The sequence below is a fragment of the Azospirillum sp. SYSU D00513 genome (assembly GCF_017356015.1).
In the GTDB taxonomy this organism is placed as follows: Bacteria; Pseudomonadota; Alphaproteobacteria; order Azospirillales; family Azospirillaceae; genus Azospirillum.
On record NZ_JAFIQV010000040.1, the window covers coordinates 1 to 57,671 of the forward strand.

A 57,671-nucleotide genomic window follows, 5' to 3' on the forward strand; every position below is an offset into this window, starting at 1 on the left:
TCGGCCGTGAAACACCTCAGCGCCAATGGTACTGCGTCTTAAGGCGTGGGAGAGTCGGTCGCCGCCAGGTCACCAGGACCCAAGGACACACAGCTCAGCAAAACACAGCCACTTGCACGACGTCTTCACGACGGAACAGCGCACCCGTAGCTCAACTGGATAGAGCACTGGACTACGAATCCAGCGGTTAGGAGTTCGAATCTCTTCGGGTGCGCCATCTCTCAAAACGACGAAGCCCGGCCATCGCGCCGGGCTTCGTCGTTTCCGGGCACCCCGCCGTCCGCGCCCATCCTTGCCCGTTCCCGTCTGCACCGGCTTCGTGTTAACCATGATCCTTCCTTGAAAACGGTTCGTCCGGGAAGGATCGCCATGCCCAACGCAACCCGCCATTTCGCATTCCTCGTGCTCGCCGTGGCCCTGGCCGCCGCAGCCGGACCCGCGCGCGCCGAGAGCAGCGACAGCCACGATGAGAACCGGCCGGGATGGGACTGGTCCGCTCCGCCATGGCTCGAACAGGGTCAGCCCGGCAAGGAGTGGCTCGGCCTGAACGCCGACCGGCTTCGCCAGGACTATCATGAGCTGCGCGACAAAGCCGAACAGGCCGTGATCCTCGGCGGTGCGGTCGTGTACCAGTACCGGCACACCATCGCCGGCCTGTCGCTCGGCTGCCTTGCCGGCGCCGCGGCGGGTGCCGCGACCGGCGTCGCCGCCGGTGCGGCGACGGGCGGTGCCGCTCTGCCGAGCACGGCTCCGGCCGCGGCACTCGGCTGCGGGCTGGGCGCCATGGCCGGCGCGCAGATCGGCCAAAAGCTGGACGATCCTTTCCCCAGACGAGAGACGCTCCTCACCGACCGTCTTTGACCGGTAAGGACGGCGGTCGGCTTCAGTTACGGCCCTGCCGCAGCGGTGCGCCGCCGGGGAACTCCGTGGGCAGGCCGGCGTCGGTCGCCCCCTGTCCCGTTGCCCGCCTCCCGGCGGAGCGCGTTCCCAGCAGGAAGGCGGTGAGGCCCGGCAGCAGGGCCTGCATCAGGCTGAGCGCCGGCAGCAACATCACCAGCGCGACGGGGACCACCAGCAGGTAGAAGGCCTCGTAGGGGATCGCCGTCAGCCCCCAGACCATGAACAGCAGCCGCAGGAACGGCACATGGGTGCAGAAGAGCCAGAAGGCCTTGTCCCCATTGCGGGCGATTGCGCGGCCGGCCGCGGTTGCCGCCAGCCGCGCGGAGAGAATCCAGACCGACAGGCTGATCGCCAGTTTGAGCCCCAGCGCGAGCCCCTGCGTGACCGGGACCGGCAACTCCGTGCCGTACAGGCGCAGCGCCACCGTGGCGACCGCGCCGAAGAGACAGCCGAGCAGGGCCGCCCCGAAATGGCGGTCCCAGCGCGTCACGTCCCAGCCTCGCAACGCCATGGCCAGGCCCGCGTAGAAGAACAGCAGTATGTCCGGGCGGATGAACAGCAGCGCCAGCCCCTCCGGCAACAGGCCGGCTGGCTCTGTCAGGGCGAAGCCCAGCAGCAGGGCAAGCCCCGCGCGCGGCCACGTCACCGCCGCCCAAAGCAGGATCGGCGACAGCAGGACGCACAGCATCATGTCGCGCAGGAAATAGAGCGCGATGTTGATCGGCGGCTCGGTCAGCCCGAACAGCATGTTGGCGAGTTCCAGGTTCCCGGCTGCCGCGATCGGCTTCCAGTGCGTGCCCATGCCAACCGCCTGCAAGCCGAACACCATGGCGAAGGTTGCCAGGCTGAAGGCGAGATAGGGGATCATCAGCGTGCGCGATTTCTTCGACACCAGCGCCGCGTAACCCCGCCCGCCGCCACGCGCGAGGAGCCAGCCGGAGATGACGCTGAGACAGGGAACGCCGGCCCGGAAGAATCCCTCGCGCAGGTAGAGGACGAGCCAGTCGAAGCCGCTCCGGTCGGCGCGGTAGGGGTTGTCCTCCTGCCCGAACGGGATGTGGATGACCATGATCCCGATGATGAGCAGGAGGCGGAGCATCTCGATCCGCGTCGAGACGAGGCGGTCTCCGGTGGCGTGGCGTGGCGGCCGTGGCGTACCGGCCTGGGATGCGGGAGTTTGAGAGCTTCCGGACGCCTTCCAGCTATCCACCATGCGTCGAGCCTCGTTTTGACCAATCTGGTGGTAACTACGCTCTGCTCATACCGATGGGGCCGGAAACCAGAGGACTTACCGCCTGATGGCTTCTTCCTTTTCGTTCCGGTCCACCTGAAAGAAGCGGTCTGCCCCGCCGGGGCGGGCGATTCAAAGGAATGGGGCAGCCCGGCGCGTGGCCAGGCCGCCCCAGAACCGTTGCCTGTTCCGGGGCCTGCCGAAGGCCCCGGCCCATCTCAGAAGTAGGTGTCCGGCGACTGGACGAGATGGCCGTAGAGGCTGTTGCCCATCAGGTCCCAACTCAGGTCATTGATGCCCAGGGCGAAGGCAGGGGAGCCGTCCTGGAGGCTGTAGTCGCCAGCCAGCCGGTTCGCGAAAAGCGGCCGCGCGATCACGTCGCCCGCCCCGTAGGCCGGGGCGTTGTAGACAAGGTTGCCGTCGATCACGGGATTGTTCGCCGACAGCAGTTCCGTGTAGTCGTCGAGCGGCAGGGCGCCGTAGACCAGGTTCTTGATGACCGTGTTGTTCCAGGGCGTTCCGTTTTCGCCATGGACCGGCTGCCAGCCGATGCGAATGAAGTCCTCCTGGTTGTCGGCGAGGATGGCGAAGTTGCCGGTCACCAGGTTGTTGTCGCCGCCATGGACATGGACGCTCGCGAAGGAGGTGTCCTTGATGAAGTTCTGCGTGACGGTGACGCCGCCGCTCAGGTCATCGAGATAGACACCGAAGCCCTTGTGGCCGACCAGCCAGCTGTAGCCGGCGTTGGTGGCGAGCCCCTGCGCGCCCTCCACCCAGTTGCCGCGGATGATCGTGCCCGTGTCCACGCTGGAACGGCCGAGCAGTTCGATGCCGCCGGCATCCGCGGTCTCGCGCACCGTGTTGGTCACACGGTTGTACTCGATGACGTTGTTCCAGTTGATGTTCGTGTCGTTCCAGTTCTTCAGCGAGATGCCGTAGCGCGCGCTGTCGGTGATGTCATTGTGCGAGATGATGTTGTTGCTGACCCCGTTCGCCATGATCCCGGAGACGTGCTTGAAGATCTCGCCGATATGGGAGATGTCGTTGGCGGTGATGCGGTTGCCGTTGCTGCCGCCGGACAGCTCGATGCCGTGCTGGGCCAGATGCTCCAGGTCGTTCCCATAAAGGAAGTTGTCGGAGGATCCGCGCAGGCCAATCGCCGTGCCGACATTGACGAAGCCGTTGTTGCTGATCTGGTTCCCGGAGGCGTTGGTCAGAACCAGCGCCTCGCCCGTCGCCTTGGTGTTGGTGAAGGTGAAGCCGTCGATCGTCACGTCGGAGGTGCCGGTCAGGCGGATCAGCGTGCTCAGCCGCGCGACCTCGACACCGTCCTGCTGAAGAGTGGCGGGATCGGCGGGCTTGAAGACCAGCCGCCCGTCCGACTCCCGCCAAGCGAACTCGCCCGCTTGGTCGACATGGTTCGGATTGTCGAGAAGCCGGAAGGTGGAGCCGTTGCCGAGCTGCACGCCGGCCGAGCTTTTGAAGGTGATGGTCCGGGTTGCCGTATCGATGCCCTGCACCTCCACGATGCCGTCCTGCAGCCGCTCCACGTCGAAGACCTGGATGCGCGTGCCGGGCATGATGTCCGACGCGGTGATGTCCGTGCCGCGATAGCGCAGCGAACTGCTGCTAGGCCCATCCGCGGCGGCTTCGGCGAAGAACCAGCCGGAGGTCACGTCGTCCGCGTCCCAGGCCCCCTTTTCGGCGAGGCGCTGGCGCACGCCGCCGATGGTCAGGTCGTAGTCGGTCGCCGCGGTGAGTTTGGCGGAGTAGACGCCGTTGCCCTCATGGGTGAAGCCGGTGACGACCTCACCGCCGGACAGCACGACCTTCTCGCCCGGATAGGCCTTGAAGGTCACGCCGTTGTCGAGCGCGGTCAGCTCCAACGTACCGGTGCGGTGATAGGTGCCCTCCCGCACATAGGTCGTGTCGATGTCGCTCGTCCGCATGGCGTCGCGGGCGCGCTCCAGCGTGGCGAAGGGACCGTCGGTGCCGTCGGCATTGGGTGCCGCGAGCTTGCCGGACCACCTGTCATTGCCGTTTGCGGCGACGTAGAAGGCCGGGGCAGCCGGGGTTTCCGCCGCCGGGCCCGGGGCGGCGAAAAGGTCGGCCGGCGCGTCGAAGCTGAGTGTTCCGTTGCCGGTCAGGATCTTCTGGCCGGCGACCACGTCGATCCCGTCCAGGGCGCCCCTGTCCAGCGTGACCCCCGAGGCGGTCGGAGCGATCACCGTGCCGTTCACGACGATGGATTCGACCAGGAGATTGCGATCCTGCCCGTTGCCCGACGCATCGTTGTCGTACTGGACCTGGATCCGGTGCGCTTCCGACGGGTCGATCATCGCGGTGAAGCTGTGCGCCCGGACATCGGCCGAGGCGACGCCCTCGCCAACGATCTGGCCGTCCACCAGCAGTTTGAAATGGGCAGGCACACCGTTGAAGTCGGTGCCCGACAGGTTGAGGGTGATCCCGACCGCCTTCGTCTCGGGCAGCGGCACTGTCTCGTCGGGCGGGGCGATCACGACGGGGCCGTTGAAGAATTCCTCCGGCACGCCGAAGGTCAGGGCACCACCCCAGTAAAGTGCTTCCTGCCCGGCCACGACGTATTTGCCGTCCACGGCGCCCTTGTCATAAGAGGCATACTTGCTGGTCGAGGCGATAGCTTGCCCGTCGATGGAGATGCCCTTAACGAACAGGTCGCGGGTGCTGTCGTCGTTGTAATAGACGATCTGGATCTTGTGCGCCTCGTCCGGGTCGCCCGAAATCTTGAAGCTGTAGGACGTCGCCGAGGTGGCAGTGACCTTGACATCGGCGATCAGCTGGTCGTCAACCAAAAGCTTGAACTGGGGCGCCTGCGCGCTGGAGCCGGTACGCCACGCGTTCACGATCAGCTCGTAGCTGTTGTCCACTGGCGTCGGCGTGTTTTCAGCGGGCGGCTGAGAGGGCAGGGGAGCCGGGGGAGGTGGCGGGGAGGGCGGCAGGGGGGTGCTGCTGGATTCGCCCGGCACGCTGAAGACCAGCGTGCCGTTCCACCACATGCCCTCCTGGCCGGCGGCCACGTCGCGCCCGTCGAGCGCACCCTTGTCATAGATCACGGTCGGGGCGGTCGACAGCATCTCGCGCCCGTCGAACACGATGCCCTTCACGAGCAGGTCGCGGCCGCTCGCGTCGTTGTCGTACTGCACCTGAACGCGGTGCGCGTCCTCGGGGCGGATCTGCGCGCGGAAGACGTAGGAGCTGTTGGTGGCGGAGGAGACGTTGGCTTCGCCGATCACCTTGCCGTCCAGCATCAGCGTGAAGTGCGGCGGGGTCGGGTTGCTGCCGGTGCGCCGCGCGATCACCTCGATGTCGACGGTTTCCGGGAAGAGGCTGGCCGGCGCGTCGAACACCATCGTGCCGTTCCACCACATGGCTTCCTGGCCCTTGGCGACGTCGCGCCCGTCGAGCGCGCCCTTGTCGTAGGTCACGTTGGAGGCGGTGGAGGCGATCGAGTTGCCGTCGATGGCGATTCCCTGAACGAAGAAGTCCCGGCCCGGCCCGTCGTTCATGTACTGGATCTGGACCTTGTGGCCCATGCCGCCGGGGATGTCGGCGGTGAAGCGGTACTCGGTCGAGCTGGCCGAACTGACGTTCGCCTCGCCCACGAGCTTGCCGTCCACCATCAGCTTGAAGCGCGGCGGCTGCCCGTCGCTGGTGACGCCTGACGCCTTCACGACGATCTCGACCGGGTTGTCCATCACCGGGGCCGGGGCAGGCGGGATCACGGAGGCGTTCGGCGGCATGTTGAAGATCAGCGCGCCATTCCACCACATGCCCTCCTGGCCGGCGACGACGTCGCGGCCATCGATGGCGCCCTTGTCGTAGGTGACGCCGAGGTCGGTCGACTTGACCGTGTGGGCGCCGAACTGGATCTGACCGACAAAGAGGTCGCGGCCCGGAGCGTCGTTCACGTAACGGACCTCGAGCCGGTGGGCCGCTGCCGGATCGATGTTCGCGGAAAGCGTGTACTGCGTTGCCGAGTAGGCGCCGACGTCGATCTCCCCGACGGAGACGCCGTCGAGGTACAGCTGAAACTTTGGCGGGACCGAGTGATCGCCGACACGCCAAGCCGTAACCGTAATGGGTGTGTTCGATACAGTAGTCATCGCGTGAGCGCCTTCAGCAGTAAATTGTAACCAGTTGTGACAATATTGGTCTTAACACCTCAGTTCTTAACGAGAAGAAACCATGTTCATGTATAGCTGTGACATTAAAGAGGCTAAAAGCGGGTTATTGCATTATTACTTATAATGCAAATTAACTCACCGGCTATGTTCACCAGAAAGTAACCTTAATATTTGTTAACCATAACGAGAGAGACTATGGGAATCCTGAGGATCCATTGCTCATCCGGGCCTTTTGCGTGCCAATGACTGTCGCGGTGCCATGAGGGCGCCGTGACAGTCTTGAGACGGCAGCCATGCGAGCAGCCCGCCGGCCGGAAGCGAAGCCCGGAGCGGCGGGCGCGCGGTGCGCGCCGGGGTTGATCGGGTCGTGCTCCGCCAACGCCCGGGGCAAAGCTGGGCGACGCGGCGAAAGCCGCTTGTCAGGATCGTGCGCAGAACGCACAGTCCAGCCGAACGGGCTCCGCCGGAAGGCGCCCGGCTGAACGACCGACGTCAGGGATGGCTTTCACGATGCACAGACGGACTCTGCTCACCGGCGCCGCTACGGCCGCGACCGCCGCTTTCCTCGGCTTCCGCCCCTCCATCCTGCGGGCTCAGCCGGCGCCGCTGAAGGTGGCCTTCGTCGCGACGCTGTCCGGCCCCGGCGCAGCGCTCGGCAACCACATGCGCGACGGCTGGGCGACCGCGGTGAAGCAGCTCGGTGGCACGCTGGGCGGCCGCGCGGTGGAGACGCTGGTCATCGACGACGAGCTGAAGCCCGACGTCGCCGTCACCAAGGTCCGGGCGGCGCTGGAGCGCGACAAGGTGGATTTCGTGGCCGGCATGGTCTTCAGCAACATGCTGCAGGCGGTCTACCGGCCCGTGACGGAGAGCGAAACCTTCCTCATCACCGCCAACGCCGGCCCCTCCACCTTCGCCGGCAAGGGCTGCAGCCCCTATTTCTTCAGCAGCGCCTACCAGAACGACCAGCCGCACGCCGCGATGGGGCAGGCCGCGCAGGACGCCGGCTACAAGCGCGTCTTCGTGCTGGTGCCGAACTACCAAGCCGGCAAGGACGCCGTGGCCGGCTTCCGCAGCCGCTTCAAGGGCGAGGTGGTGGACGAGATCTACGTGCCGCTGACCCAGCTCGACTTCTCGACCGAAATCACGAAGATCGCCGCCGCCAAGCCGGACGCCATCTTCACCTTCATGCCGGGCGGGCTCGGCGTTAACCTCGTGCGGCAGTACCGGCAGGCGGGGCTCGGCGACATTCCCTTCCTCTCCACCTTCACGGTGGACGAGGCGACGTTGCCGGCGCAGGGCGACGCGGCACTGGGCTTCTACACGGCATCGACCTGGGCGCCGAATTTCGACAACCCGCACAGCCGCCGCTTCGTCGAGACCTTCGAGGCCGAGCATGGCTATGTGCCGGCCAGCTACGCGGCCCACTCCTACGACGCCGCCCATCTGCTGGACGCCGCCATCCGCCGGACCAACGGCGACGTGTCCGACAAGGCAGCGCTCCGGGCCTCGCTGGAGAAGGGGGACTTCCCGTCGGTGCGCGGCGCCTTCCGCTTCGGTCAGAACCACTTCCCGGTGCAGGACATCTGGCTCTGCAAGGTCGCCAAGCGTCCGGACGGCAAGTACCAGACGGAAACGGTGAAGAAGGCGCTGGAGAACGACACGGACAGCTACGCCGCCTCCTGCCGGATGGGCTGAGGACGGCACGATGTCCCTGTCCCTGGTCCTCGTTCAGCTCCTGAACGGGGCGCAGTTCGGCGTTCTGCTGTTCCTCGTCGCCGCCGGCCTGACGCTGGTCTTCGGCGTGATGGACTTCATCAACCTGGCCCACGGCGTCCAGTACATGCTGGGCGCCTATGTCGCCGCGTCGCTCGGCGTCTGGGCCGGGGACTTCTGGCTGGGGCTGCTGATGGCTCTGCCGGTGACGCTTCTGATAGGGCTGGCGCTGGAATGGCTGGTGTTCCGGCACCTCTACCAGCGCGACCATCTGGCCCAGGTGCTCGCCACCTTCGGCGTGATCCTGACCCTGGATGAGGCGGCGCGGGCGATTTGGGGCAGCGCGCCGCTGAACGTGCCGCAGCCCGGCGGGCTGCCCGGCGGGATCGAGATCATGCCCGGCCTGATCTACCCGGTCTACCGGCTGGTCATCATCGGGGCGGGGCTGCTGGTGGCGCTGCTGCTGTGGTTCCTGGTGGAGCGCACGCGCGCCGGCATGCTGATCCGCGCCGGCGCCAGCAACGCGCCGATGGTGTCGGCGTTGGGGGTGGACATCCGCCGCCTCTTCACGGCCGTCTTCGCCTTCGGGGCCATGCTCGCGGGCTTCGCCGGCGCGCTCGCCAGCCCGGTCTTCGCGGTGGCGCCGGGAATGGGCGACAACGTGCTGATCCTCGCCTTCGTGGTGATCGTCATCGGCGGCATCGGCTCTATCCGCGGGGCCTTCATCGCCGCGCTGCTGGTCGGGCTGCTGGACACGGCGGGCCGGGCGCTGCTGCCGGACCTGCTGCGCCTCGTGATGGACGCGTCCTCGGCCCGGCAGACCGGTGCCGCCATCGCCTCCATGCTCGTCTACATCGTCATGGCCGCCATCCTGTTCTTCCGTCCCGTCGGGCTGTTCCCGGGGCCGCGCGCATGACGGCCTTCCTGCGCCGCCAGGCGGTGCCGCTCCTGGTGCTGCCGGCTCTGGCCGCCGCACCCTTCCTCGGATTCGGCGACAGCTTCGCGCTGACGCTGCTGGCGCGCGCCATGATCCTCGGCATGGCGGCGGTCAGCCTGTCCCTGCTCGTTGGCGGCGCCGGGCTGGTCAGCCTCGGTCACGCGGCCATGATGGGCATCGGCGCCTACACCGTCGCCGCCCTCGACGCGGCGGGCGTGACGGAGGGGCTGGTCGTGCTGCCCACGGCGGTCCTCGCCGCCGCCCTCTTCGCGCTGGCGACGGGGGCGGTGTCCTTGCGGACCAGCGGCGTGCATTTCATCATGATCACGCTGGCCTTCGGGCAGATGGCCTTCTTCACCGCATCCTCGATCTCCACGCTCGGCGGCGACGACGGCTACACGCTGTTCGGCCGGACGGAGCTGTTCGGCACGCGGCTGCTGGAGAACCGGCTGGGCTTCCATTTCCTGTGCCTCGGCCTGCTCGCCCTGGTCTGGATCCTCTGCTCCGCCCTGCTGGAGAGCCGGTTCGGCCGGGTGCTGCGGGCGGCGCGCGAGAACCCGCAGCGCGTGCGCGCCATAGGCTTCTCCCCCTATCCCTACCGGCTCGTGGCCTATGTGCTGGCGGGGGCCGTCGCCGGTCTGGCCGGCGCGCTGCTGGCCAACGCGACCGAGTTCGTGTCGCCCGCCGCCCTGTCCTGGAGCCGTTCGGGCGAGCTGCTCTTCATGGTGATCCTCGGCGGGATGAGCCATCTTTACGGCGCCATCCTCGGGGCGCTCGCCATCGTGCTGCTGGAGGAATGGCTGTCGCACCTGCTGGAATACTGGCGGCTGGCCTTCGGGCCGCTGCTGGTGCTGTCGGTCCTCTTTCTCCGCGACGGGCTCGCCGGCCTGCCGGCGGCGGTCCTGAGCCGGCTCCCGGTGGGGCGGGCCACGCGGCGGGGTGGGCCGGAGCGGAGCGGCGCCGATGCGTGAGCCGCTGCTGGAGTTGCAGGGACTGCACAAGAGCTTCGGCGCCCTGACGGTGACCGAGGACGTCTCCCTGACCGTGATGCCCGGCGAGATCCACGCGGTGATCGGCCCGAACGGGGCCGGCAAGACGACGCTGATCCACCAGATCGGCGGCACCCTGCGCCCGGACCGGGGACGGGTGCTCTTCGCCGGGCGGGACGTCACCGCCCTGCCCATGGAGCGGCGCGCCCGGCTGGGGCTCGCGCGCAGCTTCCAGATCACCAGCATCGTCCCCGGCTTCTCCGCGCTGGAGAACGTGGCGCTGGCCGTCCAGGCGCGCAGCGGCTCCTCCTTCCGCTTCTTCCGCCCGGCGCGCGGGGAGGCGGCCCTGAACGGGCAGGCGCTGGAGGCGCTCGCCACGGTCGGGCTGGAAGGGCGCGCCGGGGTGCCGGCTGGGGCCATGTCGCACGGGGAGAAGCGCCAGCTCGAACTCGCCATCGCGCTGGCGACGAAGCCGCGCCTGCTGCTGCTCGACGAGCCCTTGGCGGGGGCGGGGCCGGAGGAGACCGGCCGGCTGATCGGCATCCTGCGCAGCCTGCGCGAGCGCTTCGGCATCCTGCTGGTGGAGCATGACATGGGGGCCGTCTTCGCGCTCGCCGACCGCATCTCGGTCCTGGTCTATGGGCGCGTCATCGTCACGGGCACCGCCGGCGAGGTGCGGGAACACCCGGAGGTGCGACGCGCCTATCTGGGGGAGGACGAGCTGGCCTGATGCTGAGGATCGAGAATCTCCAGGGAGGCTACGGCCAGAGCCAGGTGCTGTTCGACGTGTCGCTGTCCGTCGGCACCGGCGAGGTGCTGGCCCTTCTGGGCCGCAACGGCATGGGCAAGACCACCACCATTGCCACCATCATGGGGCTGCTGCCGGGCTGGGGCGGCCGGCTGACCTTCGACGGGCGGGCGATCGCCGGGCTGCCCCCGCACCGGGTGGCGCAGATGGGCATCGGCCTCGTGCCGGAGGGGCGGCAGATCTTCCCGACCCTGACGGTGGAGGAAAACCTCGTCGCCACCTCCGCCGCGCGGGGAAACGGTCCGCCGCGCTGGACGCTGGAGGCGGTCTGGAGCCTGTTCCCACGGCTCAAGGAGCGCCGCCGCAACCCGGGCAGCCGTCTGTCCGGCGGCGAGCAGCAGATGCTGGCGATCGGCCGGGCCCTGATGACCAACCCGCGCCTGCTGATCCTGGACGAGGCGACGGAGGGGCTGGCCCCGGTCATACGGGCGGAGATCTGGGCCGTGCTGGAGACGCTGAAGTCCGAGGGGCAATCCATCCTGCTGGTGGACAAGAACCTCGCCGCCGTGCTGCGCCTCGCCGACCGCTGCATGGTGATCGAGAAGGGCCGCACCGTTTGGAGCGGCACCAGCCGGGAGCTGGGCGAGGCGCCGTCAATCCGCGACAGCTACCTGCATCTGTGAGCCAGTTTTCTTGAACGGGGAGGGGCAAAGGATGGCACCCGTCTACCGCGACTTCGACCAGGCCGAACTGGACCGCCAGTACAACGCGCGGGCCACCGTGGATGACATCTGGCCGATCATGGACCAGTACCGGCGCTTCACGGAGGAGGCGCGCGCGGCGGTTCCCTGCGGGTTGGGCTTGCGCTATGGCCCGACCGAACCGGAACGGCTGGACGTCTACCGGGCGAAGGCCGGGGCGGAACCCGCCCCCGTTCTCGTCTACATCCACGGCGGCTACTGGCGCCTGCTGGACGCGGCGGACTCGGGCTTCATGGCGCCGATGCTCTCGGCGCAAGGTGCCGTCACCGTCGCCGTGAACTACACGCTGCGCCCCAGCGCGAGCCTGACGGAGATGGTGCGCCAATGCCGGGCCGCCATCGCCTGGATCCACGCGAACATCGCGCGCTTCGGCGGCGATCCGGACCGCATCCACGTCTCCGGCAGCTCGGCCGGCGGCCATCTCGGCGGCATGCTGGCGGCCGAGGGCTGGCAGGAGGCGTTCGGCCTCCCGCCGGACGTGATCAAGGGGGCGGCACTCCTCAGCGGCCTCTACGACCTGGAGCCGGTGCGCCTGTCCTTCGTCAACGATTGGGCCGGCCTTACCGAGGCCGAGGCGGCGGACATCAGCCCCATCCACCGGCTTCCACGCCCCGGCATGCCGGCCGTCCTCGCCGTCGCGCCGAGCGAGACGGACGAGTTCAAGCGCCAGACGGCGCTGTACGGGGAGGCGCTGGCGGTGCGCGGCAACCCGGTCGCCCATGTGGATGTGCCGAACTCCAACCATTTCGACATCGTGCTGTCGATGATGGACAGCGCCACCCCCCTGTCCGCCGCCATCCTGCGGATGATGGGCCTATCCGCCTGAGGGCGCCTCTCCTGGAAACGGTCCGGTGTTCGTCCTGTTGGGAGAAGACCACACCAGACCAGGAGACGGACATGGCGGACCTCACGGGCATTTTGGGCACGATGCTGGCCACGGGAATGGCGGGCCGGAGCCGGCGCGGGCCGGCCTTCTCGGCCTCGCCCTTCGGCATGGGCGGGGGCCTCGGCGGCCTTGGGGGCCTTGGTGGCATGGGCGGCGGCGGCGGTTTCGGCGGCATGGGGGCCGGCGGCATGCCCGCGATGGGCAGGCAGGGCGGCGGCATGGATTTCCGCAAGGTCGCGGGCATCGGCGCCCTCGGCTATCTCGCCTACAAGGCCTTCCAGGAGCGCCAGCAGAACGCCGGCGGGCAGCAGGGCGGCACCGGTTCGGGTTCGGGATCGGGCGGCGGGCTGTTCGGCGGGATCTTCGGCGGCGGCCAGTCGGGCGGCCAGGGCGGCCAGAGGACCGGTTCGGGCGGCGGCCTCGGTGACCGGCTGTCGGGCATGCTCCGCCCGGCCCAGCCTGACGCGCCCGATGTCAACGCGCTGCCCGAGGCGACCATGGAGGACCAGACGGCCTTGCTTCTGATCCGCGCCATGATCGCGGCGGCGAACGCCGACGGCGAGATCACGGCGGAGGAGCGCCAGCGCATCCTGTCCAAGCTCGACGAGGCGGGCGCCGGCCCCGAGGAGCACCGGGTGGTCGAGCACGAGCTTCGCAACCCGCTGTCCACCGACGCGCTCGTCCGCGAGGCCCGCGACGCGGACATGGGGGAACAGGTCTATCTGGCCTCGCTGCTCGCCATGGAGCCGGACACCGAGGCGGAGCGCTCCTACCTGCAGTATCTGGCCGCCCGGCTGAACCTCACGCCGCAGCAGGTGCAGGCGCTCGGACAGGCCGCCTGAGGCGCCAAGGGCAGGGCTGGACCCGTCAGGTGATCGGGTCCGGCGGGATCATCGGCGGGTCCGGCTGTTGTCGGCCCGCGGATTCCCAATCCGCGCACCACATCCATCGGAGACGCAAGCATGGGATTGTTCGACTTCTTCCGCCGTGACGCCGGCAAGAAGGTCGGCGACGCCGCCGGCCCCAAGCCCGAGGACATCAAGCAGGAGGTCGGTCGCCTCGGGCTCGACGCCCAGGGGCTGGAGGTGTCCGTCGATGGCGACACAGTGTCCGTGAGGGGCCAGGCCGCGAGCCAGGAGCAGCGCGAGAAGATCGTCCTGGCCGCCGGCAACATCCACGGCGTCGCCAAGGTGGATGACCAGATGACCGCCCCCCAGGCGGCCGCGCAGAGCCAATTCTACACGGTGAAGTCCGGCGACACCCTGTCCAAGATCGCCAAGCAGTTCTACCAGGATCCCAACAAGTACCCGGTCATCTTCGAGGCTAACCGGCCGATGCTGAAGGACCCGGACGAGATCTATCCCGGCCAAGCCCTGCGCATTCCCGCCGCGGCGTGAGGCCTCGGGGAGTCCGGGATAGCTCCATGGCGGCCGGACCGGCCGTCATGGAACGGGTCGCCGTCACGCCTCGTCGTCGAGCTTGTCCGCCGCTTCCTCCGCCTTCTCGGCCTCGCCGAGCAGGTCGATCAGGATGCTCGTGCATTGCTGGAGGCGCTGGTCGGCGGCGGCGGCGGACATGTCGCGGCCGGTCTTCTCCTGCCAGTCTTCCAGCATGCGGGCCAGATGGGTCCGGACATGGTCGTCACGGTCCAGTCGTCTCGTCACCATGGTCGTTTCCTGCGCTCGTTTCGCGTTGCGTCGTTCGATGGCCGCGCGTCGCCGCGACCCTCGGCCATCCCTGGGCGTCGTCGTCCCTTCAACAGTCAAGCCGGGCGGATGATCCGAAGCCGGCGGTCTCCGCCCCGGCGGCGCCTAACGGCGCACGCGCGTTGGGGCGGCGGGCGGGGTCTCGTCCGGGATCTCGCGCGCGGAGGCCGGCACCACCGCCGGCTCGGCGGGCAGGATGTCCGGGGCGACGGTCAGGCTGAGGCGTTCGAAAGGGCGCAGGAGCGCGAGGGGCTCGGCGCCCTGCCCGCAGTAGCGCCATTCCAGCCGGATGGCCTTGATGCTCTCCGGCAGCACCCGCTTGCGGTCGTCGAGAAGCTGCCAGGCAAGGACGCAGGTGGCACTGCCGTCGCCGCGCGCCACCGCGTAGTCGTAGATGCCGTAGCGGCCGCGGCGGGGCGCCTCGGCCATCTCGGTCTCCATTTCCGGAAACTCCGTCTGCAACGCCGCCTCCAGGGTGGTGGCCGTGTAGAGCGGGATCGGAAAAGCGCGGGGCGGCTGGTCCAGCATCTCGAAGACGCTGGTCGGCACATACTCCACGTCCACGTTCAGCCGGTTCTCCCCGGCGAGCGTCGTCGGGTTGGGAAGGACCATGCGGTAGGACTGGAAGATGTTGCCCATCCGGCGCGTGCGGGCGGCGACGGGGACGATGCCCCGCTCCGCCGGCAGGACCACCGGATAGTCCTCGGCGTCGAGCCTCACCCAGGAGGTCGGCAGCCGGCCGGAGATGTCCTCGCGGTAGAGGGTGTCGCAGCCGCCCAGCAGGAGGGCGGCCAGCAGCGCCGGCACGGCGGGGGAAATGGCTTTCGGCACCCGTTTCATCCTTTTCCGCTCAGCCTCCCCTATACATGGCCCGTTTCACCACGCCAACGGCCTCGCGCGTTTCCTCGGTGCTGAAGCGGCGGTCCAGCGCTTCGAAGATCCGCAGCGCCTCGTCGATGCGCTGCGTGTTGTAATGCGTCCAGCCCCGCATGATGGTCAGGCCGCGCGGCTCCGGCTCGAAGGCGAGCCGGGCGTCCAGCAGCCGCAGCGTGTCGCGGTAGCGCTTTTCCTCATAGGCCTGGAGCGCCTGGGTCGCCAGCGTGTTGGCGCGGATCGAGCGCTCGCGCTCGGGCGTCAGCCGCATGTTGGGCAACTCCTGGAGCACGCCCTCCGCGTCGTCGGTCTGGAGGCGGGCCAGCGTCTCGCCGTAGGCCGCGGAATCGGCCAGCCGGACGCGGTCGGCGGCGGGCGCCTTGGAGGCCAGCGCCTTGGCCTGGGCGAAGGCCTCCTCCGCCTCGGTCGGGCGCTTCAGCTCCATCAGGCACCAGCCGCGCTGCTGGGCCAGGGACGCGTCCATTCCGCCGCGGCTCATCCGCTCGATGATCTGCAGGCAGCGGCCATAGTCGCGCTGGGCCAGGGCGCGTTCCAGCTCGCCCCAGCCACCGGCGCCCTGGCCCGCCGTTCCCCTGCCGGGCTGGGCTGCGGGCGGGCGGGCGGCGCGCAGCGCGCGGTCGACGCGGGCGGACCGGCCCTGCCAGCCCTTGCCGGCCTCCAGCGCCTCCTGCCGGCGGCCCAGGCCGGTCAGGGCCAGCACCAGCCCTTCCACGGCTTGATCGCCCGGCTGCCACTCGTTGGAGCGGCTGAACCACTGGCGCGCCTCCTCATGGCGCTTCCTGCTCTGATGATGCCAGCCCAGCGCCAGCGCCCCGCCGGCGTCGCGCCGCTCCAGCACCGCGGCCTGGGCGCTCGCCAGCTCGTCGGCGGTGGGCTGCTCGCCCTGTCCGCCGCCGAGCCGGCTCAGCGTGCGCCCGACATCCAGGTCCTGGAGCGCGCGGCGGACCACGGCGTAATCCTCGCCCTCGGCGGGGTTGGAGGTCGCGGCAAGGTCGGCCAGCTCGCGCAGCCGCTCCGGCGGCAGGAAGGGGCCGGCCTTGTAGATGGTGTCGCGCCGTTCCGCCGCCTTCGGGCAGCTCGTGACGATGCGGCGGTAGACGTCGAAGGCCTGGTCGGTCTGCTTGAGCTGTCCATGGGCCTCGGCGACGCGCCACAGATTGTCCAGCCGGGTGCAGCTCGCCACCTCGGGCGTCGCGGCGGCGGTGTCGAGGACCTCCTGCCAGCGCTTGGCCCCCATGGCGGCGGCCATGCGTCCGGTCGCCTCGGCGAGGTCGAGTTCATGAAGCAGCTTGTCCGAGGGCTGCCAGGCGGGCGTGCGGCGGCGCTCCTCGGCGATGGCCGCGCGCGCCTCCGCGGTCTTGCCCGACGACATCAGCCGCCAGATCGGCGTCTCGTCGAAGGACGGACCTTGGCTCGGGGCCTGCGGCGAGAAGAGGTCCGACGGCGGCTGCCATTGCGGGTTGATCGCGCGCAGCCGCGCGATCTCCGCCTCCAGCCGGGCGACGTCGCCGGTCCGGGCGTAGTAGCGCAGGGCCGTCTCGTCCACCGTGCCGGGTGCCGCGGCGCCCGCGGGCGTGTCCAACTGGATCTGCACGCCGGGCGCCAGCGCGCGGCCGCCCGCCGCACCGCCCGCCGTGCTGTTGATCGGGGCTTGAGCCTGGGGTGCCTGCGCGACGGCAGGCATGCCGGCCACGGCGACGGCGGCGGCGAGGATCAGGGAGAAGGGGAGCGGTCGGGTCATTGCGTCAGCCCAAGGCTGCGTTCGGCCAGCTGGGTGAGCAGGGCCAGCACGCTGGAATAATAGTCCTCGTCGGCCCCGGGCGGCGGGACCGTCACGGCGGCGCCGGTCGCGGCGATGCGCGCGGCCATCCGATACACCGCCAGCATGCCGACCGAGGCCGGCACCTGGGCCGTCGTGCCGCCGGGGAGCGACACGGTGGCCGGGATCGGCCCGCCGTTGAACCGCGCCAGGAAGGCGCCGTAGGGGCGGAAGTAATAGGGATCGCGGTAGCCGCCCCAGGCCATGTAGAGCGGCACGCGGATGGCATCGTAGCCGAACTGCTGCTTGAAGCGCTCGGGCAGGACGGCGGTCCCGTCCGCCTCAATCCTGACCCAGTCCGGCGGCAGCTGCCATTGGCCGAAGCGCGCCTTGGCGATCAGGACCAGCCCCGATCCCGAAACCTTCTCCCAGACCGGCTTGCCGTCCGCGTCGGCGGCGGCGAAGGCGGCGAGGGCCGGGAAGATCCAGTAGCTCGGGTTCACCACGACGCCGTTGTCCTGGCGGAATCCCGTGGCGCCGGGCAGCAGCAGCGTCATGCCGCCATGCTCCACCACCAGATGGCGGCGCACGGCCTGGAGCATCGACAGCGCCGCCCGGCGGTGCCCCTCGTTTCCCCATTGCTCGGCGGAACGCAGCAGGGCCCAGCCGGTCAGGATGTCGCCGTCGGTGGCGTTGTTGCGGTCGGTGACGCCCTTTCCCGGTTCCCACTTCCAGGCCAGGAGCCCGTCGTCGCGCCCGCGCAGCAGGTTGGCCTCCGTCCAGGCCCACAGCCGGTCGAAAGCCGCCCGGTCATCCGCGGCGAGCGCCAGCAGCATGGCGTAGCCCTGGCCCTCGGAATGGCTGATGCCGCCGTTGCCGCTGTCGGAGACGCGCCCCTCCGACCCGATGAAGCGGTCGGCGAAGCGGCGCCAGTCGGCCGCGGGCAGCGAGGCGGCCATGCCCGCCGCACCGGCGGGCGCTGGCAGGACAGCGAACGCGGCCAGTGCCGCGGAGAGGGTCAGGAGGTCGCGGCGGTGCATGGGATCAATCCCTCCTCTGCGACATGCGGAGCAGCAGGCGCACCGCCGTCGTCAGCGTGACCACGGTGGCGAGCAGCAGGAAGAACAGGACATCGATGCGCTGCGACAGGCTGCTCGCCGCCACCAGCAGGAGATTGCCGGGGTCGTAGGGGTGGGTCAGGACGCTGTAGCGTTCGGACGGGCGGATGGTGCTTCCGCCCCCGCCGCCACTGCGCCACAGCATGGCCCCACCGCCGAGATCGGACCACAGGGGATCGGCCGCCAGCCGCTGGGTCGCCTGGGCGACGATGCCGGCGTCCGCCCCGGTCAGGACGGTCCAGGTGCCGTTGCCTTCGCCAGGCGCCTGGAACTGCAGAAGTGCGGCGTCGGGCAGGTACCCGCTTTCGCCGAGCGTGTTCAGCCCGTCGGCGGAGTCCGCGGCCGTGTCGCCGGCCCCGTTCCGGCCGGCGAGGTCGAGCGCGCGGTCGAACAGCGTGCCGAACAGCCCGGTGCTTTCCGACGGCGTGCGCCCGGCCAGCCGTTCCCAGCGCGTCGTGCTCGGTTCGGCCACCGCCGCCGAGGCCCCGCCGGCCGTTGGCTGGTAGGCGGCGGCCGTGGCGCCGCGCAGCTGGTCGATGAGGCGCTGGCGGTCGCCACTCGGCAGCGGGTCGCCCGCCGCCGCGGCGAGCGACATGCGGGTTCCCGCTTCCAGCAGGCTGGCCAGCCGGTCCGGCGCCACCGCCGTGCTGGCCAGCGCCATCTGCGGCAGGTTGCCGATCGGGCCGACGATCAGCGCGTCGCGGCCGACCGGCGCGTTCCAGCCTATGGACGGAATCGGGTGGATCAGCGTGCCGGCGTTCTGCGCCAGGCGGGCGGTCAGCGTCCAGGCCACGGCGGGCCAGCTCTCGCCCTCGCCCGCGACGACGAGGTCGAAATGGTGCGGCTGCCCGCCCGTGCCGGCCTTCCAGGCCGCGCTCCAGTCGTCGCCGGCCGGGCGCGCGTAGGGAAAGCCGGTGCGCCCCGTGGCGCCCAGGTCCGGCAGCCCGACCAGCCGTCCGAAGGTCGGGATTTCCAGCTCGCTCGAGTCCATCAGGGTGAAGCGCGGCTTGCGGACCGCGAGGAGGCAGCCCGTCTCCTGCTGGGGCGGCAGCTCGGCCTCGATCTCGATCCGGTTGTCGCCGGACCGGAAGAGGGTCATGGGCAGACCCATCTCGGCCCGTTCCAGGGCCCCGCTGGACCGCTTGTCCACGTCGATGGAGCCGGCGAGGCGGCCGTTGACCCGGACGTTCAGCACGGAACCGCGGCCGAGGTCTCCCTCGAAGGCGGCGTTGATCCGCAGCGCCATCGTCTGGTCGGCGACCGGCTTGAAGTCGGCGGGCAGGCGGAGCGTGACGGGTGCCGTGTAGCGGTAGCCGACATGGCTCGTCGTCGTGTAGCCGAGGTCGGACAGCCGGTGACGTCCCGGCTCGGCCACCGCGCGCGCCGGGGCGGCGGCCGTCGGCAGATCGACGACCGCGCTCGCCTGCGGGGGAAGGGGCTGGTGGATGGCGGCCAGCCGCAGGACGGCACGGTCCACCTCGTCCGGGGTCCGGCCGGACACCACGACCAGGAAGCTGCCGGGGGAAACCCCGGTCGGGTAGACGCCCAGGAAGGGGCCGTTGATGCCCTGGACGATCGCCGGGTCGAGCAGCCCGCCCAGATCGTCGCGCAGGCCCACGATCACCGATTTCGGACTCGGGACCATCTCCGGCGGGAGCGGTTTGCCGTCGGCGGGCGCGCCCTGCGGCCGGCGGGCGGGCAGGGCGGCCGAGACGACGCGCGGCGCCCGCCCGTTCAGCGCCAGCGAATAGCCCTGTGCGACCAGCGCGCCCCAGCCGAGATGGTCCGGTCCCATCGCCGTGCCGGCGCGCAGGATGGCGAGCGGCGCGTCGAGCCAGCGGCTCGCCCCCAGGAGCTGGGGCAGCATGGCGAGGTCCGGCACCGGCGGGGCCATGTCCGACCGCAGCGTCAGGCTCGAGCGCGCCAGATGGATGCGCGACCACAGGTCGTAGGTGCCGCGCACGTTGCACAGCGCCCGGTGCTGCGCCTCCTGCACGAAGGTGATGCGGTTGCGCCCCGGCCTGATGCGCTCCGGCGGCAGGGTGATGGAGGCGCTGGCCGGGCCGTGATAGGCCGACAGCGGCAGCTCCGCGACCGGTTCCCCGTTCAGCGCCAGCATCATGCGGCTCTTGTCCGGCAGGATGTCGATGCCGTTCTCGTAGGTGACGTTCAGCACCACCTGGCGCAACGGCCCGGTCGGCGGGATCAGCGCCTCCAGTTCCAGCGAGGCGTCCTCGCCCTGCATCTCGATGGCCGGGGCGCCGTCGCGCAGGTTGGCGAAGGAGATCGTCCGCTCGTCGGCCACTGCCCTGGCGGGCAGCAGGGCCGTCGTCAGCACGGCGAGCAGGAGCGGGAGCGCCATGGCGCGCGGGCGGAAGGAACGCGGGAGCATGGAGCGCTGGACCTTCGCCGGGGTCATGGCTTGCCCGCCCGGCGCGGGCCGAGATAGCCGAAGCCGGTGGTGACGATGGCCCACAGGGCCAGCGCGGAGCGCGGCAGGATGCGCCCGAAGAAATAGGCGAAGCCGAGCATCAGGTTCGGCGTGTTGGTCCGCTTGCGCCCGATCCAGGATTCCCAGCCGGCGCTGTTGCCGAACACCAGCCGGGCGATGGTCAGCACCTCCTCCCGGCCGCGCGGCACGAAGCCGGTGCCGACCACCAGCTCGCCCGAGCGGGCCTCGATCCGCAGGATCTTCAGCCCGGTGGACAGGGTTTGGCCGTCGATCGGGTCGGCGGTGGACAGCAGCGGGGTTCCGACCTGGTTCAGCCGCTCGCGCCAGCGCGGCTCCATGGTGAGGCCGAGGCCGCCCGCCGACAGGTCCGTGATCTGCACCGGTGCCTTGGTGCCGTCCTCGAAGGTGAGGAAGCCTGGCCGCTGGAGGGTCATGCGCTCCTGCCGGCGGACCCGCTTGCGCTCGTAGACGACGGCGAGGCCGCTGGCGGCCAGCAGGAAACTCAGCAGGTTCCAAAGGGCGACGGGGGCGATGGCCTCACGGTGCTCGGGGAACTGCAGGTAGCGCCACAGGCACAGCCCGAGCCCGGCGCCGAGCAGGAGCACCACGCCGATGAAGGGCAGGGCCAGTTCGGAAAAGCCGGTCCTGTCCACCGATTCGCCCTTCGCCGTCACCTTGAAGGTGGGGGCGCGCGGGTTCAGCAGGGTGGAGATGGAGGCCCGGGCGATGTGCAGCGACATCACATATTCGTACAGCTCGGAAAAGAGCGGCCAGCGTGTGCGCCCGTGCAGCATGTGCGACAGGAAGATGGCCGAGAAGATGTGCGGCAGCACGAAGCACATGAAGTCGTAGAGGTTGATCCGGAAGATCTCCAGGCCGAAGAAGGCGTAGCAGAGCGGCGCCAGCATGAAGACCGGCCGCCAGAACCAGAAGAACCAGTACATCATGGTGCTGGTGTAGCAGATGCGCTGGGGGATGGTGAGGCCGCGCTTGAACAGCGGATTCTTCAGCACGAAGAGCTGTGTCATGCCCTGCGCCCAGCGCGAGCGCTGGGCGATGAAGGAGGCGAAGGTTTCCGGCTGGAGTCCGGCGATCAGCGGCTGCGCCAGGTAGGCGCTGCGCCAGCCGCGCGAATGAAGCTCCAGCGCGGTCTCGCAATCCTCGGTGATGGTCTCGCCGGCCAGCCCGCCCACCTCTTCCAGCGCGGTGCGGCGCAGGACCGCCGCCGAACCGCAGAAGAAGGAGGCGTTCCAGCGGTCCAGCCCTGGCTGGATCGAGTAGTAGAACATCTCGTTCTCGCTGGGCATGCGCTCGAACGTGTTCAGGTTGTACTCGACCGGGTCCGGGTTGACGAAGAAATGGGGGGTCTGGACCATGAACAGGCCCGGATCCTGCTGGAAGAAGCCGACCGTGGCGCGCAGGAAATCGACCGTCGGGACATGGTCGGCGTCCAGGATCAGGATCAGCTCGCCATCGGTCTTGTGGAAGGCCTCGTTGATGTTGCCGGCCTTGGCGTGGAGGTTCTTGGCGCGCGTCCGGTAATGGGCACCCAGCCGCTCGCAGAGCGCCATTAGCGTTTGGCGCCGCGCGAGCGCCTCGGCCGCCGCCGCCGGATCGCTGTGATTGACCTTCTGGTCGGTGCCGCCGTCGTCCAGCAGATGCACGCGGAACCGGTCCGTCGGATAGTCCAGCGCGATGGCCGCCGCCAGCGTCGTCTCCAGCAGATCGGCGCTTTCGTTGTAGCTGGGTATGAACACGTCGACCGTGGGCCATTCGGACGGGTCGCCCTGGAGCGGCACGGGCTTGCGGTTGATCGGGTCCAGGATGACGAAGAGCGACACGAAGAACAGGCAGAAGGTCAGCAGCTCGGCGACGAACAGGATGACGCCGGGGATGAAGTTCAGCAGGTCGTCCATCGGCGGCACGGTGCCGTCGATGCGCCAGAAGAAATAGCGCAGCGTCGTGAAGGCCAACAGCAGCACCGTGATGGTGCGGGCGTACCAGAAGCGCTCGGAAAAGCGTGCGAGCACGAAGGCGACGACGACGCTGGCGATGGAGACGGCGGCGCTGGCGTCGCGGCCGACCGGCAGGGCGGCCAGCACCAGGAAGGCCAGGGTCGCAAGGCCGGCGGTCAGCCAGACCAGCAGCCTGCCGAGGCCGTTCCCCTTGGGCTGGTGGCGCGGCGTCAGGGGCGATCCGGGCGTGGCGGCGGAGGCCGGAGCCGCGGCGGAATCAGAAGGCACGTCGGCGACCCCGGAGAAAGGAGGAAAGGGCGATCTTGCGCCGGATGACCGGATGCGCCCGCCCTGGACCTGATGATGCGCCCATGATGTCGAACCGGCTCCCGCAGGGGGATTGAGAGTGCGTCAACCCTTGTCCCCTCGGCCGCAACGGGCAGCGGACACCGGTCCGGCGTCGCGTGCCGCCGGTGCCGTCCTGACGCAACCCGGTTCCTTCGGGAACGCTTTATTCGAGTGGACTTCTATACACATTGCAGACGTGAAATGCACCCCGCATTTTGTGTCAAATGCTTAACAAGTCCTTAACGGCGAAGAAGCGGCCCGTCGCGCGCTCGGCGCGATCAGCGGGCATGGAGGTCTATACGAGGTCCTGTACCCGCCGGATCGTGATCTGTTAGGGAAAAATCCCATTTTTCTTCTATAACCGCCGCGACACGCGCGCATCGGCGACGACCAGGAAGGCACAGATGGCATTCACGGCGAAGATATTGCTTCTCGGCTCCGGCGAACTCGGCAAGGAGTTCGTGATTTCCGCAAAGCGTTACGGCTGCCACGTCGTCGCCTGCGACAGCTACGCGGACGCGCCGGCCATGCAGGTCGCGGACGAGGCGGAGGTGTTCTCGATGCTCGACGCCGAGGCGCTGCGCGCCGCCATCGAGAAGCACCGTCCCGACCACATCGTGCCGGAGGTCGAGGCGATCCGCACGGAGGTCCTGCAGGAGTTCGAGGAGCGCGGCTTCTCCGTCGTGCCGTCGGCGCGTGCCACCGTGCTGACCATGAACCGGGACCGCATCCGCGAAGCGGCCGCGACGGAGCTGGGGCTGCGGACCTCCAAGTACCGCTACGCCGAAAGCCTGGAGGAGGTGCTGGCGGGCGTGGAGCACACGGGCCTTCCCTGCGTCATCAAGCCGGTGATGTCCTCCTCCGGCAAGGGGCAGAGCACGGTCCGGGCGCGCGAGGATCTCGAGAAGGCCTGGGACTACGCCGTCGCCAACATGCGCGGCGACCGCCGCAAGGTCATCGTCGAGGAATTCGTCGCCTTCGACTACGAGATCACGCTGCTCACCGTCCGCACCCGCGAGGGCGTGACGTTCTGCGAGCCCATCGGCCACCGGCAGGAGCGCGGCGACTACCAGGAGTCCTGGCAGCCCGTGCCGATGACCGACGCCCTGCTCGCCGACGCCAGGAAGATGGCCGAGCGCATGGTGGACAATCTCGGCGGCTATGGGATTTTCGGCGTGGAGTTCTTCGTGACGAAGGACGAGGTCATCTTCTCCGAACTGTCGCCGCGCCCGCACGACACAGGCATGGTGACGCTGCTGTCGCAGAACCTGTCGGAATTTGACCTGCACGCCCGCGCCATCCTCGGCCTGCCGATCCCGTCCATTGCCCTGCGTGGCCCGACCGCCTCGGCCGTGATCCTCGCCGACCGCGCGGCGGAAAGCTTCTCCATCGGCGGGCTCGCCGAAGCGCTGGCGCTGGGCACGCCCGACCGGGAAGTCGAGGTGCGGCTCTTCGGCAAGCCGTCCACCCGGCCCTACCGCCGCATGGGCGTGGCGCTGGCATCCGGCGCCACCGCGGACGAGGCCCGGGCCACCGCCCGCGAGGCCGCCGCGCGCATCAAGATCATCTACTGAGGCTTGTTTTTCGGGCCGGAACCCCTGGGGAGGACGCTTATTTGTCTCCCCAGGCGGGCGGAACGCGCCGGTATGAAGGACTTTAGGAGTACATCAACCGGATAGATGGCGGCGGGGACTGACGATCATGGCGGTGCAGCGGATCGCGCTGGATGCGTGGGCGGAGATGGTGGCCGGAGCCAGCGTGCAGCGCTCCATCGATGCCGACGGGGGCGTGGTCCATGAATGCCGGGGCAGCGACGGCCTGCCCTTCATCGCCTTCCAGATCGGGCGCACCGGCTTCATCCTGCGTGGCGAGGCGGGACCGGAGACCATCGGCACCATCGCCTGATCCCGCCCCGGGCGGGCATCCGGGGCGCGAGGCGCCGGGTCACAGCATCGTCACAAGGCAAATCCATCGGATCTACCCCATCATCGCTCGAAAGAACGAGGTAATCGGAGAGCGGGATGGATACGGACATGATGCTGCTCGCGCTGGTCTGCGGGTCCGTCTGGGGCCTCGTGCGCGTGACCGTTTCCCTGATGGACCGTTCCGCGGAGCGGGAACTGCGGGCGCTCCAGTTCGAACTCGACGAGATCATGGCCGGCCGGTCAGGAGCCGAGCCTGCCCGGCCGCAGCCGGCCCGCCCGCCGGTCGCGGCCCGCCGTTCCGCTGGTGCGGTGTCCCGCGCGCGTCTTCAAGGCGCCTTCTGAGCGCGGGCGGGCACGAGTCCGAGGAAGGCCGGGCTCGGCGCCTTCCGGCTTGGTCCCATCGCCGCTCGCCCCATCCGCAACAACCAGGGAATGGTTCAGCTGGTCCGCCACGTCGTGGGCGCGGTGCGGGTCCAGTCCGGTCTGGGGGACGCCGCGGATTCGCACGGCTTCCCCGGTTTCCAGGCTGAAGACATCCCATAGGCCGGGGGCGGCGGGGCAGGGGCGGGCATCGAATCGATTCGTCATGCCCGATAAGACTAGGTCGCCCCCGGCCTGTCTGGATTCCACCTTCGTGGTATGCGAGGTCCCGACCGGGACCGGTGAGGCGCCCTCCACCCTTTCACCCAATCCCTTGTTCCGGCTGCGTTCCAAACGATCCGATGGCGCAAAAAGCCTTCTGCCGCAAATCCAGGCGAAAGCCTGATTTGTGATCAGGAAGGGGAACGCAGTGCAGGCAGGCGCGAGCCGCCGCCTTCGATTGCCGTCCCAACGTCTGCTTTGCGCGATGTCTGCCGCAAACAGCAAGAAATCCGCCGCAGTTCTGCAAAAGCGGCTTTCGGCAACGCCCCATGCTGTAGGCTGGCAGGAGTGGCGGCTGCGTGCCGCCAATCGGTGCCGCCGATGATGCCCCCTTGCATGGAGGTGTGCCGTGCCCAACGAGCTGGTGACCAAAACCGCAGCGCCGCGCCTGTCGGTGCGGGAGGTCCGGAAGGTTTTCGGCACCCTGACGCCCCGCGCGCTGGAGATGCTGGCGCAGGGCGCGGACCGGGACGCGGTGCTGCGGGAGACGGGCGCCAGCGTCGGAGTGGACGGCGTGTCCTTCGACGTGCGGGCCGGCGAGATCTTCGTCGTCATGGGGCTGTCGGGCTCGGGCAAATCCACCCTGGTGCGCCTGCTGAACCGGCTGATCGAGCCGACCGGCGGGGCCGTCCTGCTGGACGGGACCGACCTTGGCGGGCTGTCCATGCGCGAGCTGGTCGAGGTCCGGCGGTCGCGGATGAGCATGGTCTTCCAGTCCTTCGCCCTGATGCCGCACCGCACCGCGCTGGAGAACGCCGCCTTCGGGCTGGAGGTCGCCGGCATGGGCAAGGCCGCCCGGCGGGAGAAGGCGTTGCGCGCCCTGGAGCTGGTCGGGCTCGGCGACCGGGCGGGCAAACGCCCGCACGAGCTGTCCGGCGGCATGCAGCAGCGGGTAGGGCTGGCCCGCGCGCTCGCCAACGATCCGGACATCCTGCTGATGGACGAAGCCTTTTCCGCGCTCGACCCGCTGATCCGGGCGGAGATGCAGGGCGAGCTGCTCCGCCTCCAGCGCGAGCACCAGCGCACGGTGGTCTTCGTCTCGCACGACCCGGAAGAGGCGATGCGCATCGCCGACCGCATCGCCATCATGCGCGACGGACGGCTGGTGCAGCTGGGCACGCCGTCGGAGCTGCTGGACAGCCCGGCCGACGAGTATGTCCGCTCCTTCTTCAGCAAATTCGCCGAGCAGCGCGCCATGCGACGCCGGACCGAGCGGGCCGAGGAGCTGATCCGCGGATTCGAATCGGTGGTGACCACGGCGCTCGGCGCCGTCGAGCGCTCCGCGGGCGAGCTGGACAGCACCGCCCAAACCCTGACCGGCATCGGGAATGAGACCGGCGGGCAGGCCGCCGCCGCCTCGGCCGCCGTCGGAAGGACCGCCGACGACATGCGCGCCGTCGCCGACGCCGCCCGGCAGATGTCCCAGGCCATCGCCGAGATCGGCGGGCGGGTGGAGGATTCGACCGAGATCGCCGGCCGGGCGGTGGAGCAGGCCCAGCGCACGGACAGCACCGTGCGCAGCCTGACCAGTTCGGCCGAGAGCATCGGCGGCGTCGTGAAGATCATCTCCGACATCGCCGCGCGCACGAAGCTGCTGTCGCTGAACGCCTCCATCGAGGCGGCCCGCAGCGGGGAGGCCGGGAAGGGCTTCGCCGTCGTCGCCGGCGAGGTGAAGAGCCTCGCCGGCCAGACCGCCGTCGCGACGGAGGAGATCGCCCGGCAGGTCGCCGCCATGCAGGACGCCACGCGGAGTGCCGTTGAGGCGGTGCAGGGCATCAAGGACACCATCGCCGCGATTAGCCGCATCTCCGCGGCAATCGCGGCGGCGGTGGACCAGCAGGGCGCCATCACCGGCGACATCACGCGCCGCGTGGAGCAGGCCTCCGCTGGCTCCGAAGCGGTCAACGCCAGCATCCTCAGCGTCACCGACGGCGCGGCTCGGACCGGCACGGCGACCACGCGGGTGCTGGGTGCGGCGTCCGAGCTGTCCGCCCAAGCCGACGAGCTGCGCCGGGGTGTGGACCGTTTCCTGCGCGATATCCGGGCGGGCTGAGGCACCGCCAGCCTTCTCCTTTGGTAGAGGGCTCATGCGAGGCGCTTGCCAGGCCCCGCGTTCCGGCGTATCAAGTTGCGAGTGATTTGCAGTTGCAGACGTTGACCTGCAGCGCGGAGACACGACGCAACGACGAGACGCAAAGACGCGGGAGACGATCCATGTTCGAACGCCTGGAAGGGGTGGGGCTGCCCCGGCTGGCCGGTCAGCGCGAGCGGGTGAAGCTGTGGAACGTGTCGCGCCATTACCATTGCGCCATCGTCGGCACCTGCTTCACGCCGGAGGACATGGCCTGGCTGTGCCGGCGGCTGAAGCTGGTCATGGCGCCGGGCACGCGCGACTACGACATCCACCGGACCTTCGTGGAGCAGGCGGGCGTGCCCGGCCCGGCGGCCAAGCTGATGACGAAGCGGCTGGACGAGAAATTCTCCGGCGAGATCCGGCGCTTCGCCCGCGAGAAGACGGCCGAGGGCTGGGCCGCCCTGTGGGAGGCGGCCGTGGCCTCCGGCAACGTCGCGCCGGCCTTCTGGGCGCTGGTCGGCCATGCCGGGGTCCCGGACGAGCTGCGCGTGCGCGCCTACAGCGAGGTGCACATGCTCTCGCACCTCATGGGCGGCGAGAACCGGCGCAGCCTGCGCGCCAACCAGGAGCTGAACCGGCGCTGCGCCGAGCTGGCCGAGCGGCTCGCGCGGACGGAACGGGCCTCGGTCGAGCGGGTGGCGGAGAAGGACGCCCGCATCCGTGCGCTGGAGCAGGAGCTGGCCCAGGCCCGCGCAACGCTCGCCGCGCGGGAGGCGGCAGCGCGGGAAGCCGCGGCACCGGCCCGCAACACCCGCCTGGAGAAGGAACTCGCGGTTCTGCGCCGGCGGGTCACGGCGGAGCGGATGCGCGCCCGCCTCGCCGAGGGCGAGGTCGAACGGCTGCACCGGCTGCTCGACGGCGCGTCCGCGCGGCCGAAGCGGGCACCGGCGGGCGAGGGCGCCGTCGCCATCCCCATGGACGCCTTCGAGCGCGAGCGCGCCGCCGCCCTGCCGGCCGCGGCGGCGACGCCCCGGGATCTCGGCGGGCAGTCCATCCTTTATGTGGGCGGACGCCCCAACCTGATGCCGCACATCCGCGCCGCGGTGGAGTCGCGCAACGGCTGCCTGCTGCACCATGACGGCGGGGTGGAGAAGGCGACGCGCTGCCTGGAGGGGCTGGTCGAACGCGCCGACGTGGTGGTCTGCCCCATCGACTGCATCAGCCACGACGCCTGCCTCCAGGTGAAGGGTCTGTGCCGGCGCATGCGCAAGCGCTTCATGCCGATCCGCAGCTCCGGCGCCACGAGCTTCACCCGCGCGCTCGGCGCGCTGGGGACGCCGGGCGGCGGCGATCCGGCGGAAATGGCAGATGGAAACGGTGCCGCCGCGGTCACCGCTCCATGAAGTAGCGCAAGGACAGGGCCGTCCGGCCGGACGGCTCCGCGACCGCCACGGCGGACTCCTCGAAGCCGGGCGGGCCCATGCGGATCGGCGCGTCGTTGCCGAAGCCGAGACCTTCCTTCGGCATGCCGAGGAAGTTCCGGTCGAGGTCCGTGTTGCCGTTCTCGTCATGGAAGGACTGCACGGCGTAGCGGCCGGGCGGAACGCCTCGCACCGTCACCGCGACCTCGCCGGCCCGCGCGGGCGCGCCGCCCGTGTAGGGACAGGAGGGGGTCAGGAAGGTCGTCTCCGTGCAGACGGCGACCAGCACGCTGCCCTCGGCGTTCGCCACCCCCCGCACCGTGACCGTGAGGTCGGCCGCCACCGCCCCGTCCGCTCCCGCGCCTGCCAGGGCGAAGCTCAGCAGGAGTGCCAACGCGGCGGACCGCCCCGCCACGGACAGCGTTCCGTTCCCGATCAAGCGTCGATGCAGCGCCGCCACGTGCTTCCCCGTTCCAATGAGGTCCTGTCCGCCAGTGTCCGACGGGGCGGCGGTTCCAGGCGACAGGTTTTTCGGCGAGCCGGTCGCTTTTTCAGCTCGACCGTTCGGCGGAAGGCAGGGCAAAAGCTGGGGTGGCCCGGCCCGAGAAAGGCTTGATTACCGTGGCTTTCGGAAAAAATGACGGCTTGGAGAAAAGCTGTTGACGCGCGGTGGGCGGATCGCTAAAAACCGCCCACCGCACCGGACAACGGTTGCTAAGCCCAGGTGGCGGAATTGGTAGACGCGCAGGTTTCAGGTACCTGTGGCAGAAATGTCGTGGAAGTTCGAGTCTTCTCCTGGGCACCAATTCTACGCGGCAGCGCCGCGTTGGTCATCTTCTCTTCAGGAAGGTAACCAACGCGGCGTTTCTGTTTTCGGATTCCGCCTCCTGATCTTGGCCCGTTAGACGAGCCGGGCGGACGGGATCGCTTCCGCCGCACCCGCGAACCGTTCGCCATCTCCGTATTTTGCATCCGCAGCATTCCGCGCTACACTTCGCCCACCTCGTGCCGGAAAGCGGCGCGACTGGGAGGAAGCGACAGCCGGGACATTGCCGGATTCCGGGCCGAAGCGCCCGTCCGGCGACGGACCGGAAGGGACCTGCCGCGCACAACGAAGACTTAGGTGCGGAGCAACCGGATGAAGAAAGTTTACTCCGACGCGAAGAGCGCCCTGGAAGGCGTCATTCGTGACGACATCGTGCTGCTGGCGGGCGGGTTCGGCCTGTGCGGCATCCCGGAGAACCTGATCGACGCCATCAAGGAAAGCGGCGTGAAGGGCCTCACGGTGGTCTCCAACAACGCGGGCGTGGACGGCTGGGGCCTCGGCAAGCTGCTCGAGACCCGCCAGATCCGGAAGATGATCTCCTCCTACGTCGGCGAGAACAAGCTCTTCGCCCAGCAGTACCTCTCGGGCGAGCTGGAGCTGGAGTTCAACCCGCAGGGCACGCTGGCCGAGCGGCTGCGCGCGGGCGGCGCCGGCATCCCCGGCTTCTACACCAAGACCGGCGTCGGCACGCTGGTGGCGGAAGGCAAGGAGCACAAGGATTTCGACGGCGAGACCTACATCCTGGAGCGCGGGATCGTCGGCGACATCGCCATCGTCAAGGCCTGGAAGGGCGACACCGCCGGCAACCTGATCTACCGGAAGGCCGCGCGCAACTTTAACCCGATGATGGCCACCGCCGGCAAGGTCACGATCGCCGAGGTCGAGATCCTGGTGGAGGCGGGCGAGCTTGATCCCGACCAGATCCACACGCCGGGCATCTTCGTGAAGCGCATCATCCAGGGCAAAGACTACGAAAAGCGCATCGAACAGCGCACCCTGCGCAAGCGGGCCTGAGGGAGGACCGGACAATGGCTTGGACCCGTGACGAAATGGCCGCGCGCGCGGCGCGCGAGCTGAAGGACGGCTACTACGTGAACCTCGGGATCGGCATCCCGACGCTGGTGGCGAACTTCATCCCCGAGGGGGTGGAGGTCACGCTGCAGAGCGAGAACGGCATCCTCGGCATCGGCCCCTTCCCCTTCGAGGGGGAGGAGGATCCCGATCTCATCAACGCCGGCAAGCAGACCATCACCGAGTTGAAGGACACGAGCTATTTCAGCTCCGCCGACAGCTTCGCCATGGTCCGCGGCGGCCACATCGACCTCTCCATCCTCGGCGCCATGCAGGTGGCGGAGAACGGCGATCTGGCGAACTGGATGATTCCCGGCAAGCTCGCCAAGGGCATGGGCGGCGCCATGGACCTGGTCGCCGGCGTGAAGAAGATCGTCGTGGTGATGGAGCACACCGCCAAGGACGGCGAGAAGAAGATCCTGAAGCGCTGCAACCTGCCGCTGACCGGCACGGCGGTGGTGGACATGATCATCACCGACCTGGCCGTCTTCTCCATCGACAAGGCCGGCGGCACCGGCCTGACCCTGGTCGAGCTCGCCCCCGGCGTGACGGTCGAGGAGGTCCGCGGGAAGACCGAGCCCGACTTCAAGTGGAACGGCTGAGCGGCCGTGCTTGAGAGGGCCGTCATCCCGGTGGCCCAATGAAAAGGGCGGGTTCCTTGCGGAACCCGCCCTTTTTCGTCCGTCCGGCCCCATCAGTCAGCCGCATCACTCCGCCGGTGCGGCGGCCGCGGCGTCGATGGCCGTCTCGGCGCGACGGCTGCGGGTCAGCAGCGTGTAGACGGTCGGCACGATGAACAGCGTCAGCAGCGTGCCGAGCGACATGCCGCCGACGATGACCCAGCCGATCTGCTGGCGGCTTTCCGCACCCGCGCCGGTGGCGAGCGCCAGCGGAACCGCACCCAGCACCATGGCGCCGGTGGTCATCAGGATCGGGCGCAGGCGCAGCACCGCCGATTCCACGACGGCCTCGACCTTGGAGCGGCCCTGCTCCTGGAGCTGGTTGGCGAACTCCACGATCAGGATGCCGTGCTTGGTGATCAGCCCGACGAGCGTGATCAGCCCGATCTGGCTGTAGACGTTCAGCGTGCCCCCGGTGAGATAGAGCGCCAGCAGGGCGCCCGTCATCGACAGGGGCACGGTCAGCATGATGACCAGCGGGTCGAGGAAGCTCTCGAACTGGGCGGCGAGCACCAGATAGATGAAGCCCAGCGCCAGAACGAAGACGAACATAAGACTGGATCCCGTCTCGCGGAACTCGCGGCTCTGGCCGGCATAGTCGGTCTGGGTGCCCTGGGGCAGCACCTCCGCCGCGGTCCGTTCCAGGAAGGCCAGCACCTCGCCCTGGGCGTATCCCGGCCCCAAGTTGGCGGTGATGGTCGCGGCGCGAAGCTGGTTGAAGCGGTTCAGCTCCTTGGGCGCCACGGTCTCCTTCACGTCCACGAGGTTGGAGAGCTGGATCATCTGCCCTTCGGTCCCGCGCACGTAGATGCGGCTGAGGTCCTGGGGCGTGCCGCGGTCCCGCTCGGCGAGGCGGACGATGACGTCGTACTGCTCGCCCTCCTTTTCGAAGCGGGTGACCTGCCGGCCGCCCAGCAGCGTCTCCAGCGTGCGCCCGACGGTGGAGACCTGGATGCCGGAATCCGCCACCTTGTCGCGGTTCACGGCGACCTCGATCTGCGGCTTGCTGAGCTTCAGGTCGGTGTCGAGGTTGGAGAGGCCCGGATAGTCGCGGATGCGCTCCATCATGCGGTTCACGTAATCCTCCAGGTCGGCGTAGGTGCCGGACGTCTGGATCACGAACTCGATGGGCCGGCTGGTGCCGCGCTGGCCGAAGGAGGCCTGGTTGACCGGGAAGGCGGAGATGCCGGCGATGCGCGCCAGCTCCGGCTGGATCGCGGCGGCGATTTCCTGCTGCTTGCGGTCGCGCGAGTCCCAGTCCTGGAGCTGCGCGATGGAGATCGAGCGGGTGACCTCCGGGAAGCCGGAAATGACCATGTAGGACTGCACCTCCGGAATGCCGGCCACCACCTGCTCGACCTGCCGGCTGTAGCGCGCGGTGTAGTCGATGGTGGCGCCTTCCGGGGCCGTTCCCATGACACGGATGACGCCGCGGTCCTCCACGGGGGCCAGCTCCGACTTCAGGCTGGTGAAGAGCAGCCCGCTGGCGCCCGCCACGGCCAGCCCCAGCAGCACGACCAGCGGGCGGACCCGCAGCGTGCCGCGCAGGACCGCCCGGTAGCCGTTGCCCATTCCCTCGAAGAAGCGCTCGAGCGCGTTGTAGACGCGCCCGTGGCTCTCATGCCGCTTCAGCAGCTTGGAGCACATCATCGGCGTCAGCGTCAGGGCCACGAAGCCCGACACGATCACGGCACTCGCCAGCGTCAGCGCGAATTCCAGGAACAGGCGGCCGACGCGGCCCGGGGCGAAGGCCACCGGCGCGTAGACGGCCGCCAGCGTCAGCGTCATGGCGATGACGGCGAAGCCGATCTCGCGCGTGCCGATGATGGCGGCGGGCTTGGGCTCCGTTCCCTCCTCGATGTGGCGGTGGACGTTCTCCAGCACGACGATGGCGTCGTCGACAACGAGGCCGATCGCCAGCACCATCGACAGCAGCGTCAGCGTGTTTATGGAGAAGCCCACCGCGTACATGATCGCGAAGGTGGTGATCAGCGACACCGGGATCGTCACCACCGGAATGATGGTGGCGCGGAAGGTGCGCAGGAAGAACAGGACGACGATCACCACCAGCACGACGGCTTCCACGATGGTGTGGAACACCGCCTGGATGGAGCGGTCGATGAAGACGGAGGAGTCGTAGGAGATGCGCGTGGTCATCCCCTCCGGCAGATCCTCGATCAGCTGGGGCAGCACCCCCTGAGCGGCGTTGGACACGTCCAGCGGGTTGGCGGTCGCCTGCTTGATGATGCCGATGGAGATGGCGTTCTTGCCGTCCGACCGGCTGTCGCGCCGCTCGTCGGCGGCGCCCAGCTCGACCGAGGCGATGTCGCGCAGCCGGACCAGCAGGCCTTCGGTCTGCTTCACCACCACGTCCTCGAACTGGGCGGGGTTGACCAGGCCGGTGCGCGACAGCACGGTGAATTCGCGGTCGGTGCTCTCGATGCGGCCCGAGGGGATCTCGACGTTCTGGCCGCGCAGCGCGTCTTCCACGTCCTGCGTCGTCAGGCCATAGGCGGCGAGCCGGGCGCGGTCCACCCAGATGCGCATGGCGTAGCGCCGCTCGCCCATGATCTGCACGTCGGCGACGCCCGGCAGGTTCTTGAAGCGGTCGACGACGAAGCGGTCGATGTAGTCCGTGATCTCCAGCGGCGACATGCGGTCGCTGATGAAGGGCAGGTAGATGATCGGCTGGGCGTCGGCCTCCACCTTGGAGATGACCGGCTCCTCGATCTCCTCCGGCAGGCGGCCCCGCACCCGGCTGGCGCGGTCGCGCACGTCGCTGGCCGCGACGTCGGGATCGATGGTGGAGCGGAAGGTGACCGTGATGCGGCTGGATTCCGGCCGGCTGATCGAGGTCAGCGTGTCGATGCCCTCGATGCCGGCGATGGACCCTTCCAGGACCTGGGTCACCTGGGTCTCGATGATCTCGGCGCTGGCGCCGGGATAGTCGGTCCGGATGGACACGACCGGCTCGTCGATGTTCGGGTACTCGCGCACCGTCAGCCGGTCGTAGCTGACGACGCCGAGCAGCAGCATGATCAGGCTGAGGACGGTCGCGAAGACCGGCCGCTGCACGCAGATTTCGGAAATGCGCATGGATCAGGACCCCTGCGGCGGATTCACCACCTCGACGGCGACACCGTCGCGCAGGCGCTGTTGGCCGGCGGTCACCACGATCTCGCCCGCCGTCAGCCCGTCCAGCACCTCGACTTCGCCGGCGCGGCGCTGGCCGAGCCTCACGGGGCCGCGCACCGCCTTGCCCTCGACCACGCGATAGACGAAGCGGGTCTCGCCCTCCGGCACGATGGCCCCTTCGGGCACCAGCAGCGCGTTCTCGCGGCTGGCGGCGGCGATGGTGACGCGGGCGAACAGGCCGGGCCGCAGGATGCCGTCGGTGTTGGGCACGTTGGCACGGATCTGCAGCGCGCGGCCGTTCACGTCCACCTGCGGGGCGATGGCGCTGATCTGGCCGGCGAAGCGGCGGCCGGGCAGGGCGTCGGCGGTCAGCTCGATCGTCTGCCCGGTCCTGACGGCGGACAGGAAGGTCTCCGGAACGCGGAACTCCACGCGCAGGGGGTCGATGGTCTGCAACGAGATCAGCGCCTCGCCCCGGCTCACATACTCGCCTCGGCTGACCGAGCGCAGCCCGAGCACGCCGGAAAAGGGCGCGCGGACCGAGGTCTTGTCGAGCTGAGCCTGCGCCAGCGACACGCTGGCCCGCGCCGATTGAAGGGCTGCCAGCGCCTCGTCGCGGGCGCGCAAGGTGCCGGAACTCTGGCGCACCAGCGTGTCGGCGCGCTCGTAATTGGCCTGGGCCAGGGTCAGCTGGGCCTTGGCCTGGTCCAGTTCGGCCTTGAGGATGGCGTCGTCGAGCCGGACCAGCAGGTCGCCGGCCTTCACCGGCGTGCCCTCCTCGAACAGGATCTCGGAGACGACGCCGTCGATCTCCGGCGAGAGCACCACGGATTCACGGGATTGCAGGGTGCCCAGCGCCTCGATGGTGACCGTCACCGTGCCGGCGCGCACCTTCGCCGTCTCCACCGCGGGGCGGGGCGGCGGCTTGGCCGCCTGGCCGGCGGGCTGCGGCTGCGCCTGGACGCTGCCGAGAAACCAATATCCCCCGCCGCCGAGCGCCAAACCGCCGGCGAGCAGGAGTCCGAAGAAATGCGTGCGTTTCATGCGCTCGCCGGTCCCCTGTTGATCAATCGGCGCCGGACGGCGGAACCGGGGAGAAAGCAGAGCTGTTTCCCGCCGGACCCGGCCACGCCAATATCATTCGTACCAAGAATCGTTCTAGAATCTACACGTGGGCCGCCCCCCTTCAAGACGGGCGGGGGAGAGGCCGGATCACATGTCCGTGCGGTCGCCCGAAAAGCGTTCGGAAAACAGTCTTTCCGGAACGGGGCCGCCGACGCGCGGATCATACTCCCGCGCGGCTGCGCATGGCAGTGAGTATACTGTAACGAAGTGTAACCGCCGGATGTGCCGGCCCCGGACCCGGGGCTCTTCAGGCCGCCTTGTCGCCCGCAAGGGCGCGCAGCACGGCCTCCGGTTCCCGCTCGATCACCGTCAGATAGGCCTTGGTCGCCGCGTCCGCCTCCCGGCGCCCTTGTTCCCAATCACGCAGGCTGGCGACCGGAAAGCGGAACCGCTCCGCGAAGGCCGCCTGTGACAGGCCGGTCTTCTGGCGGATCCGCCTGACCCGCGCGCCGAAGAAGGCCCGGTCCAGCTCCTCGTCCGACAGGATGGGTGCTGCGTCCGGGTTCTCGGCCACCTGGCGTTCGATGTCCTCGTCGGTCATGGCGTCGATGGCGTCCCAGTCGATCTCCGGCATGACGAACGGGCGCTCCGTTCCGTCCGGCAGGATCTCGACGATGGAACCGTCAGGCTTGGTGGTGACTGTGATGATATTTTCGTTGCTCACGGATGTTGGCCTTTCTCACCGAGATGAACCGGACCGTCTCGTCGCGCAGATGATAAGTGGCGACATAGAGCCGCTTTCCGACATGGCCGAAGCAGTTGAACCGTTCCTCACCATAGTCGAAACGGCTGTCCGGGATGTGGACTGCCCTCGGGTCGCTCAGGATCAGGATGCCATAAGCCAGCGGCAGCTTGTGCTTGGCGAGATTGATGGCGTCCTTGGCCGGATCTATGGCGATCTTCACAGGATTAAAGAATACGGCATTGCCGTACTCCCGTCAATGAAAACGTTTGGATGATGCCTGCTCACTCGCCCGGGAGGGGGATGCGCGTGTCGGCCAGCACGGACTTCACCCTTGCCAAGTGCCGGCGCGCCGGCGCGCCGAGCTTCAGCGCCACGCCGGTGGACAGCACGTCCACGGTGGTGAGCTGGACCAGCCGCGAGGCCATCGGGGTGAAGATCTCCGCGTCCTCCACCGGCTCGTTGCCGATCAGGACCGTGGCGGCCTGGGCCAGGGGGGAGCCGGGCACGGTCAGGGCGATGACGGGCGTGCCGAGGTCGCGGGCGACCTGGGCCATCTCGATGATCGGGATGCTGCGCCCGGTGTTGGAGATGACCAGCAGCGCGCCGTCCCGGCCGAGATTGACCGCCAGCATCCGGCCGAGCAGCGGGTCTGTGCAGGCCTGGGCGTCCAGCCCGAGCCGCAGGAACTTGTGCGCCGTGTCCTCGGCCAGGGGACCGGAAGCCCCCATGCCGACGCACAGGATGCGGGGTGCGGCGGCCAGCAGATCGACCGCGCGGGCCACGGCGGCGGTGTCCAGCCGGTCCGACGCCTCGCCCAGCGCGGCGGCGGCCGATGAAAAGATTTTTCGCGCGAAGACGGAGACGTCGTCGTCCGGCGCCACGTCCTGGCTGATGAAGGGCGTGCCGCGCGCCTGGGATTCGGCCAGCCGCAGCTTGAAGTCGGGGAAGCCGGCGCAGCCAATGCTGCGGCAGAAGCGCACCACCGTCGCCTCGCTGACGCCGGCCGCCTGGGCAAGTGCCGTGATGTTCAGGGTCAGCACCCGGCGCGGGTCGGCCAGCACCATCCCGGCCACCTGGGCTTCGGACGGCTTCAGATCCGGCGTCTGCCGGCGGATGTCGTCGAGGATCTGGAGCGGCTTCAGCATCATGTCGGTCCGGAAGAGGGAAGGGGCTGGCACCAAAGTATGGCGATGATTTTCATCGCTGCGAGGTAGAATAGCCGCTTTCCATTGGAATGGGTGCTGGAACTTGCCGAAAACCGGCTCTCATGAAGAAAATTTTCTTCACAGCATCGGCCGATGGTCGTAAGGTCCGCCGCAGGCACGACGCCACCCCGATCAGGACATCCTGATCAGGTCAGGGCCACTCGCAGCGGAGCGGATCGATGGCACAGTCACTCCATCCCATCGTCACCCAGGTTACCCAGCGCATCCGGGAGCGCAGCCGCGACAGCCGCGGCGCCTACCTGGCCCGGCTGGAGGGCGCCTCCGCGCAGCCCCGGCGGGAGAAGCTGGGCTGCGCCAACCTGGCCCACACCTTCGCGGGCTGCGGCGCCGGCGACAAGGAAGGGCTGCGCTCCGGCGGCAAGCCGTCCATCGGCATCGTGACCGCCTACAATGACATGCTGTCGGCCCACCAGCCCTATGAGACCTACCCGGCCCAGATCCGCGAGGCGGTGCGCGCGGTCGGTGGCGTCGCCCAGGTCGCCGGCGGCGTGCCGGCCATGTGCGACGGCATCACCCAGGGCTATGCCGGCATGGAGCTGTCGCTGTTCAGCCGCGACGTCATCGCCATGGCGACGGGCGTCGCCCTGTCGCACGACACCTTCGACGGCGCGCTGTGTCTGGGCATCTGCGACAAGATCGTGCCCGGCCTGATGATCGGCGCGCTCGCCTTCGGCCATCTGCCGACGGTCTTCGTGCCGGCCGGCCCGATGCCCACGGGCATGTCGAACGGCGAGAAGAACCGCATCCGCCAGCTCTACGCCCAGGGCAAGGTGGACCGCGCGGCCCTGCTGGATGCGGAATCGGCCTCCTACCACAGCCCCGGCACCTGCACCTTCTTCGGCACGGCCAACACCAACCAGATGCTGATGGAGATGATGGGGCTGCACCTGCCGGGCGCCAGCTTCGTCAACCCCGGCACGCCCCTGCGCACCGCCCTGACCGACGCCGCCGCCCGGCGCGTCGTCGCCATGACCGGCAAGGGAACGGAGCCCGCGCCCGGCACGCCCATCGGCTACATCGTGGACGAGCGCGCCGTTGTGAACGCCATCGTCGGGCTGCTGGCGACGGGCGGCTCGACGAACCACACGCTGCACATCCCGGCCATCGCCAACGCCGCCGGCATCAAGCTGACCTGGGACGACTTCGCCGATCTCTCGGCGGTCGTGCCGCTGCTGGCACGCGTCTACCCCAATGGTGCCGCCGACGTGAACGCCTTCCACGCGGCGGGCGGCATGCCCTACGTCATCTCCCAGCTTCTCGACGCCCGCCTGATCCACGCCGACGTGAACACGGTGCTGGGCGAGGGCGGGATGGAGGCCTACCGGCGCATGCCGGCGCTGGAGGACGGCGAGCTGGTCTGGAAGCCCGTCGGCCCGAGCGGCGACGAGACGGTGCTCTCCAGCGCCGCCAAGCCCTTCGCCAAGGAGGGCGGCCTGCGCGTGCTGACCGGCAATCTCGGCCGCGGCGTCATCAAGATCTCCGCCGTCAAGCCGGAGCATCATGTGGTCGAGGCCCCGGCCCTGGTCTTCGACAGCCAGGAGGCGGTGCAGGAGGCCTTCAAGCGCGGCGAGCTGAAACGCGACGTGGTCGTCGTCGTGCGCTTCCAGGGCCCCGCCGCCAACGGCATGCCGGAGCTGCACAAGCTGACCCCGCCGCTCGGCGTGCTCCAGGACCAGGGCTACAAGGTGGCGCTGGTCACCGACGGGCGCATGTCGGGCGCCAGCGGCAAGGTGCCGGCGGCCATCCACGTCACGCCGGAGGTGAAGAACGGCGGCCCGCTCGGCAAGCTGCGCGATGGCGACATCGTCCGGCTCGACGCTGCCAACGGCACGCTGGAAGCGCTGGTGGACCCGGCGGAGTGGGAGGCGCGCACCGTCACCGTGCCGGAAACCCTGCCCGGCGGCTTCGGCGTCGGCCGCGAGCTGTTCGGCGTCTTCCGCGACAAGGCCGGCAGCGCCGAGAACGGCGCGTCGATTTTCCAGTAACGTCTTGAACCAGGATCGCTCTTGAACCAGAAACCTCATCTTTCGACCGTCATTCCCGCGAAAGCGGGAATCCAGGGCACATCGGCAACGTTCTGAAACGCTCTGGATCCCCGCTTGCGCGGGGATGACGATGGAAGGTGGTTTTTCGTTCGTGAATGCGACAGTGTGCCGCCAAATTCAAAAACAAGAGGGGACAAGGCTATGAGTGCGCAGAAGAAGGACGTGGTCGCGGTGCTGCGCGGCGTTCCGGTCATCCCGGTCCTGATTTTCGACGACGTCGAGACGGCGGTGCCGACGGCCAAGGCGCTGGTCGCCGGCGGGCTGCCGGTGCTGGAGGTCACGCTGCGCACGCCCGTCGCCCGCGAATGCGTCCGCCGCATCCTCGCCGAGGTGCCGGACGCCACGGTCGGCGTCGGCACCGTGCTGACCCCGCAGCAGCTCAAGGAGGCCGAGGCCGACGGCGTCGCCTTCGCGGTCAGCCCCGGCGCCACGCCGCGCATCCTGGACGCCGCAGACGACAGCGCCGTGCCGCTGCTGCCGGGTGTGGCCACGGTCAGCGAGGCCATGACGCTGGGCGAGCGCGGCTACGGCATGCTGAAGTTCTTCCCGGCCGAGGCGAACGGCGGCGCGCCGGCCCTGCGCTCCTACGCCTCGCCGCTGCCGCACCTGCGCTTCTGCCCGACGGGCGGCGTCACGCTGGCGAACGCGCCCTCCTACCTGAAGCTGCCCAACGTCGTCTGCGTCGGCGGCTCCTGGCTGACTCCGGCCGACGCCCTGAAGAAGGGCGACTGGGACGCCATCCGGAAGCTGGCCGAGGAAGCCAGCGCGTTGAAGGCCTGAGGATCCTGCCCGCGGGAGGCCGGTCCTCCCGCGGGCTCCCGCACCGCCCAAGTAATTGCACGTTATACTGATAGTCTGTATAGCGCAACAATTGCGGCTGTTCTTCCGCTTTCCGGCAAAGCGCGCCGCGAGGACTTGGCAGACGGAATGGATAGGCGCAAAGTCGTGAGACGTGCCCGGCGGCGTGCGGACGCATGCCCATCGCGGCCCCTGCCGGGCACCGAAACCTGACGAGAGCAGCACCCGAACGCGCATCACCCAGCAGCATTTCCGGCACGAACACCTCTAGCGACGGACGACGCGACATGCCAGGCCTCACCACCCTTGACACCCCCGACAAGGACCAGCCGCTTCGGGACGACATCCGTCTGCTGGGCCGCATCCTCGGCAACACCGTGCGCAGCCAGGAAGGCGAAGCCGTCTTCGAGATCGTCGAGCGCATCCGCCAGACCTCGATCCGCTTCCACCGGGAGGAGGACGAGGCGGCGCGCCACGAGCTGGAGGAGCTGCTGAACAGCCTGTCGCTGGCCCAGACCTCGCGCATCGTCCGCGCCTTCAGCTATTTCTCGCACCTCGCCAACATCGCCGAGGACCAGCACCACATCCGCCGCAACCGCGCCCACGCGCTGGCCGGCTCCACCACGCCGCGTCCGGGCTCCATGGACTGCGCGCTGGCGCACGCGCGGGATGCCGGCATCACGGCGGCGCAGCTCCAGGCCTTCTTCGACGACGCCCACATCAGCCCGGTCCTGACCGCGCACCCGACCGAGGTGCAGCGCAAGAGCATCCTGACCCGCGAGATGGAGATCGCCCATCTCATGGCCGAGCGGGAGCTTTACCGGATGACGCCCGACGAGGAGCGGGCGAACGAAGAGGCGCTGTGCCGCGCCGTGCTGACGCTGTGGCAGACCAACATCCTGCGCCGGACCAAGCTGACCGTCATCGACGAGGTGGTGAACGGCCTGTCCTTCTACGACTACACCTTCCTCAAGCAGCTCCCGCGCCTCTACGTCACGCTGGAGGACCAGCTGCGCGCCACGGTGCCCGGCTGGAACGGGCATGAGCTGCCGTCCTTCCTGCGCATCGGGAGCTGGATCGGCGGCGACCGCGACGGCAACCCCTTCGTCACGGCCGATGTGCTGCGGAAGGCGATGCGGATGCAGAGCAGCCAGGCCATCCGCTTCTATCTGGAGGAGCTGTTCCTGCTCGGCAACGAGCTGTCGCTGAACTCCCGCGCGGTCACCGTCTCCGACCAGCTGCTGGAGCTGATCAAGCGCTCGCCCGACGGGTCGCCGCGCCAGGACGAGCCCTACCGCCGCGCCATCGGCGGAATCTACGCCCGGCTGGCGGCGACCGGCCGGGAACTCAGCCAGCTCCAGGCGCCGCACCGCCACTGGCCGCACGGCGAGCCCTACACCGACGCGGCCGAACTGCGGGCCGACCTCGACCTGCTCGACCGGTCGCTGGTGGCGAACGGCTCGGCGGCGCTGGCGCGCGGCCGGCTGCGCAGCCTGCGCCGCGCCGTGGATATCTTCGGCTTCCACCTGGCGAGCATCGACCTGCGCCAGAACTCCGACGTGCACGAGCGCACGGTGGCCGAGCTGCTGTCCTCCGCCGGGACGGAAGGGGACTACCTGTCCCTGTCCGAGGAGGAGCGCATCGCGCTGCTGCTGGCGGAAATGAGCAGCCCGCGCCCGCTCTCCTCGAGCTTCCTGACCTATTCGGACGAGACCAACTCCGAGCTGAACATCCTGCGCACGGCGGCGGATGCGCGCCGCCGCTACGGCGCCTGTGCCGTGACCAACTGCATCATCTCCAAGGCGGACGGCGTGTCCGACATACTGGAGGTGGCGGTCCTGCTGAAGGAAGCCGGGCTGCTGCGTCCGCGCGAGGGCGTGCTGGACCTGAACATCATCCCGCTGTTCGAAACCATCGGCGACCTGCGCAACGCCCCCCAGGTCATGGACCGGCTCTTCTCCATCCCCGAATACAAGGCGCTGCTGGACAGCCGCGGCGGGGTGCAGGAGGTGATGCTGGGCTATTCGGACAGCAACAAGGACGGCGGCTTCCTGACCTCGGGCTGGGAGCTGTACAAGGCGGAGATCGCGCTGGTCGAGGTGTTCCGCGGCCATGGCGTGAAGCTGCGCCTGTTCCACGGCCGCGGCGGCTCGGTCGGCCGCGGCGGCGGCCCGAGCTACCAGGCGATCCTGGCCCAGCCGGGCGGCGCCGTGCAGGGCAAGATCCGCATCACCGAGCAGGGCGAGGTCATCGCCGGCAAATACTCCAACCCGGAGGTCGGCCGCCGCAACCTGGAGACCATGGCCGCCGCGACCTTGGAGGCGACGCTTCTCCAGCCCGAGCACGCCGCCCCGCGCGAGGAGTATCTCGCGACGATGCAGGAGTTGTCGAACCACGCCTTCCGTGCCTATCGCGGCCTCGTCTACGAGACGGAGGGGTTCGAGCGCTACTTCTGGGAATCCACGGTGATCGGCGAGATCGCCAACCTGAACATCGGCAGCCGCCCGGCCTCGCGCAAGAAATCCACGCGGATCGAGGATCTCCGCGCGATCCCCTGGGTGTTCAGCTGGGCGCAGTGCCGCCTGATGCTGCCGGGCTGGTACGGCTTCGGCACCGCCGTGAAGGCCTGGCTCGCCGCCAACCCCAAGGACGGCATGGCGAAGCTCCAGGCGATGCACCGGGAGTGGCCCTTCTTCCAGACCCTGCTGTCGAACATGGACATGGTGCTCTCCAAGAGCAACATCGCCATTGCGTCGCGCTACGCGGAGATGGTGTCCGACCCGGCCCTGCGGGAGGCGATCTTTTCGCGCATCCGCACGGAATGGCAGGACACCATCGACGCCCTGCTGACCATCACCGGGCAGAGCGAGCTTCTGGAGAGCAACCCGCTGCTGGCGCGCTCCATCCGCAACCGCTTCCCCTATCTGGACCCGCTGAACCACGTCCAGGTCGAGCTGCTGAAGCGCCACCGTGCGAGCGGCGGCGACGAGCAGCTGGCCAACGGCATCCATCTGACCATCAACGGCGTCGCCGCCGGCCTGCGCAACAGCGGCTGAGGCCGGCGCTACGGCGCATGGGCGGGAGCACGGCTTTTCCCGCCATGCGGAAAGCACGGGGTGCCGCGGGCACGGACAGCCGGCCGGAGGACCGGTAGAGTGGCGGGCATGATCGACATCGACCCGTCACTCACCGGCCGCCTGTCCTTCAAGCCCGACCCGGCGGCGGTCCTCACGAAGCCGCCGCTGCCGCCGGGCCGTCACGCGCTCGGCATCGCCGAGATCCGCGACGCCTTCCTTTACGTGCCCGACGGCATCGACCCCGCCGTCCCCGTGCCGCTCGTGGTGCTGTTCCACGGGGCGGGCGGCAGCGCCCGGCGCATCATGCCGGTGCTGGAAGAACACGCGGAACGCCACCGCTTCCTCCTGCTCGGGCCGCAGTCGCTGCTGCCGACCTGGGACATCGTGATCGGCGGCAGCGGCCCCGACCGGGAGCGGCTGGAACTGGCCTTGGCCGAGGTCGCCGCCCGCTACCGGCTGGACCCCACCCACATCGGCTTCGCCGGCCATTCCGACGGCGGCAGCATGTCCCTGACCATGGGGCTGACCAACGGCGGCTTCGTCACCCACATCATGGCGATGTCCGCCGGCTTCATGGCCGTCCTGATGCCGGAGGGCGAGCCGCGCGTCTTCATCGCCCACGGCGCCGCCGACGAACAGCTCCCCGTCGCCACCAGCGGTCGCGCCAACGCCACCCGGCTGAAGGAAGCCGGCTACGACGTCACCTACCTCGAATTCAACGGCCCCCACGCCGTGCAGCCGACCATCGCGGGGATCGCCGTGCGGTTCTTCGTGAGGGATCTGTTGGGGGTGTGAGGGACGCCGGCACGTAAGCCGTGTGTCGTTCAGCGAAATGCTTCCGAAGAAAAACCACTTCTCCGTCATCCCCGCGGACGCGGGGAACCAGAGTTTCCGATGGGGTCACTATGGGAAGTACTGGATCCCCGCTTTCGCGGGGATGACGGGGTAACGGCCTTCTACTGAGGCCTTACTGCGCCGAGCGTTCAACCGTAGCGCTTTCGCGCCTAACCCCTCACGGGCACCACAGCACCTCGACCGGCACCTTGGTCTGCCGCCGCAGGGCGCGGATGGGCAGCTCCTCGGCGGGGCCGCCGTCGGCGGCCTTGTCCCAGAGGGCGCGCTTGGCCTCGCCGGTCGCCAGCAGGAAGAGGTGGCGGGCGTCGAGCAGGCGGGAGAGGGTGAGGGACAGGCGCGGCGGGCCGCCGCCGGGGCCGATGGCGGGGACGCACGATGCGGTGCCATCCTCGCGCAGCCCTTGGGCCAGGGCCTCCTCGCCGGGGAAGAGGGAGGCGAAATGGCCGTCCTCGCCCATGCCGACCACCACCACGTTGATGGGGCGGGGCAGGGCGGCGACTCGGCGCTCGGCCTCTTCCAGCCCGACCTTCGGAGTCGAGCCGCCGGTGTAGAGCTGGACGAAGTGCGCCCGTTCCGCATCGCCGGTCAGCAGGGTGCGGCGCAGCAGCGCCTCGTTGCTTTCCGGGGCGGTCGGCGGCACCCAGCGCTCGTCGCTGAGGCAGACGTGCAGCCGCTCCCAGTCCAGCCCGGCCAGCGCCAGGCGGGACAGGAAGGGACCGGGCGTGCGGCCGCCGGGCACCACCAGCGAGGCGGTCGGGCGCGCGGCCAGCGCGTCGCCCAGGATCGAGGCGATGCGGGCGGCGGTCTTCTCCGCCAGCTCCTGCGGGTCGGCGAAGCCGTGGAAGGTGCCGCTCACCGCGTTCACCGTCCCACCGCCGCGTCGTCATGCCAGGAACGCCCGTCGCGCTCGATCATCGCGACGGCGGCCGAGGGCCCCCAGCTTCCGGCCATGTAGGGCTTCGGCTTGACCGAATATTCTTCCCAGCCGTCCAGGATCGGCTCGCACCAGCGCCAGGCGGCCTCGACCTCGTCGCGGCGCATGAACAGCGTCGGGTTGCCGCGCACCACGTCCATCAGCAGGCGTTCGTAGGCGTCGGGGAAACGCTGCTTGAAGGTGTCGGAGAAGCTGAGGTTCAGCACCGCCTCGCGCAGGCGCAGCCCGCCGGGTCCCGGCTCCTTCGTCATCAGGTGCAGGTGCATGCCCTCGTTCGGCTGCACCCGCACCACGAGCTTGTTCGGCTGGAGCTTGTCGTTGCCATAGCCCGGGAAGATGGAATGCGGGACGGGGCGGAACTGGATGACGACCTCGGAGGCCTTCACCGGCAGCCGCTTGCCCGTGCGGATGTAGAAGGGCATGCCGGCCCAGCGCCAGTTGTGCACCTCCGCGCGCAGGCCCACGAAGGTCTCGGTGTTGCTCTCGCCCTCGATGCCCGGCTCATCGAGGTAGCCGGGGACGGCCTGCCCGTTGATGGCGCCGGCGCGGTACTGGCCGCGCACCGTGCGGTGGATGACGTCCTGACCGCAGATGGGGTCGAGTGCCCGCAGCACCTTCAGCTTCTCGTCGCGCACGCCCTCGTTCTCGAGATGCGACGGCGGCTCCATCGCCACGAGGCAGAGCATCTGGAGCAGGTGGTTCTGCACCATGTCGCGGAGCGCGCCGGAGCGGTTGTAATAGCCGCCGCGCCCTTCCAGCCCGACCGTCTCGGCCACGGTGATCTGGATGTGGTCGATGTAGCGGCTGTTCCAGACCGGCTCGAACAGGGCGTTGGCGAAGCGCAGCGCCAGCAGGTTCTGGACCGTCTCCTTGCCCAGGTAATGGTCGATGCGGTAGATGGCGCTTTCCTCGAAGACCGCGCCGACCTGGCGGTTGATCTCCAGCGCGGTCTTGAGGTCGCGGCCGATCGGCTTCTCCAGCACGACGCGGGCGAGCGGCGAGACCAGCCCGGCCTCCTTCAGCCGCTGGCAGATCGGGCCGAACAGGTCCGGCGAGGTGGCGAGATAGAAGACGCGCACCTTGGTGTCGTCCTCGCCCAGGAAGGCGGCGAGGTTCCGCCAGCCGTCGGGGTCCGTGGCGTCGGTGGCGACATAGTCGATCCGCCGCACGAAGCTGGCGACCGTGTCCTCGTCATAGTCGGAGGCCGGCAGGAAGCGCTTCAGGCTCTCCACCACGCGGGTGCGGTAGTCGTCGCCGGACAGCTCGGAGCGCGAGGCGCCGATGATGCGGCTCTTGCCGTCGATCAGCCCTTCGCTGTGGCTGTAATAGAGGGCGGGCAGCAGCTTGCGGAAGGTCAGATCGCCGGTTCCGCCCACGACCACATAGTCGAAGCTGGCCACGCGCCGCGAACCCGCGGCCGGGCTGCCCAGCAAGCGCGACGGTGTGTCGAGCAGGGTGCCGTCAGTCATCTTCACCAATCCTCCACTGTGCACGATCTGCCAGGATGTCCGTGCATCGCCCCGGCGAATCGCCCAATCGTGATCACGGAAGGGCGATCCTGGCCGTTGATGGTAATCCAACGGCGTTGCAACATGGAGTGGGACATTGCACCGGGCGCGGGCTTTTCGCAACGGTCGCGGAGAAGGGCTTCTTTTTCGCACGCCGGCTTTTTTTCGCACCGCGCCATTGCACTTTTGGACTGTACCCGCACGGGGGCGAGCTGCGTCATTGTTGGAGGTGCCAACGGTATGGTTCGTCGGAGCAGGGGCAAGCGGGGCAGAATGCAACAGGCGCTGACCGGCGGGATGGACCGCCAGTCCGAGCTTGCGCGGGAGAACGCGAAGCTGCGGCGCATCAACCAGGTCCTGATGGACAGGGTGGAGCGCAGCATGGACTTTCAGGGCAACGCCTTCTCGCTGTTCCAGACGGCGGTGCTGCTGGAAAACCGCGTGCACGAGCGCACGCAGGCGCTGGAGACGGCCCTGCGCGAGGGCGAGCACGCCAACCGGGAGTTGCGCCGCGCGACCGAGGACGCGGAGACCGCCAAGGCCCGCCTCAGCGAGGCGATCCGCTCCATCCGCGAGGGCTTCGCCTTCTGCGGTCCGGACGACCGTCTCGTGCTCTGCAACAACCGCTACCGGGAGATCTGGCGGCTGGGCGACGCGGCGGCCACCGGCATGACCTTCGAGGAGATCGTGCGCCGCGCCGCCACCGACGGCATGATCGTGGACGCCATGAGCGACCCGGAGGACTGGGTCCGGCGGCGCATGGCGAGCCACCGCGCGCCGGGCGAGCCCTTCGTGCTGCAGTTCCGCGACGGGCGCTGGCTCCAGATCAGCGAACGGCGCACGGAGGACGGCGGCATCGTCGGCATCTACACCGACATCACCGAGATCAAGATCAGCGAGACCCGCCGCCGCGAGCACGAGCTGGCCGAAACCTCGGCCCTCCTCCAGGCGACGCTCGACAACCTGTCGCAGGGCGTGTCGGTGTTCGACGCCTCGCAGCGGCTGGTCGCCTGGAACAACCGCTTCGTGGAGCTGCTGGGCCTGCCGCGCACGCTGGTCTTCCGGGGCACGTCGCTGCGCGACGTCATGGTGTCCGACTGCATCCGGCGGCAGTTCACCGTGGACGGGTCGGGCCACGTCCGCCCCATCGAACCGGGCCGCCCTCTGGAGCTGGAACACGAGGCGCCGGGCGGCCGGGTGCTGGAAATCCGCCGCAACACCATGCCGGACGGCGGCTGGGTCTCCACCTACACCGACATCACCGAGCGGCGCCGCGCCGCGCTGGAGCTCCAGGAGGCCAAGCTCAACCTGGAGCGCCGGGTGGAGGAGCGCACCGCCGAGCTGCGCGCCGCCAAGGCCGAGGCCGAGCAGGCCAACCTCAGCAAGACCAAGTTCCTGGCGGCGGCGAGCCACGACCTGCTCCAGCCGCTGAACGCCGCGCGCGTCTTCATGGCGGCCTTGGCCGAACGCCGCGTCGCCCCGGCCAACCGCCGGCTGGTGGACAGCACGGTGGCGGCGCTGGAGGGGGTGGACGAGCTGCTGACGGCACTGCTCGACATCTCCAAGCTCGACGCCGGCGTCATGCACACGGAGATCGGCGACTTCCCCATCGCGGAGCTTCTGTCCGCGATGGAGGGCGAGCACGCCATGGTGGCCGTCTCCAAGGGGCTGCGGCTGACGGTGAAGCCCTGCCGGCTGGCGGTGCGCAGCGATCCGCGCCTGGTCGGGCGCATCCTGCGCAACCTCATCAGCAACGCCATCCGCTACACGCCGTCCGGGCGCATCCTCGTCGGCTGCCGGCGGCGTGGCGACCGGCTGCTGGTCGGCGTCTGGGACACCGGCGTCGGCATCCCGGCCGACAAGCAGGAGGAGATCTTCGAGGAGTTCCGCCGCCTCAACGACCAGGGGCGGGACCGCGGCATGGGTCTGGGCCTCGCCATCGTGCAGCGCATCGCCCGGCGGCTCGGCCATCCGCTGGTGGTCCGGTCGGAACACGGGCGCGGCAGCCTTTTCGGGATCGAGCTGCCGATCGGCCAGGACGCTGCGGTGCGCCCGGCGCGCCGGCCCCTCCCCATGCTGCCTCGCGCCGACGGCATGGAGGGTGCGGCGGTGCTGGTCATCGACAACGAGGTCAGCATCCTGGAGGGCATGGCGGCCCTGCTCGGTGGCTGGGGCTGCCAGGTTGCCGTCGCCGCCACGGCGGAGGAGGCGCTGGAGCGCGCCGCGCAGGACGGGCGGCCCGACCTGATCGTCGCCGACTACCATCTGGACGAGGGCCGCATCGGGCTGGACGCCATCGCGGCGGTCCAGCGGGCCTGCGGCGGCGACCTGCCGGGCATCGTGGTCACCGCCGACCACACGGCGGAGGTGCAGGCCGCCGTCAAGGCCGCCGGCTGCCATCTGCTGAACAAGCCCCTGAAGGCCGGCCGTCTGCGCTCCCTGATGGCGCATCTGCTGGCGAAGGCCAGGACGGCGCGGGGGGCGGCGGAGCCGGACGGCGGGGAACCGCTGCGGCGGGCGGCCGCGGGACGGTAGGGCTGCGGGGCGTCAGGGAAGCCCTCTCCAGCGCGGGAGAGGGCCGGCAGCCTTAACGCTGTTTGTCGCCCTCGAAGGATTCCGCCTGGCGGCGGTCCTGCTCGATCTCGCGGTTCATTTCCTGGCCGATCTTGGGGTCCAGATCCTTGGCGTGTTCGGCCAGTTCGCGGGCCTTCTTCACGTCGCCGTCGGCGGCGGTCTCGATGGCCTCCTCGGCGAGGTCGTGGGCCTTCTGGTGCTCGGGGCTCTGTTCGTGCTTGCCGGCCATGCGGGGTCCTCCGGTGGGTGTGTTGGTGGTCGGTCCGTCGGCGTTCGGCCTCTCGGGCCGGGGTGTCCGCTGCGGGAAACCGGCGCGGGGTGGGGACGGTTCCCCGATTCGCCCGATTCGCCGCCGCCCGTTGCCGCTCCGCTCAGTGCAGGGTGCGGCCCGACGGGGTGGGAGGTGCCGTGCGCGAGGTCTCCTGAGGCGAGCCGGCGCCGCTCTCCTCCGCCGCGTCGAGCATGGCCTCGGCCTGCTCCTGCACGGTGGCGGCGCGGCGGCGGGCGTCCTCGTCGTTGCTGCGCGCCTGGACGAATTCGGCCGCCTGCTCAGCCACCGCAAGCGTTTCGACCACCTCTTCCATGGTCTCTTCCAGCGCCTCGACGTCCACGCCCGGCCTGTCCTGGCCTTCCGCCCGGGCCTCCATCGCGTCGTCCTGCCGGGAGTCTTTCTTGAGGGTCATACAAACAATCTCCAGACTAGAATATTCAATGTACTGGTTAACACACCAACAGAGGGATGCCCGCGCCGTTCCGAAAAGAAAATCTTAGGAAGGCTGGAATAGAAAGAGGACATGCGACGTTCGTCGTCATGTCCGGTGGCGAGCCCACCATCTCCTCAGGTTTGCGAACTCCCATGAGCAATCCGAAACGTTCGATCCGGTTCGCGGCAGTCGCCGCGGCACTGCTGGCCGTGACCGCGGGCCACGCATCCTTCTGGTCCTCGCGGAACCAGCCGACGCCCATCTCGGCCGAGCCGGGGCGCATCGAGTCCGTTTCCTATTCGCCGTCGGGCCGCGACTACGACCCGACGGAAAACCCGAACGTTCCCATCCGGGAGGTCGAGAAGGACATGGCCGCCGTGGCCGGCTTCGCCAACGGCGTGCGCACCTACTCCTCGCTGGGCGCGCAGGGGCAGGTTCCGGCCCTGGCGTCGCGCCACGGGCTCGACGTCTCGCTCGGCATCTGGCTCAGCGACGACAAGGCGCGCAACGAGCAGGAGATCGCCCGCGGCATCGTGCTCGCCCGCAAGCTCCACTCGGTCAAGCGCGTGATCGTCGGCAACGAGACGCTGCTGCGCGCCGAGGTGACCGACGCCGAACTGGCCGGCTACATCAAGCGCGTCCGCGCCGCCGTGCCCGAGCGCGTCCAGGTCGGCACCGCCGACGTCTGGTCGGAGATGGTGAAGGCCAAGGAGACGGTGAAGGCCTCGGACTTCATGGGCGTCCACGTCCTGCCCTACTGGGAAGGCGTGCAGGCCGACCAGGCGCTCGCCTGGATCCGCGACCGGCTCGACACCATGCGCAAGACCTATCCGGGCAAGCCGCTCTTCGTCGGCGAGGTGGGCTGGCCGTCCGGCGGCGACAACTTCCACGACGCCTTCCCGTCGCGCGAGGCGCAGGCCTCCATCGTCCGCAACTTCGCGGCCGAGGCCGGCATGCTCGGCCTGCACTACAACGTCGTCGAGGCCTTCGACGGCCCGTGGAAAACCACCATCGAGGGTTCGCCCGGCCCGAGCTGGGGCATGCTCGACACCGACCGGAACTGGAAGTGGCCGCTGGCGGGCGCCGTCCCGGCCTCCTACGGCGAGCGTCTGGGCGCCGGCATCGCCATCGGGCTCGGCCTGCTGCTCTCGGCCGTGGTCGCCTTCCGCCGCCGCTCCAACATGACCTTCGCGCTGGCCGCCGGCATCGGCGCCAACGTGATCGGCCTCGCCGTGGGCATGGCGGTGTCCGGCGCCTACAACGAGTATCTGACCTTCGGCGCGGTCATGACCTGGGGTTCGGCCTTCCTTCTCGGCTCCCTGATGATGAGCGTCGCCTTCGCCGAGCTGACCGAGGTGGTCCGCCGCCTCTTCACCGGCCGGGCGCCGGAGCTGCTGCCGCAGGGACGCGTGGCCTCGGGCCACCAGCCGATGGTGTCGATCCACGTCGCCGCCTGCCGCGAGCAGCCGGACGTGCTGAACGCCACGCTGCGCTCGCTGGCGCGGCTCGACTACCCGAACTACGAGGTCGTCGTCCTCGTGAACAACACCGAGGAGGAGGAGCTTGTCCGCCCGGTCGAGGAGATGTGCGCCCAGCTCGGCCCGAAGTTCAAGTTCCACTGGTACCGCAAGATCTCCGGCTACAAGGCCGGCGCGCTCAACGCCGCCCTGCGCCACACGGCGCCCGAGGCCCAGATCGTCGCCGTGCTGGACGCCGACTACACCGTGTCGCCCGACTGGCTGTCGAAGCTGGCCCCGGTCTTCGCCGACCCCTCGGTCGGCATCGTCCAGGCCCCGCAGGAGCACCGCGACGGCCATGAGACCGGCCTGAAGGCCGCCATGGCCGCCGAGTACCGCGCCTTCTTCGACGTCGGCATGCAGGAGGGCGTCGCCTCCCAGGCCTTCATCTGCCACGGCACGATGATCATGCTGCGCCGCTCCGCCATGGACCATGTCGGCGGCTGGTCGGAGAACGGCATCTGCGAGGACACGGAGCTTGGCCTGCGCATCCTGTCGGCCGGCTGGCGCGCCGCCTACACGGACGAGCGGCTGGGCGAGGGTCTGGCTCCGGACAACTTCATGCAGTTCCGCAAGCAGCGCGACCGCTGGGTGTTCGGCTCCACGCAGATCCTGCGCGCCCACTGGCGGAAGTTCCTGCCCGGCTTCAAGGGCCTGACCGCCCGGCAGAAGTTCGGCTACCTGACGAACTGGGCGCGCTGGTGGTCGGACGCCATCGGCCTGGTGGCAGGCGTCGCCGCCGTGACCTGGACCTTCGCCTCGCTGGTGTTCCCGCTGCACCTGCCGCCGGTCGAAGCCACGGCCGCCGTGCTGGGCGCCCTGGTCCTGCGCGCCGCCTCCAGCCTCGCCGCCTCGCGCTGGGCTTCGGGCAACAGCTGGAAGGACGCGCTGGGTGCCTGCTTCATCGGCATGGCTCTCTCCACCACGGTGGCGATGGCGGCCCTGCGCGGCCTGGTCCGCAAGCACGACGCCTTCCGCGTCACCGCCAAGGGCGGCAAGCGGGCTCCCGGCCGCTTCTGCGCCCGGAACGAGGCGATCATCGCCGGCGCCCTGCTGGTGTCCGCCGTCACGGCGCAGATCGCCAACCCGCTCGGCACCGTGTCGCTGGAGCTGTGGTCGGCCCTGCTGGTGGCGATGGCCGTGCCGAACCTGATGGCGGTCGGCTTCGCGGTCGGCGACATGCTCCCGGCCCGCGAGCGGAAGGCGGTCCAGCCGGCCACGGCCGACGTCGCCTCCCAGGCCGCCGCCGCCTGACCGGCGAAGGCCTTCAAGCAAACGCTCCACGCACAGATCCCAAGCACTCAAGGCCCCTTTCCTTCGGGAAAGGGGCTTTTTTCACGCCCGGCGCCCGGCGCCATGGTGCGGGATCAGTGGACGCTGAGCGGCTCCAGGTCCTGCTGGCGCATGGCCGCGACCGCCAGCTCCCGGCTCTTGAAGCGCCACAGATAGGTGCCGTCGGCGCAGTAGGTGACATAGCCGGTGATGCGGCCCCGGCGGCGCACCGGCTTGACGTAGCCGCGTTCCATGCGGCCCAGCTCGGTCAGTTGGGTGCGGGCGAGAGCATCGATGTTGGACATGGGCGTTTTCCGGATGCGTGGGGTGGGAGCGTCGGGGCGTTCGGTTCGGCGGGCCGCGGGATGCCGCGAGGTGCTGGCTATTGCAGGCTGACCAGGGACATCCCCTCGCCGTTCAGCCGGTCGCCGGCGGCCTTGGGGTCGGATTCCAGCCAGAGGCAGGTGCCATCGGCGGCGTGGACCGCGTAGGCCGGTCGGCCCTCCAGCAGGACCGGGCGGAGATAGGCATGGCTGGCGATGGCGTAGCGGGCGAACAGGTCGGCGGACCGCGTGCGGCTCGGGCTGCGCGTGCGGATGGCAGTCATCGTCGTCTCCGGGCGTGAAGGTGTTGGTTTTCCTAGAGCACAATCTAGGCCCGCCCGCTCCGGGCCGCTGTGGCCTGCTTCACAAACGGCCGCTATTTCCCATCGGATTCGGTGTGCAATTGTGCCACACTTCCCGGCGATGTGAAAAATCGGCGGCGGAGTGTGGGCTGCTTCACAGCGTTTGGGCTGTTGGCGTCCTAGGGATTGTTCGGCGGGATTGTTCGGCGGAACTGTGCGGCGGAGCCGTGGCCGCCGGCGGGGCGTACCCCTTTCCATGGGCTAGCCCGGCCCATCGGATGTTCCCCCTCCGCCGGCTGGACAGCGGCGTGACGGCCTTACAATGATCGCGCGGGATCCGCCGGAGCTGAGAATGACCAAGACAGCTGGCTGCAAGGCACCTGGGCAGACGAGAACCGGCAGGGTGAAGGCAGGCAGGGCCGGACTGGGCGTTTGCCTGGCCGCCGCCATGCTCCTGGGCACGGCCCTGGCCATTCCGGCCGGCGCGCGGGCCGAGGAGGCGGTTGTGGTCGCCTCCACGGCACCGGGCTATGCGCTGGGGCAGGTCGTGGCGGACGGCTCCACCGTGACGGTGCCGGAGGGGGCGGCCGCGCATTTCCTGTTCGCCGACGGCCGTATGATCCGGCTGGAAGGCCCGTTCGAGGGCCGGATCGACAGCGTGCCGCAGCTGGCGGCGCGCGGCGGAGCCGATGCCGCGGGTGACCTCGTGAGCGGGGAGCGCTTCTTTCAGACGGATCTCGGCGCCAGCCGCTCCGTCAGCCCCTGGCCGGTGAGGCTGGAGACGGCGCTCGCCATCGATCCCGGCTCGACCGGGACCTACTGCGTGCCGTCCGACGGCCAGCTCCGGCTGCGCCGTCCCAGCGACCCGGCCCTGTCGGCGGTGACCCTGCGCGACCGGGCGACCGGCGCCACCGCCCGCGTCTCCTGGCCCGCCGACGGCGGGGGAGCGGAAGGGGATAAGGGCGACGGCACGGTCCCCTGGCCCCGCCAGATCCCCGTGCGCGATGGTGCCGAGATCATCGTCGCCGGCCCCGACCGGAAGCCGCGCCACGCCCTGTGGCTGCGGCTGGTCGATGGCGGGAAGGGGAAGGCCCAGCGCGGCCCCGCCCTGGCGGTGAGCGTGGCGCGGGCCGGCTGCCGGGCGCAGGCCGAGGCCCTGCTGTCCAGCCTGCGCGACCAGATGGCGCCGCTGAACCTCTATCTCGCGACGGACCGGGGCCTCTACCCGACCTACCGGCCGGGCGAGCCGGTGCGGATGGTGCTCCAGACCAACCGCGACGCCCATGTCTACTGCTACCTGCGCAACCGGCGCGGGCTGACGCCGATCTTCCCGCCGGGTGCTTCGGCCAGCTCCCGGGTGGAAGGGCATGTTCCCCTGAGCTTCCCCGGCGAGCGCATGCCGCTCTCCATCCAGGCTGGCCAGCCGGGCAGCGACCAGGAGGTCCGCTGCTTCGCCGCCGGGCGCGACCTGGACGGCGAACTGCCGGGCCGGCAGGAGGCCTACCGGCCGCTCGGCCCCGACGCGTTGAAGCGGCTCGACCGGGCGCTCGGCGCGCTGCGGGGGACGGATCTCGTGATGGCGCAGGTCGTGCTGCGCGTCGACTGACGGGGAGGGTGCGGGAACGCGGAACGCCAGGATGGACAGCCGCCCCACCCCCGCCGGGAAGCGCCTCCTCCCCGGCCTGCCCTCCGGACGCTGGCTGTGGCTCGCCGTGGGGGGGGCGGTCGCGGTGGCAGCGCTCGGGCTGACGCGGCTGGTCCCGCCGCTGCGCTCGGCGGACGAGACCTTCAACGACCTGCTCGTCTCCTACCTCACCCCGGCCTCGCCGCAGCATTCGCGCGTCGTGCTGGTGACGCTCGGCGAGGATCTTTTCGCCCAGCTCTCCTGCCGCTCGCCGGTCGACCGGGGCTATCTGGCCGACCTGGTCGGGCAGCTGGAAGCGGCGGGGGTGCGCGCCATCGGCATCGACGTGCTGTTCGACCAGCCGACGCTGCTGTCGCTCGACGACCGGCTGCGCGACCGCATCCGCACCGCCTCGGTGCCGGTGGTCGGCATCACGGCGCTCGGCGCCACGCCCCTGACGGACCGGCAGCGGGGCTATCTCGGCGGTTTCCTAGACGGGCTGCCCACGGGCCACGCCAACCTCGCCAAGGACCGGCTGGACGGCACGGTGCGCTGGCACGTCCCCCGCGCGCCCGACGGCACCCCGAGCTTCGCCGCCCGGCTGGCGGAGATCGACGGCGCGGACGTGCCGGACGAGCCCTTCCGGATCGCCTGGAGGGCTGGGCCGGGACCGGGCAAGCCGCCCTTCGCCGCCTATCCGGCGGAGCTGGTGCCCGTCTTGCCGAAGAGCTGGCTGGCCGGCCGGGTCGCGCTGATCGGCACGGTGCAGACCGGGGTGGACCAGCACCGCACGCCCCTGTCGGTCGCCGGCCTGTCCACGCCCGGGGTGGAGATCCAGGCGCACGCGCTGGCCCAGATGCTGGACGGGCGCGGCGACCCGTCGCTGCCCTTCGCCTGGGAGGCGGCGCTGGTCCTGGCCTTGAGCCTCGCCGGGGTGGCGCTGGCGCTGGCCGGGCCGCCGACCTGGGTGCTGGCGCCCTTGAGCCTGCTGTCGCTGTTCGGGCTGTGGGCGGCGGCGGCGGCGGTCTTCGCTAAGGGGGGGCCGCTTGTGCCGATGATGGCGCCCTCGGCGGCCTGGCTCGGCGGGATCGCGCTCACCGCGGCGCATCTTTCCCTGCGCGAACGCACCGACCGGCGCACGCTGATGCGGCTTTTCGCCAACCACGTCTCGCAGCCGATCGCCGAGCAGGTCTGGCGCGAGCGCGCGACCTTCCTGGCCGGCGGCCGCCCGCGCCCGCAGGAGCTGACCGCGACCGTCCTCTTCTCCGACATCGAGGGCTTCACCACCATCTGCGAAGCGCTGGAGCCGGAACCGCTGATCCGCTGGCTGGAGGGTTATCTCGACGCCATGGTGCGGATCGTCGGCGCCCACGAGGGGGTGGTGCTGCGCTTCGTCGGCGACGCGATCCTGGCGGTCTTCGGCGCCCCCGTCGCCCGCACGACCCAGGCGGAGATCGACGCCGACGCCGAGCGTGCGGTGCGTTGCGCGGTCCAGATGGGACGGGAGCTCGAATCGCTGAACCGGCGCTGGCAGGCGGAGGGGCTGCCCCCCGTCGGCATCCGCGTGGGCATCCACACCGGCCCGCTGGTCGCCGGCAGCCTCGGCGGGCTGCGGCACATGGAATATTCCCTGCTCGGCGACACCGCCAACACCGCCGCCCGGCTGGAAAGCCACGCCAAGACCATCGGCGCCCGCTCCTCGCGCCACTGCCGCATCGTCATCGGCGAGCCCACCTGGCGGGCCGTGGAAGGCAAGCTCGATGGGCTGCCCGTGGGCGAGGTGGCGCTGAAGGGCAAACGCAAGACCGTGCGCATCTGGCTGGTCCGCGACGGTGCCGAACCCCAGGCGCTGGCCGGGGAGTGAGCGGGACGAACCGGGCGCATGCGGCCGGGCCGGGTTCTCTGAGACGGCCAGATTCAGGGACGGGCAGGCGAAGAGGGTCCGGCCGTGGAGGTGCAGGCCTGAAACAGCTCGGTCCCGCGCATGCGGGCAAGCATGGCGTCCGCCTTGTCGGCGGGCATGGGCAAATCCTTGACGAGCGCCGGCCAGGTGTCGGCTGCGCGAAGGACGAAGTCCCGCACCTCGCGTTCGATGAGATCCACGTCCATCTGGAAGAACCTGCCCGCCCGCCGGAACTTGCCCAAGCCGATCGCCGCCGCCGCCGCGGTTCCGCCCAAAGGCAGAGCCAACGTCCCGTCGCGGTCGTACAGCCAGGTTGGAACGATGTCGTAGGCGGGCGACAAGCGCGGCCGGCGGCCACCATGCCCGAACCGGAAGGACCAGTTCTTGAGGTGATTGTCTCCGCTGCCCAGCAGGATGTCGGCCGCCACCCTGCGCATGCCCTCGATCACGTCCCCATAGGGGTCGCCCGAGAAACGGCGCAGCATGTTCCACACGGTCTCGATGTTGGCCATGGTGTATTTCCGGTCACCGACCGCGCCGAGTATCTGTGCCATGTCCTCTATGTGGACACGGCCTCCCGTGGCCGTGCGGTCGAAGCGTTCGACCAGCAGCGCGTTGCCGCCATGCTCGCGGAAGGCGGGCGGGATGCCGAGCACGGTGGCAAGCGGCACCAACCGGCACGACGCCGTGTTGATGCCGGCATCCCGGCAGAGCGACATCGCCGTAAATTCCATCTCGGGCAGCAGGGCGTGGCGCTCGGACGGAAGTTTCAGAATGTAGCGCCCGTCGGCCCCGCGCGCCGGCGCGGTGAGGCGGCCATCCGCCATTTCGGCGGTGAACTTCAATTGCACGCCGGCAAGGG

General features: G+C 69.6%; 45 protein-coding genes and 2 tRNA genes (1 of these 47 running past the window's edge). 26 read left to right on the top strand and 21 right to left on the bottom strand.

What is annotated here, in order from left to right; all coding sequences use genetic code 11:
* Positions 1-140 precede the first annotated feature (140 nt).
* Positions 141-217: transfer RNA gene (locus JUB11_RS24610), tRNA-Arg, on the top strand.
* Positions 218-369: 152 nt separating this feature from the next.
* Positions 370-861 carry a hypothetical protein gene (locus JUB11_RS24615; protein ID WP_207461435.1) on the top strand — a complete coding sequence of 164 codons (492 nt, stop codon included), beginning with the start codon at positions 370-372 and terminating at the stop codon, positions 859-861.
* Between the two features lie 22 nt (positions 862-883).
* Here JUB11_RS24615 and JUB11_RS24620 read toward each other — a convergent pair whose 3' ends face one another.
* Together JUB11_RS24620 and JUB11_RS24625 are read right to left on the bottom strand one after the other, a co-directional pair.
* Entirely contained in the window at positions 884-1,999 is a 1,116-nt protein-coding gene (locus JUB11_RS24620; RefSeq protein ID WP_207461436.1) for an acyltransferase, read from the bottom strand.
* Between the two features lie 350 nt (positions 2,000-2,349).
* A complete protein-coding gene (locus tag JUB11_RS24625; protein WP_207461437.1) occupies positions 2,350-6,273 on the bottom strand; it encodes a carbohydrate-binding domain-containing protein in 3,924 nt (1,307 codons plus the stop codon).
* Positions 6,274-6,804: 531 nt separating this feature from the next.
* Between JUB11_RS24625 and JUB11_RS24630 the strand changes: the two genes are divergently transcribed.
* The 8 genes from JUB11_RS24630 (at position 6,805) to lysM (ending at position 13,728) form a co-directional block, all read left to right on the top strand.
* Positions 6,805-7,992 (top strand): ABC transporter substrate-binding protein, encoded by a 1,188-nt coding sequence (locus JUB11_RS24630; protein ID WP_207461438.1) that lies wholly within the window; start codon positions 6,805-6,807, stop codon positions 7,990-7,992.
* 10 nt (positions 7,993-8,002) lie between these two features.
* Positions 8,003-8,926, top strand: coding sequence for a branched-chain amino acid ABC transporter permease (locus tag JUB11_RS24635; RefSeq protein ID WP_207461439.1), 924 nt, complete (start codon positions 8,003-8,005; stop codon positions 8,924-8,926).
* Positions 8,923-9,918: a branched-chain amino acid ABC transporter permease gene (locus JUB11_RS24640; RefSeq protein ID WP_207461440.1), complete on the top strand. Its 996-nt coding sequence runs from the start codon at positions 8,923-8,925 to the stop codon at positions 9,916-9,918. Before JUB11_RS24635 ends, JUB11_RS24640 begins: the two co-directional genes overlap by 4 nt.
* Entirely contained in the window at positions 9,911-10,666 is a 756-nt protein-coding gene (locus JUB11_RS24645; protein ID WP_207461441.1) for an ABC transporter ATP-binding protein, read from the top strand. Before JUB11_RS24640 ends, JUB11_RS24645 begins: the two co-directional genes overlap by 8 nt.
* Positions 10,666-11,367, top strand: coding sequence for an ABC transporter ATP-binding protein (locus JUB11_RS24650; RefSeq protein WP_207461442.1), 702 nt, complete (start codon positions 10,666-10,668; stop codon positions 11,365-11,367). The genes JUB11_RS24645 and JUB11_RS24650 overlap by 1 nt, the downstream gene beginning before the upstream one ends.
* 31 nt (positions 11,368-11,398) lie before the next feature.
* Entirely contained in the window at positions 11,399-12,271 is an 873-nt protein-coding gene (locus JUB11_RS24655; protein WP_207461443.1) for an alpha/beta hydrolase, read from the top strand.
* A gap of 71 nt (positions 12,272-12,342) precedes the next feature.
* Positions 12,343-13,173, top strand: a complete 831-nt coding sequence (locus JUB11_RS24660; protein WP_207461444.1) for a DUF533 domain-containing protein — start codon at positions 12,343-12,345, stop codon at positions 13,171-13,173.
* A 120-nt stretch (positions 13,174-13,293) separates the two neighbouring features.
* Entirely contained in the window at positions 13,294-13,728 is a 435-nt protein-coding gene (gene lysM, locus JUB11_RS24665) for a peptidoglycan-binding protein LysM (protein WP_207461445.1), read from the top strand.
* A gap of 63 nt (positions 13,729-13,791) precedes the next feature.
* Here the strand turns inward: lysM and JUB11_RS24670 are convergent, their stop codons facing one another.
* The 6 genes from JUB11_RS24670 to bcsA all read right to left on the bottom strand — a co-directional run bounded on the left by JUB11_RS24670 (position 13,792) and on the right by bcsA (position 22,503).
* Entirely contained in the window at positions 13,792-13,998 is a 207-nt protein-coding gene (locus JUB11_RS24670) for a hypothetical protein (protein WP_207461446.1), read from the bottom strand.
* Positions 13,999-14,142: 144 nt separating this feature from the next.
* Complete coding sequence (bcsN, locus tag JUB11_RS24675; protein ID WP_207461447.1) at positions 14,143-14,868, bottom strand: cellulose biosynthesis protein BcsN; 726 nt, start codon at positions 14,866-14,868, stop codon at positions 14,143-14,145.
* A gap of 19 nt (positions 14,869-14,887) precedes the next feature.
* A complete protein-coding gene (locus tag JUB11_RS24680; RefSeq protein WP_207461448.1) occupies positions 14,888-16,672 on the bottom strand; it encodes a tetratricopeptide repeat protein in 1,785 nt (594 codons plus the stop codon).
* Positions 16,669-17,730 carry a glycosyl hydrolase family 8 gene (locus JUB11_RS24685; protein ID WP_207461449.1) on the bottom strand — a complete coding sequence of 354 codons (1,062 nt, stop codon included), beginning with the start codon at positions 17,728-17,730 and terminating at the stop codon, positions 16,669-16,671. The genes JUB11_RS24680 and JUB11_RS24685 overlap by 4 nt, the downstream gene beginning before the upstream one ends.
* 4 nt (positions 17,731-17,734) lie before the next feature.
* Complete coding sequence (locus JUB11_RS24690; RefSeq protein ID WP_207461450.1) at positions 17,735-20,227, bottom strand: cellulose biosynthesis cyclic di-GMP-binding regulatory protein BcsB; 2,493 nt, start codon at positions 20,225-20,227, stop codon at positions 17,735-17,737.
* Positions 20,224-22,503 carry a UDP-forming cellulose synthase catalytic subunit gene (bcsA, locus tag JUB11_RS24695; protein WP_207461451.1) on the bottom strand — a complete coding sequence of 760 codons (2,280 nt, stop codon included), beginning with the start codon at positions 22,501-22,503 and terminating at the stop codon, positions 20,224-20,226. Before bcsA ends, JUB11_RS24690 begins: the two co-directional genes overlap by 4 nt.
* A gap of 464 nt (positions 22,504-22,967) precedes the next feature.
* On the opposite strand from bcsA, the gene purT reads away from it, so the two are divergent.
* The 5 genes from purT to JUB11_RS32970 all read left to right on the top strand — a co-directional run bounded on the left by purT (position 22,968) and on the right by JUB11_RS32970 (position 28,607).
* Positions 22,968-24,137 (top strand): formate-dependent phosphoribosylglycinamide formyltransferase, encoded by a 1,170-nt coding sequence (purT, locus tag JUB11_RS24700; RefSeq protein ID WP_207461452.1) that lies wholly within the window; start codon positions 22,968-22,970, stop codon positions 24,135-24,137.
* Between the two features lie 127 nt (positions 24,138-24,264).
* Positions 24,265-24,468: a hypothetical protein gene (locus tag JUB11_RS24705; RefSeq protein ID WP_207461453.1), complete on the top strand. Its 204-nt coding sequence runs from the start codon at positions 24,265-24,267 to the stop codon at positions 24,466-24,468.
* A gap of 116 nt (positions 24,469-24,584) precedes the next feature.
* Complete coding sequence (locus tag JUB11_RS24710; protein ID WP_207461454.1) at positions 24,585-24,830, top strand: hypothetical protein; 246 nt, start codon at positions 24,585-24,587, stop codon at positions 24,828-24,830.
* Between the two features lie 649 nt (positions 24,831-25,479).
* Positions 25,480-27,183 carry a betaine/proline/choline family ABC transporter ATP-binding protein gene (locus JUB11_RS33430; RefSeq protein ID WP_207461455.1) on the top strand — a complete coding sequence of 568 codons (1,704 nt, stop codon included), beginning with the start codon at positions 25,480-25,482 and terminating at the stop codon, positions 27,181-27,183.
* A gap of 161 nt (positions 27,184-27,344) precedes the next feature.
* Positions 27,345-28,607 carry a DUF2325 domain-containing protein gene (locus JUB11_RS32970; protein ID WP_247887301.1) on the top strand — a complete coding sequence of 421 codons (1,263 nt, stop codon included), beginning with the start codon at positions 27,345-27,347 and terminating at the stop codon, positions 28,605-28,607.
* Here the strand turns inward: JUB11_RS32970 and JUB11_RS24725 are convergent.
* Complete coding sequence (locus JUB11_RS24725) at positions 28,594-29,040, bottom strand: DUF2141 domain-containing protein (protein WP_348771500.1); 447 nt, start codon at positions 29,038-29,040, stop codon at positions 28,594-28,596. The two genes, JUB11_RS32970 and JUB11_RS24725, sit on opposite strands and share 14 nt — an antisense overlap.
* Before the next feature lie 303 nt (positions 29,041-29,343).
* Here JUB11_RS24725 and JUB11_RS24730 point away from each other — a divergent pair.
* The 3 genes from JUB11_RS24730 (at position 29,344) to JUB11_RS24740 (ending at position 31,124) form a co-directional block, all read left to right on the top strand.
* Positions 29,344-29,430, top strand: a tRNA-Leu gene (locus JUB11_RS24730).
* Between the two features lie 333 nt (positions 29,431-29,763).
* Positions 29,764-30,465 (top strand): CoA transferase subunit A, encoded by a 702-nt coding sequence (locus JUB11_RS24735; protein WP_207461456.1) that lies wholly within the window; start codon positions 29,764-29,766, stop codon positions 30,463-30,465.
* Positions 30,466-30,479: 14 nt separating this feature from the next.
* Entirely contained in the window at positions 30,480-31,124 is a 645-nt protein-coding gene (locus JUB11_RS24740; protein WP_207461457.1) for a CoA transferase subunit B, read from the top strand.
* A gap of 105 nt (positions 31,125-31,229) precedes the next feature.
* On the opposite strand, the gene JUB11_RS24745 is transcribed toward JUB11_RS24740, so the two are convergent.
* The 5 genes from JUB11_RS24745 to JUB11_RS24765 all read right to left on the bottom strand — a co-directional run bounded on the left by JUB11_RS24745 (position 31,230) and on the right by JUB11_RS24765 (position 37,295).
* Positions 31,230-34,298, bottom strand: a complete 3,069-nt coding sequence (locus JUB11_RS24745) for an efflux RND transporter permease subunit (RefSeq protein WP_207461458.1) — start codon at positions 34,296-34,298, stop codon at positions 31,230-31,232.
* A 3-nt stretch (positions 34,299-34,301) separates the two neighbouring features.
* Positions 34,302-35,381: an efflux RND transporter periplasmic adaptor subunit gene (locus JUB11_RS24750; RefSeq protein ID WP_207461459.1), complete on the bottom strand. Its 1,080-nt coding sequence runs from the start codon at positions 35,379-35,381 to the stop codon at positions 34,302-34,304.
* 328 nt (positions 35,382-35,709) lie between these two features.
* Positions 35,710-36,126, bottom strand: a complete 417-nt coding sequence (locus JUB11_RS24755; protein ID WP_207461460.1) for a helix-turn-helix domain-containing protein — start codon at positions 36,124-36,126, stop codon at positions 35,710-35,712.
* Complete coding sequence (locus tag JUB11_RS24760; RefSeq protein WP_207461461.1) at positions 36,086-36,367, bottom strand: BrnT family toxin; 282 nt, start codon at positions 36,365-36,367, stop codon at positions 36,086-36,088. Before JUB11_RS24760 ends, JUB11_RS24755 begins: the two co-directional genes overlap by 41 nt.
* A gap of 61 nt (positions 36,368-36,428) precedes the next feature.
* Positions 36,429-37,295, bottom strand: a complete 867-nt coding sequence (locus JUB11_RS24765; protein ID WP_247887302.1) for an SIS domain-containing protein — start codon at positions 37,293-37,295, stop codon at positions 36,429-36,431.
* 236 nt (positions 37,296-37,531) lie between these two features.
* Here JUB11_RS24765 and edd point away from each other — a divergent pair, with 236 nt between their 5' ends.
* From edd to JUB11_RS24785, 4 genes are all read left to right on the top strand, one after another.
* On the top strand, positions 37,532-39,358 hold the full coding sequence (gene edd, locus JUB11_RS24770; protein ID WP_207461462.1) for a phosphogluconate dehydratase: 1,827 nt from the start codon (positions 37,532-37,534) through the stop codon (positions 39,356-39,358).
* Between the two features lie 201 nt (positions 39,359-39,559).
* Positions 39,560-40,198: a bifunctional 4-hydroxy-2-oxoglutarate aldolase/2-dehydro-3-deoxy-phosphogluconate aldolase gene (locus JUB11_RS24775; RefSeq protein ID WP_207461463.1), complete on the top strand. Its 639-nt coding sequence runs from the start codon at positions 39,560-39,562 to the stop codon at positions 40,196-40,198.
* 305 nt (positions 40,199-40,503) lie between these two features.
* Complete coding sequence (gene ppc, locus JUB11_RS24780; RefSeq protein WP_207461464.1) at positions 40,504-43,272, top strand: phosphoenolpyruvate carboxylase; 2,769 nt, start codon at positions 40,504-40,506, stop codon at positions 43,270-43,272.
* Between the two features lie 108 nt (positions 43,273-43,380).
* The gene (locus JUB11_RS24785) at positions 43,381-44,088 is read left to right on the top strand and encodes a hypothetical protein (protein ID WP_207461465.1); all 708 of its coding nucleotides are present in this window, start codon (positions 43,381-43,383) and stop codon (positions 44,086-44,088) included.
* Positions 44,089-44,305: 217 nt separating this feature from the next.
* On the opposite strand, the gene pgl is transcribed toward JUB11_RS24785, so the two are convergent.
* Positions 44,306-45,004: a 6-phosphogluconolactonase gene (pgl, locus tag JUB11_RS24790; protein WP_207461466.1), complete on the bottom strand. Its 699-nt coding sequence runs from the start codon at positions 45,002-45,004 to the stop codon at positions 44,306-44,308.
* A 5-nt stretch (positions 45,005-45,009) separates the two neighbouring features.
* Entirely contained in the window at positions 45,010-46,551 is a 1,542-nt protein-coding gene (zwf, locus tag JUB11_RS24795) for a glucose-6-phosphate dehydrogenase (protein WP_207461467.1), read from the bottom strand.
* Positions 46,552-46,863: 312 nt separating this feature from the next.
* Between zwf and JUB11_RS24800 the strand changes: the two genes are divergently transcribed.
* Complete coding sequence (locus tag JUB11_RS24800) at positions 46,864-49,125, top strand: NahK/ErcS family hybrid sensor histidine kinase/response regulator (RefSeq protein ID WP_207461468.1); 2,262 nt, start codon at positions 46,864-46,866, stop codon at positions 49,123-49,125.
* Between the two features lie 52 nt (positions 49,126-49,177).
* Here JUB11_RS24800 and JUB11_RS24805 read toward each other — a convergent pair whose 3' ends face one another.
* A complete protein-coding gene (locus tag JUB11_RS24805) occupies positions 49,178-49,393 on the bottom strand; it encodes a hypothetical protein (RefSeq protein WP_207461469.1) in 216 nt (71 codons plus the stop codon).
* A 142-nt stretch (positions 49,394-49,535) separates the two neighbouring features.
* Positions 49,536-49,847: a hypothetical protein gene (locus tag JUB11_RS24810; RefSeq protein WP_207461470.1), complete on the bottom strand. Its 312-nt coding sequence runs from the start codon at positions 49,845-49,847 to the stop codon at positions 49,536-49,538.
* Between the two features lie 173 nt (positions 49,848-50,020).
* Between JUB11_RS24810 and JUB11_RS24815 the strand changes: the two genes are divergently transcribed.
* A complete protein-coding gene (locus JUB11_RS24815) occupies positions 50,021-52,639 on the top strand; it encodes a glycosyltransferase (RefSeq protein WP_207461471.1) in 2,619 nt (872 codons plus the stop codon).
* A 113-nt stretch (positions 52,640-52,752) separates the two neighbouring features.
* Here JUB11_RS24815 and JUB11_RS24820 read toward each other — a convergent pair whose 3' ends face one another.
* Entirely contained in the window at positions 52,753-52,962 is a 210-nt protein-coding gene (locus JUB11_RS24820; protein WP_207461472.1) for a DUF1150 family protein, read from the bottom strand.
* A gap of 77 nt (positions 52,963-53,039) precedes the next feature.
* Positions 53,040-53,264: a hypothetical protein gene (locus tag JUB11_RS24825; RefSeq protein ID WP_207461473.1), complete on the bottom strand. Its 225-nt coding sequence runs from the start codon at positions 53,262-53,264 to the stop codon at positions 53,040-53,042.
* A 421-nt stretch (positions 53,265-53,685) separates the two neighbouring features.
* Here JUB11_RS24825 and JUB11_RS33435 point away from each other — a divergent pair, with 421 nt between their 5' ends.
* Together JUB11_RS33435 and JUB11_RS24835 are read left to right on the top strand one after the other, a co-directional pair.
* Positions 53,686-54,888: a DUF4384 domain-containing protein gene (locus JUB11_RS33435; RefSeq protein ID WP_207461474.1), complete on the top strand. Its 1,203-nt coding sequence runs from the start codon at positions 53,686-53,688 to the stop codon at positions 54,886-54,888.
* 31 nt (positions 54,889-54,919) lie between these two features.
* Positions 54,920-56,770, top strand: a complete 1,851-nt coding sequence (locus JUB11_RS24835; protein WP_207461475.1) for an adenylate/guanylate cyclase domain-containing protein — start codon at positions 54,920-54,922, stop codon at positions 56,768-56,770.
* Between the two features lie 53 nt (positions 56,771-56,823).
* Here the strand turns inward: JUB11_RS24835 and JUB11_RS24840 are convergent, their stop codons facing one another.
* Positions 56,824-57,671 carry the 3' portion of a type II toxin-antitoxin system HipA family toxin gene (locus JUB11_RS24840; protein ID WP_207461476.1) on the bottom strand. It continues 466 nt past the right edge of the window, so the window shows 848 of its 1,314 coding nt (coding positions 467-1,314); its start codon lies off the right edge, out of view; it ends in the stop codon at positions 56,824-56,826.

What these genes read in the sequence shown, in the direction of transcription:
- JUB11_RS24690 (WP_207461450.1), bottom strand. Translation starts at nt 20,227, where the DNA reads ATGACCCCGGCGAAGGTCCAGCGCTCCATGCTCCCGCGTTCCTTCCGC.
- JUB11_RS24640 (WP_207461440.1), top strand. Translation starts at nt 8,923, where the DNA reads ATGACGGCCTTCCTGCGCCGCCAGGCGGTGCCGCTCCTGGTGCTGCCG.
- JUB11_RS24670 (WP_207461446.1), bottom strand. Translation starts at nt 13,998, where the DNA reads ATGGTGACGAGACGACTGGACCGTGACGACCATGTCCGGACCCATCTG.
- JUB11_RS24745 (WP_207461458.1), bottom strand. Translation starts at nt 34,298, where the DNA reads ATGCGCATTTCCGAAATCTGCGTGCAGCGGCCGGTCTTCGCGACCGTC.
- JUB11_RS24705 (WP_207461453.1), top strand. Translation starts at nt 24,265, where the DNA reads ATGGCGGTGCAGCGGATCGCGCTGGATGCGTGGGCGGAGATGGTGGCC.
- JUB11_RS24680 (WP_207461448.1), bottom strand. Translation starts at nt 16,672, where the DNA reads ATGACCCGACCGCTCCCCTTCTCCCTGATCCTCGCCGCCGCCGTCGCC.
- JUB11_RS24735 (WP_207461456.1), top strand. Translation starts at nt 29,764, where the DNA reads ATGAAGAAAGTTTACTCCGACGCGAAGAGCGCCCTGGAAGGCGTCATT.
- JUB11_RS24835 (WP_207461475.1), top strand. Translation starts at nt 54,920, where the DNA reads ATGGACAGCCGCCCCACCCCCGCCGGGAAGCGCCTCCTCCCCGGCCTG.
- JUB11_RS24655 (WP_207461443.1), top strand. Translation starts at nt 11,399, where the DNA reads ATGGCACCCGTCTACCGCGACTTCGACCAGGCCGAACTGGACCGCCAG.
- JUB11_RS24615 (WP_207461435.1), top strand. Translation starts at nt 370, where the DNA reads ATGCCCAACGCAACCCGCCATTTCGCATTCCTCGTGCTCGCCGTGGCC.
- JUB11_RS24775 (WP_207461463.1), top strand. Translation starts at nt 39,560, where the DNA reads ATGAGTGCGCAGAAGAAGGACGTGGTCGCGGTGCTGCGCGGCGTTCCG.
- JUB11_RS24635 (WP_207461439.1), top strand. Translation starts at nt 8,003, where the DNA reads ATGTCCCTGTCCCTGGTCCTCGTTCAGCTCCTGAACGGGGCGCAGTTC.
- JUB11_RS24800 (WP_207461468.1), top strand. Translation starts at nt 46,864, where the DNA reads ATGCAACAGGCGCTGACCGGCGGGATGGACCGCCAGTCCGAGCTTGCG.
- JUB11_RS24645 (WP_207461441.1), top strand. Translation starts at nt 9,911, where the DNA reads ATGCGTGAGCCGCTGCTGGAGTTGCAGGGACTGCACAAGAGCTTCGGC.
- JUB11_RS24660 (WP_207461444.1), top strand. Translation starts at nt 12,343, where the DNA reads ATGGCGGACCTCACGGGCATTTTGGGCACGATGCTGGCCACGGGAATG.
- JUB11_RS24750 (WP_207461459.1), bottom strand. Translation starts at nt 35,381, where the DNA reads ATGAAACGCACGCATTTCTTCGGACTCCTGCTCGCCGGCGGTTTGGCG.
- JUB11_RS24765 (WP_247887302.1), bottom strand. Translation starts at nt 37,295, where the DNA reads ATGATGCTGAAGCCGCTCCAGATCCTCGACGACATCCGCCGGCAGACG.
- ppc (WP_207461464.1), top strand. Translation starts at nt 40,504, where the DNA reads ATGCCAGGCCTCACCACCCTTGACACCCCCGACAAGGACCAGCCGCTT.
- zwf (WP_207461467.1), bottom strand. Translation starts at nt 46,551, where the DNA reads ATGACTGACGGCACCCTGCTCGACACACCGTCGCGCTTGCTGGGCAGC.
- JUB11_RS24825 (WP_207461473.1), bottom strand. Translation starts at nt 53,264, where the DNA reads ATGACTGCCATCCGCACGCGCAGCCCGAGCCGCACGCGGTCCGCCGAC.
- JUB11_RS24650 (WP_207461442.1), top strand. Translation starts at nt 10,666, where the DNA reads ATGCTGAGGATCGAGAATCTCCAGGGAGGCTACGGCCAGAGCCAGGTG.
- JUB11_RS24685 (WP_207461449.1), bottom strand. Translation starts at nt 17,730, where the DNA reads ATGCACCGCCGCGACCTCCTGACCCTCTCCGCGGCACTGGCCGCGTTC.
- JUB11_RS24815 (WP_207461471.1), top strand. Translation starts at nt 50,021, where the DNA reads ATGAGCAATCCGAAACGTTCGATCCGGTTCGCGGCAGTCGCCGCGGCA.
- lysM (WP_207461445.1), top strand. Translation starts at nt 13,294, where the DNA reads ATGGGATTGTTCGACTTCTTCCGCCGTGACGCCGGCAAGAAGGTCGGC.
- JUB11_RS24810 (WP_207461470.1), bottom strand. Translation starts at nt 49,847, where the DNA reads ATGACCCTCAAGAAAGACTCCCGGCAGGACGACGCGATGGAGGCCCGG.
- JUB11_RS24785 (WP_207461465.1), top strand. Translation starts at nt 43,381, where the DNA reads ATGATCGACATCGACCCGTCACTCACCGGCCGCCTGTCCTTCAAGCCC.
- JUB11_RS32970 (WP_247887301.1), top strand. Translation starts at nt 27,345, where the DNA reads ATGTTCGAACGCCTGGAAGGGGTGGGGCTGCCCCGGCTGGCCGGTCAG.
- JUB11_RS24740 (WP_207461457.1), top strand. Translation starts at nt 30,480, where the DNA reads ATGGCTTGGACCCGTGACGAAATGGCCGCGCGCGCGGCGCGCGAGCTG.
- JUB11_RS24820 (WP_207461472.1), bottom strand. Translation starts at nt 52,962, where the DNA reads ATGTCCAACATCGATGCTCTCGCCCGCACCCAACTGACCGAGCTGGGC.
- purT (WP_207461452.1), top strand. Translation starts at nt 22,968, where the DNA reads ATGGCATTCACGGCGAAGATATTGCTTCTCGGCTCCGGCGAACTCGGC.
- JUB11_RS24710 (WP_207461454.1), top strand. Translation starts at nt 24,585, where the DNA reads ATGGATACGGACATGATGCTGCTCGCGCTGGTCTGCGGGTCCGTCTGG.
- edd (WP_207461462.1), top strand. Translation starts at nt 37,532, where the DNA reads ATGGCACAGTCACTCCATCCCATCGTCACCCAGGTTACCCAGCGCATC.
- JUB11_RS24805 (WP_207461469.1), bottom strand. Translation starts at nt 49,393, where the DNA reads ATGGCCGGCAAGCACGAACAGAGCCCCGAGCACCAGAAGGCCCACGAC.
- JUB11_RS24620 (WP_207461436.1), bottom strand. Translation starts at nt 1,999, where the DNA reads ATGCTCCGCCTCCTGCTCATCATCGGGATCATGGTCATCCACATCCCG.
- JUB11_RS24625 (WP_207461437.1), bottom strand. Translation starts at nt 6,273, where the DNA reads ATGACTACTGTATCGAACACACCCATTACGGTTACGGCTTGGCGTGTC.
- JUB11_RS24630 (WP_207461438.1), top strand. Translation starts at nt 6,805, where the DNA reads ATGCACAGACGGACTCTGCTCACCGGCGCCGCTACGGCCGCGACCGCC.